The 57,671-nt window shown below is 45.1% G+C and carries 50 protein-coding genes (1 of these 50 running past the window's edge); 20 read left to right on the forward strand and 30 right to left on the reverse strand.

Annotated features, from left to right (window positions below; genetic code table 11):
- Positions 1-213 precede the first annotated feature (213 nt).
- Entirely contained in the window at positions 214-798 is a 585-nt protein-coding gene (locus OH455_RS04575; RefSeq protein ID WP_269980502.1) for an SMI1/KNR4 family protein, read from the forward strand.
- A gap of 157 nt (positions 799-955) precedes the next feature.
- Here OH455_RS04575 and OH455_RS04580 read toward each other — a convergent pair whose 3' ends face one another.
- Complete coding sequence (locus tag OH455_RS04580; protein WP_269980503.1) at positions 956-1,426, reverse strand: hypothetical protein; 471 nt, start codon at positions 1,424-1,426, stop codon at positions 956-958.
- Between the two features lie 356 nt (positions 1,427-1,782).
- A complete protein-coding gene (locus OH455_RS04585; RefSeq protein ID WP_269980504.1) occupies positions 1,783-2,277 on the reverse strand; it encodes a hypothetical protein in 495 nt (164 codons plus the stop codon).
- A 1,310-nt stretch (positions 2,278-3,587) separates the two neighbouring features.
- Here OH455_RS04585 and OH455_RS04590 point away from each other — a divergent pair.
- The 5 genes from OH455_RS04590 to OH455_RS04610 all read left to right on the forward strand — a co-directional run bounded on the left by OH455_RS04590 (position 3,588) and on the right by OH455_RS04610 (position 8,498).
- Entirely contained in the window at positions 3,588-5,681 is a 2,094-nt protein-coding gene (locus OH455_RS04590; RefSeq protein ID WP_269980505.1) for a TonB-dependent siderophore receptor, read from the forward strand.
- Positions 5,682-5,985: 304 nt separating this feature from the next.
- Positions 5,986-6,420 carry an aegerolysin family protein gene (locus OH455_RS04595; RefSeq protein ID WP_206372094.1) on the forward strand — a complete coding sequence of 145 codons (435 nt, stop codon included), beginning with the start codon at positions 5,986-5,988 and terminating at the stop codon, positions 6,418-6,420.
- A gap of 275 nt (positions 6,421-6,695) precedes the next feature.
- The gene (locus OH455_RS04600; RefSeq protein WP_269980689.1) at positions 6,696-7,097 is read left to right on the forward strand and encodes a YkgJ family cysteine cluster protein; all 402 of its coding nucleotides are present in this window, start codon (positions 6,696-6,698) and stop codon (positions 7,095-7,097) included.
- 130 nt (positions 7,098-7,227) lie between these two features.
- Positions 7,228-8,130 carry a hypothetical protein gene (locus tag OH455_RS04605; RefSeq protein ID WP_269980506.1) on the forward strand — a complete coding sequence of 301 codons (903 nt, stop codon included), beginning with the start codon at positions 7,228-7,230 and terminating at the stop codon, positions 8,128-8,130.
- The gene (locus OH455_RS04610) at positions 8,127-8,498 is read left to right on the forward strand and encodes a hypothetical protein (protein ID WP_269980507.1); all 372 of its coding nucleotides are present in this window, start codon (positions 8,127-8,129) and stop codon (positions 8,496-8,498) included. Before OH455_RS04605 ends, OH455_RS04610 begins: the two co-directional genes overlap by 4 nt.
- A gap of 113 nt (positions 8,499-8,611) precedes the next feature.
- Here the strand turns inward: OH455_RS04610 and OH455_RS04615 are convergent, their stop codons facing one another.
- Positions 8,612-9,496 (reverse strand): LysR family transcriptional regulator, encoded by an 885-nt coding sequence (locus OH455_RS04615; RefSeq protein WP_269980508.1) that lies wholly within the window; start codon positions 9,494-9,496, stop codon positions 8,612-8,614.
- Between the two features lie 116 nt (positions 9,497-9,612).
- On the opposite strand from OH455_RS04615, the gene OH455_RS04620 reads away from it, so the two are divergent.
- The gene (locus OH455_RS04620) at positions 9,613-10,284 is read left to right on the forward strand and encodes a type 1 glutamine amidotransferase domain-containing protein (RefSeq protein ID WP_045977908.1); all 672 of its coding nucleotides are present in this window, start codon (positions 9,613-9,615) and stop codon (positions 10,282-10,284) included.
- Positions 10,285-10,336: 52 nt separating this feature from the next.
- Here the strand turns inward: OH455_RS04620 and OH455_RS04625 are convergent, their stop codons facing one another.
- Positions 10,337-10,720, reverse strand: a complete 384-nt coding sequence (locus OH455_RS04625; protein ID WP_045977907.1) for a winged helix-turn-helix transcriptional regulator — start codon at positions 10,718-10,720, stop codon at positions 10,337-10,339.
- A gap of 147 nt (positions 10,721-10,867) precedes the next feature.
- Here OH455_RS04625 and OH455_RS04630 point away from each other — a divergent pair, with 147 nt between their 5' ends.
- The gene (locus tag OH455_RS04630; protein WP_045977906.1) at positions 10,868-11,410 is read left to right on the forward strand and encodes a nuclear transport factor 2 family protein; all 543 of its coding nucleotides are present in this window, start codon (positions 10,868-10,870) and stop codon (positions 11,408-11,410) included.
- Positions 11,411-11,477: 67 nt separating this feature from the next.
- Here OH455_RS04630 and OH455_RS04635 read toward each other — a convergent pair whose 3' ends face one another.
- Positions 11,478-12,158: a DUF1826 domain-containing protein gene (locus OH455_RS04635; RefSeq protein ID WP_206372089.1), complete on the reverse strand. Its 681-nt coding sequence runs from the start codon at positions 12,156-12,158 to the stop codon at positions 11,478-11,480.
- A gap of 495 nt (positions 12,159-12,653) precedes the next feature.
- On the opposite strand from OH455_RS04635, the gene OH455_RS04640 reads away from it, so the two are divergent.
- The 3 genes from OH455_RS04640 (at position 12,654) to OH455_RS04650 (ending at position 16,569) form a co-directional block, all read left to right on the forward strand.
- On the forward strand, positions 12,654-13,628 hold the full coding sequence (locus OH455_RS04640) for a DUF1852 domain-containing protein (RefSeq protein ID WP_269980509.1): 975 nt from the start codon (positions 12,654-12,656) through the stop codon (positions 13,626-13,628).
- Between the two features lie 28 nt (positions 13,629-13,656).
- Positions 13,657-14,685, forward strand: a complete 1,029-nt coding sequence (locus OH455_RS04645; protein WP_045977903.1) for a methionine synthase — start codon at positions 13,657-13,659, stop codon at positions 14,683-14,685.
- Between the two features lie 357 nt (positions 14,686-15,042).
- Positions 15,043-16,569: a methyl-accepting chemotaxis protein gene (locus OH455_RS04650; protein WP_206374674.1), complete on the forward strand. Its 1,527-nt coding sequence runs from the start codon at positions 15,043-15,045 to the stop codon at positions 16,567-16,569.
- A gap of 226 nt (positions 16,570-16,795) precedes the next feature.
- Here OH455_RS04650 and OH455_RS04655 read toward each other — a convergent pair whose 3' ends face one another.
- From OH455_RS04655 to OH455_RS04680, 6 genes are all read right to left on the reverse strand, one after another.
- Positions 16,796-19,396 carry a cellulose-binding domain-containing protein gene (locus OH455_RS04655; protein WP_269980510.1) on the reverse strand — a complete coding sequence of 867 codons (2,601 nt, stop codon included), beginning with the start codon at positions 19,394-19,396 and terminating at the stop codon, positions 16,796-16,798.
- A gap of 416 nt (positions 19,397-19,812) precedes the next feature.
- A complete protein-coding gene (locus tag OH455_RS04660; RefSeq protein WP_269980511.1) occupies positions 19,813-20,508 on the reverse strand; it encodes a VC0807 family protein in 696 nt (231 codons plus the stop codon).
- 403 nt (positions 20,509-20,911) lie between these two features.
- Positions 20,912-22,192, reverse strand: coding sequence for a hypothetical protein (locus tag OH455_RS04665; protein WP_269980512.1), 1,281 nt, complete (start codon positions 22,190-22,192; stop codon positions 20,912-20,914).
- Positions 22,193-22,686: 494 nt separating this feature from the next.
- Entirely contained in the window at positions 22,687-23,262 is a 576-nt protein-coding gene (locus OH455_RS04670; protein ID WP_269980513.1) for a hypothetical protein, read from the reverse strand.
- Positions 23,263-23,846: 584 nt separating this feature from the next.
- Entirely contained in the window at positions 23,847-24,629 is a 783-nt protein-coding gene (gene map / locus OH455_RS04675; protein WP_269980514.1) for a type I methionyl aminopeptidase, read from the reverse strand.
- Positions 24,619-24,846 (reverse strand): ParD-like family protein, encoded by a 228-nt coding sequence (locus tag OH455_RS04680; protein WP_045974078.1) that lies wholly within the window; start codon positions 24,844-24,846, stop codon positions 24,619-24,621. Before OH455_RS04680 ends, map begins: the two co-directional genes overlap by 11 nt.
- Before the next feature lie 317 nt (positions 24,847-25,163).
- Here OH455_RS04680 and OH455_RS04685 point away from each other — a divergent pair, with 317 nt between their 5' ends.
- Both OH455_RS04685 and OH455_RS04690 read left to right on the forward strand, forming a co-directional pair.
- Positions 25,164-26,471, forward strand: a complete 1,308-nt coding sequence (locus OH455_RS04685; protein WP_269980515.1) for a hypothetical protein — start codon at positions 25,164-25,166, stop codon at positions 26,469-26,471.
- Between the two features lie 154 nt (positions 26,472-26,625).
- Entirely contained in the window at positions 26,626-27,423 is a 798-nt protein-coding gene (locus OH455_RS04690; protein ID WP_269980516.1) for a Cof-type HAD-IIB family hydrolase, read from the forward strand.
- A gap of 65 nt (positions 27,424-27,488) precedes the next feature.
- Here the strand turns inward: OH455_RS04690 and OH455_RS04695 are convergent, their stop codons facing one another.
- From OH455_RS04695 to OH455_RS04735, 9 genes are all read right to left on the reverse strand, one after another.
- The gene (locus OH455_RS04695) at positions 27,489-28,079 is read right to left on the reverse strand and encodes a hypothetical protein (RefSeq protein WP_269980517.1); all 591 of its coding nucleotides are present in this window, start codon (positions 28,077-28,079) and stop codon (positions 27,489-27,491) included.
- An 87-nt stretch (positions 28,080-28,166) separates the two neighbouring features.
- Complete coding sequence (locus tag OH455_RS04700; RefSeq protein ID WP_269980518.1) at positions 28,167-29,012, reverse strand: DMT family transporter; 846 nt, start codon at positions 29,010-29,012, stop codon at positions 28,167-28,169.
- 143 nt (positions 29,013-29,155) lie between these two features.
- On the reverse strand, positions 29,156-30,928 hold the full coding sequence (locus OH455_RS04705; protein ID WP_269980519.1) for a lysophospholipid acyltransferase family protein: 1,773 nt from the start codon (positions 30,926-30,928) through the stop codon (positions 29,156-29,158).
- Between the two features lies 1 nt (position 30,929).
- The gene (locus tag OH455_RS04710) at positions 30,930-31,382 is read right to left on the reverse strand and encodes a hypothetical protein (RefSeq protein ID WP_045974065.1); all 453 of its coding nucleotides are present in this window, start codon (positions 31,380-31,382) and stop codon (positions 30,930-30,932) included.
- A 15-nt stretch (positions 31,383-31,397) separates the two neighbouring features.
- Positions 31,398-31,835: a YHS domain-containing (seleno)protein gene (locus tag OH455_RS04715; protein ID WP_269980520.1), complete on the reverse strand. Its 438-nt coding sequence runs from the start codon at positions 31,833-31,835 to the stop codon at positions 31,398-31,400.
- Positions 31,832-32,578 carry an NRDE family protein gene (locus tag OH455_RS04720; RefSeq protein WP_269980521.1) on the reverse strand — a complete coding sequence of 249 codons (747 nt, stop codon included), beginning with the start codon at positions 32,576-32,578 and terminating at the stop codon, positions 31,832-31,834. Before OH455_RS04720 ends, OH455_RS04715 begins: the two co-directional genes overlap by 4 nt.
- Positions 32,579-32,581: 3 nt before the next feature.
- Complete coding sequence (locus OH455_RS04725; protein ID WP_206374480.1) at positions 32,582-33,130, reverse strand: hypothetical protein; 549 nt, start codon at positions 33,128-33,130, stop codon at positions 32,582-32,584.
- A gap of 24 nt (positions 33,131-33,154) precedes the next feature.
- Positions 33,155-34,285 carry a D-alanine--D-alanine ligase gene (locus OH455_RS04730; RefSeq protein ID WP_269980522.1) on the reverse strand — a complete coding sequence of 377 codons (1,131 nt, stop codon included), beginning with the start codon at positions 34,283-34,285 and terminating at the stop codon, positions 33,155-33,157.
- On the reverse strand, positions 34,269-34,868 hold the full coding sequence (locus tag OH455_RS04735) for a DedA family protein (RefSeq protein WP_269980523.1): 600 nt from the start codon (positions 34,866-34,868) through the stop codon (positions 34,269-34,271). The genes OH455_RS04730 and OH455_RS04735 overlap by 17 nt, the downstream gene beginning before the upstream one ends.
- A gap of 164 nt (positions 34,869-35,032) precedes the next feature.
- Between OH455_RS04735 and OH455_RS04740 the strand changes: the two genes are divergently transcribed.
- Complete coding sequence (locus tag OH455_RS04740) at positions 35,033-35,290, forward strand: hypothetical protein (protein ID WP_269980524.1); 258 nt, start codon at positions 35,033-35,035, stop codon at positions 35,288-35,290.
- Positions 35,291-35,295: 5 nt separating this feature from the next.
- Positions 35,296-35,736, forward strand: a complete 441-nt coding sequence (locus OH455_RS04745) for a GNAT family N-acetyltransferase (RefSeq protein WP_269980525.1) — start codon at positions 35,296-35,298, stop codon at positions 35,734-35,736.
- A gap of 46 nt (positions 35,737-35,782) precedes the next feature.
- Here the strand turns inward: OH455_RS04745 and OH455_RS04750 are convergent, their stop codons facing one another.
- The 5 genes from OH455_RS04750 to OH455_RS04770 all read right to left on the reverse strand — a co-directional run bounded on the left by OH455_RS04750 (position 35,783) and on the right by OH455_RS04770 (position 44,626).
- Positions 35,783-36,793: a S66 family peptidase gene (locus OH455_RS04750; RefSeq protein WP_443088581.1), complete on the reverse strand. Its 1,011-nt coding sequence runs from the start codon at positions 36,791-36,793 to the stop codon at positions 35,783-35,785.
- An 83-nt stretch (positions 36,794-36,876) separates the two neighbouring features.
- Positions 36,877-37,425, reverse strand: a complete 549-nt coding sequence (locus OH455_RS04755; protein WP_269980526.1) for a GNAT family N-acetyltransferase — start codon at positions 37,423-37,425, stop codon at positions 36,877-36,879.
- 31 nt (positions 37,426-37,456) lie between these two features.
- Positions 37,457-39,637, reverse strand: a complete 2,181-nt coding sequence (gene glgB / locus OH455_RS04760; RefSeq protein WP_269980527.1) for a 1,4-alpha-glucan branching protein GlgB — start codon at positions 39,635-39,637, stop codon at positions 37,457-37,459.
- 253 nt (positions 39,638-39,890) lie between these two features.
- Positions 39,891-42,071 carry a 4-alpha-glucanotransferase gene (gene malQ / locus OH455_RS04765; RefSeq protein WP_269980528.1) on the reverse strand — a complete coding sequence of 727 codons (2,181 nt, stop codon included), beginning with the start codon at positions 42,069-42,071 and terminating at the stop codon, positions 39,891-39,893.
- A gap of 101 nt (positions 42,072-42,172) precedes the next feature.
- Positions 42,173-44,626: a glycogen/starch/alpha-glucan phosphorylase gene (locus tag OH455_RS04770; RefSeq protein WP_269980529.1), complete on the reverse strand. Its 2,454-nt coding sequence runs from the start codon at positions 44,624-44,626 to the stop codon at positions 42,173-42,175.
- Between the two features lie 556 nt (positions 44,627-45,182).
- On the opposite strand from OH455_RS04770, the gene malT reads away from it, so the two are divergent.
- The gene (malT, locus tag OH455_RS04775; RefSeq protein ID WP_269980530.1) at positions 45,183-47,891 is read left to right on the forward strand and encodes an HTH-type transcriptional regulator MalT; all 2,709 of its coding nucleotides are present in this window, start codon (positions 45,183-45,185) and stop codon (positions 47,889-47,891) included.
- A gap of 47 nt (positions 47,892-47,938) precedes the next feature.
- On the opposite strand, the gene OH455_RS04780 is transcribed toward malT, so the two are convergent.
- On the reverse strand, positions 47,939-48,862 hold the full coding sequence (locus tag OH455_RS04780) for a LysR family transcriptional regulator (protein WP_269980531.1): 924 nt from the start codon (positions 48,860-48,862) through the stop codon (positions 47,939-47,941).
- Between the two features lie 15 nt (positions 48,863-48,877).
- Positions 48,878-49,369 carry a GNAT family N-acetyltransferase gene (locus tag OH455_RS04785; RefSeq protein ID WP_045974051.1) on the reverse strand — a complete coding sequence of 164 codons (492 nt, stop codon included), beginning with the start codon at positions 49,367-49,369 and terminating at the stop codon, positions 48,878-48,880.
- 324 nt (positions 49,370-49,693) lie between these two features.
- On the opposite strand from OH455_RS04785, the gene OH455_RS04790 reads away from it, so the two are divergent.
- Positions 49,694-52,570, forward strand: coding sequence for an alkaline phosphatase family protein (locus OH455_RS04790; RefSeq protein WP_269980532.1), 2,877 nt, complete (start codon positions 49,694-49,696; stop codon positions 52,568-52,570).
- A gap of 66 nt (positions 52,571-52,636) precedes the next feature.
- On the opposite strand, the gene OH455_RS04795 is transcribed toward OH455_RS04790, so the two are convergent.
- Both OH455_RS04795 and OH455_RS04800 read right to left on the reverse strand, forming a co-directional pair.
- Positions 52,637-52,993: a YibL family ribosome-associated protein gene (locus tag OH455_RS04795; RefSeq protein ID WP_006961819.1), complete on the reverse strand. Its 357-nt coding sequence runs from the start codon at positions 52,991-52,993 to the stop codon at positions 52,637-52,639.
- Positions 52,994-53,066: 73 nt separating this feature from the next.
- The gene (locus OH455_RS04800; RefSeq protein ID WP_269980533.1) at positions 53,067-53,705 is read right to left on the reverse strand and encodes a CatB-related O-acetyltransferase; all 639 of its coding nucleotides are present in this window, start codon (positions 53,703-53,705) and stop codon (positions 53,067-53,069) included.
- A 369-nt stretch (positions 53,706-54,074) separates the two neighbouring features.
- Here OH455_RS04800 and OH455_RS04805 point away from each other — a divergent pair, with 369 nt between their 5' ends.
- Positions 54,075-54,461 (forward strand): thiol-disulfide oxidoreductase DCC family protein, encoded by a 387-nt coding sequence (locus tag OH455_RS04805; RefSeq protein WP_269980534.1) that lies wholly within the window; start codon positions 54,075-54,077, stop codon positions 54,459-54,461.
- A gap of 234 nt (positions 54,462-54,695) precedes the next feature.
- Positions 54,696-56,357: a methyl-accepting chemotaxis protein gene (locus tag OH455_RS04810; RefSeq protein WP_206374504.1), complete on the forward strand. Its 1,662-nt coding sequence runs from the start codon at positions 54,696-54,698 to the stop codon at positions 56,355-56,357.
- A gap of 45 nt (positions 56,358-56,402) precedes the next feature.
- On the opposite strand, the gene OH455_RS04815 is transcribed toward OH455_RS04810, so the two are convergent.
- Positions 56,403-57,320: a GlxA family transcriptional regulator gene (locus OH455_RS04815; protein ID WP_269980535.1), complete on the reverse strand. Its 918-nt coding sequence runs from the start codon at positions 57,318-57,320 to the stop codon at positions 56,403-56,405.
- Positions 57,321-57,426: 106 nt separating this feature from the next.
- On the opposite strand from OH455_RS04815, the gene OH455_RS04820 reads away from it, so the two are divergent.
- On the forward strand, positions 57,427-57,671 hold the start of the coding sequence (locus tag OH455_RS04820) for a cysteine hydrolase family protein (RefSeq protein ID WP_045974045.1). It continues 274 nt past the right edge of the window; the window shows 245 of its 519 coding nt (coding positions 1-245); the start codon lies at positions 57,427-57,429; its stop codon lies off the right edge, out of view.

Below are 57,671 nucleotides of genomic sequence, written 5' to 3' on the forward strand. Positions count from 1 at the left end.
ATTAGCAATCATTCAAACAAGAGTTTGTAATCAGTCCCTCGAAAAGGGGGAAATCATACTTATTTAGTCCTTTTGGTGTGTGTCCTCGAATTCCCTTGAATTTCTACTGAATTTCTATGTATTTCTCAAAGAAAGTTTCTTCGAAAAATGTCCATACTGGTGTAAATTATTTTTTATTATAGAATAAAAAATATTCGTGTAAGGGAATAAATAGTGTTGGTTGAAAACAAGTCTTACAAAGCTTTCTTTTATGGGAATGCCCAAAACATCCCGAAACAAAACTCTAAGATCTCGTCAATGTGGTTTGCTAAAAATGATCAACCTTTTGACCATATATCCATCGAAAAAGAACTCAATATTCAGTTCCCTGAACTATTTCTTAATTTTTTAAAAGAGTGTGGCGGGTTTTATTTTGATCATAGCTGTAATTACTCTTACCCCTGCGCACCGGATGACATGAATAAATCTCTGTCGATCAGTTTTGACATCGTTGACAACAAGCGTTCTAGAAATATCACATTTGTATTATTTGACGGTTTTTTCCTACCGGGTAGTGCAGCCTATAACAGTGAGAAAAAAATCTTAGATGAATGCTTTAGCTCTGGTGAATATGATCAAGAGCTTTGCGGACGAGATTGGAGCAAGTTGATACCTTTCGCAAATGATAACGGCGATCTTTTGTGTCTAGACTTTAACGTGAAGGGTGAGCCAGAAGTCGTTTATATAACTTATGACGGCGTCGATATCTTTCCCGCTCTGACTAACTTTGAACATTTATTAATTGGGCTAGATTACTAGGGCGCTGGCGGATCCCCTCATAATTCTCCCAGTCCACAGGTATGCGTTAGGCGCTGATATTCCACCATTGCCCAGTGATATAATTCACAATTCAGGACACACACCAAAAGATTGGTGTGTGTCCTCGAATTCAAAAAACGCCTCATAGTATTTCTTGTTATGTTAACGATTTCGACATATAAACCAAAGTGAACATTGCTATTGTGATTACAATAGAACAGAAACTCGTAACTAAGCCATCTTGAACCAGCTCTTTATGAACCTCTGTTATTGTTTTTACTGGGTATTCTCTTTCATAAGTAACACGCTCTTCATAAGACCATGTCATGCGTATATAGCGATAGAACACATAACCTAAACCAACGTAGCCAAGCAAAGTAACAAAGCCTATACCCGTAGCCGCCCAAATCATAAAAGACAATACACCACTGATGTAATAGAAGAACTGAAACCTATAGCTTGCTGTTTTTTGCGCCCATTTCAATATACGCGCTTCTTTAGAATTATTTACAGTACGCTTAGTATAAAACAGGCGATGCCGAGCGTCGTAGCTTAACTGAGGGTAATCTGAAAGCTTTCTATACCCTTCCGTCTGTTTTTTCTTATTTCTAGCTCGTCTTTTACTCATATTAATCCAGTTCACATCAATTCAGGACACACACCAGAAGATTAAAGATTGCACACCGAAAGATTGGTGTGAAAAGATTGGTGTGTGTCCTCGAATTCTTCTTTGATATTCTGGCGGATACATAACATTCTTAATAACAAGCCATCTCGTTATTCTGTTCGCCTGACTAACCACCAACCATCGTATATAACTGAAAATTAATGCAAATACATAGAATTATACATTCTATCAATATATAAAAGCGAGCGTGTGGGTTATCTTAGTAAGAAGGGTAAAAATTCTATTACTAATAATACTTTAGAGCGACCACCCTACTCCAAAGCTCAGTGATTCTGTGCCTGCTCGCTGATAGCCAATCAACGCGAGGTGAGAGTTTGCTCTGACTTAAGCGTTTTCACGATGCCATCTCGCTGACTATCGCTTAGCGGAAACCAACGGTTCTTCTGGATCTGCGGTTCAGACAGCACCTCAAGCAGCGCATCTGGGCTCAGTTTCGCCTTCCCATACGCCACCAGCTCAATTGGCTGTGCGCACAAAGACTGCAAACGACAAATACATTGGTCAACGTCTTGGGTAAAACACAAGTTATAGGGATTTTGGTTCTGCATCTTAACTAAACAAAGATCGGTAGTGTCACGAGATGGGGAGCAGTGCTCGGTAAAGCGATTGAGTTGCGCTTGTCTAATAATCGCTTCGAGCCAGCTATATTTGGACGTTTGTTTAGGGTCGGGCCCATTGAGGAGCGTCGATAAATCACGCATATGGGAGCGAATCGATTCCGGCTCGGTGTGAATACGGTAACAAATAGAATTGAGGACTTTCAGAACATGATCGTCTGTGAGCTTTGGCATGGTAACCTCCAACAGGAAAACATTTCCATCACCACACAGAGACCCCATAACAAAGGGTGGTGAACTGAACAAGGTTGATACTACCGCTCACTAGTAAACGGCCAGCCTCCCCGAAAGGAGCTGCCTCGCCCAGCTCACCGTAATACCAACCGGATTGTTCAAACAAAAACCAATCCGTTTTCTACAGGTGCGCCAAGGCAGCACATAGGGAGCAGCGTTTTGCTGACGCTCTATGCGACTAGTGAATTGAGGCAGGGTATCAATCCTGGCACTGGATTTTGCCAGTGCTTTTGCAGGATATCGCTGGGGTTCAGAAGAGTCAACGGATTCAACGCATAGGCCGATTAACTGGTCAAAAATCAGGTTCTTATAGAGGAGTGTGTTAACAATGTGTCGAGTAAAGGATGGGGGTTAGACAAGGCCGTCACAGAAAACGGTTGCTATTGTTTGAAATTCAATTCAGGACACTCACCAAAAGATTGGTGTGTGTCCTCGAATTCTGCGCGTTCATAATTTGATCAATCGGGCACTCTGGTGTTTCGTGGGCGACAGGTGCAATGTTATGTAACCAAGTGAGGCTTTTTTCATCAGACACGTGGTATAAAGTCATCTCCCCCATTTTGAACAATTAGGTCGCTTCCATTTGTACGTGGGTGCTGTTTGCTGATGAACATACCACTGAGAACCATGGTAACCTAGGAGTCAACTCTGGAAACATATTTGATAGACACATCATCAAAGCTCATCTTCTCAAAGTTGGTATTAAACTCCATATAACCTCCGACTAGCTAACGCTATACCGCCCAACTTAAAATGTGTGCCCTAAACACCGAAGTCGATTTGAATAAAAAGCCGCCAACCCAGCGAGCCATTACAAACTGCCCATCAATATGAATAGGCACTTTAGGTGGCATTTTTTACTGTCTCCGATTCCTGCACTTGCTTAGTTTACCTCTAAACCATACGACATTAGTAACGCGTGCCTTTCCGATTGAGTTGTCGTTGTGTCTTTTTGAACAATTTTACACCAACCAGAGAGCTGTGATTCAAACACAGAAAAATATAGGCGAATGTAAAAAATGTAAATTCAATGCAAATGTAAATCATTGTCATTTACCTTGCGGGGGAATAAACGACTCGTTAGACATCATCAAAGAATGAGCGCGGTTCAGATCACGGATAGTTTGCTTCTTCCATCGCTTAAACAACGACAGGGCTACGGAAGCCAATACGGTCAGTCTTTGGCATTAGCGAAACTGGTTACGCGACAAAAAATCTAACGACGATAATCAATAGGAGTTAAAACTAGAGTGTTTTTCAAAACAAAGGTATCGCTACTTATCAGTGCCGTATTAGCGAATCAAGCATTTGCACAAAGTCATACGAAAGAAGAATCAGTGGCGCAAACTGAGACTATGACCATTATGGGTAGCGAGTTTACTCATTATAAGAATGATACTAACAACACCGCCATGCGTATGGAGATGACTCAATTAGAAACGCCGGGGCAAGTTACGATCATCGATAGTTCAATGTTCGAAGAGCAAGGGGCGAGTAGTCTTGGAGAAGTTTTAGAGTATGAGTCAAGTGTAACAACAGGAAGTACCAAAGGGCACAACATTGAGTACTTTACCATGCGTGGTTTTGATGTTGGCAGTGGTAGCGGGATCATGAGAGATGGTCATCAACTCTGGTCGTATTACCCACAACCGACCGAGCTACTAGAACGAGTCGAGGTGTTAAAAGGTCCATCAAGTTTACTTTATGGTCAATCAGAGCCTGGTGGTCTCATTAATATGGTGACAAAAAAACCAACCTCTGAGACACAACTCATTTTGCGCCAAGACATTGGCTCTAACGATAAATCTAAAACGATGATCGATGTTAGTGGCTCACTTAACGAAGACCAATCTTTGCGCGCGAGAACTATTCTAGTAAAGGATAGCTACAGCTCTTGGCGCGAATATGCAGATGGCAGCAACCCTCAAACCGAGCGCATGATCGGCGCACTAATGGTTGATTATGACATCAATGAAAAAGCGATGTTATCTCTGCATTATGACTATTTTGATTATGAAGGTGGAGTAGATACTGGCTCTTACATTGTCGATGGTAAGCCAGTTGCAGGCAGCCAGTATATTTGGGACGCTGACTGGGCGAATACTGATATTAAAGTTCAAAACTACGGTTTTGACCTGCTCCTATCACCAAGCTATGACACTAACATAAAGACGGGTTACAACGCCCAAAGATATGAACGTGATTATCGTTACACCTGGACTAACTTTAGCAACTATGAGGAAAATGGGACTGTCACTCTGACCCCCGGCAAACAGTATGACGAGTGGAACCATGATACTGCTTATGTTGATCTCACCCATAACTTCGATTTAGCTGGAACTGAGAATACGCTATTAATTGGTGCGAACTACTTGAGGTATTCTTTCGATCGTATCAGTCATAAAGGCGATGCAGTCAGTGCAAGTGTTGGAGAGTCGATCAACTTCCCTGTATCGTTGAATACCAGCATAAGAGCATCTTCTTATGATCTTTGGGGTACTTACCTCCAAAACTTCACAAAATTTAATGATAAATGGCATCTGCTAGTGGGTATTCGTTATGACGAAAAACATGATGATATAACTGAAAGCCAAGTCTCACCAAAAGCAGGGATTATTTATCACCCTTCAGACAATAGCTCTATTTATGTCCAGTACTCAGAAAGTTTCGTTCCTCAAGGTGAAGTGGGCACATCTTATGTAAACGAAGGTGAAAAGCTCGACGCTGAATTAGGTAAATCTTATGAGGTCGGCACCAAGTGGGAGCTATTTGATCGTCGCTTATTCTTGACTGGAGCTCTGTTTGAGACAACTTTATCGAACATTCAACTAAGCGTTGAAAACCCAGCGAATGCAGATGAAGATATTTTGACTCAAGATGGCGAACAAGTTCATCGAGGTGCTGAGTTCGCAGCACAGGGTCTTATTAGTAGTCAGTTAAGTCTTTCAGGATCTGCGACGTATCTTGATGCTGAGATAACAAATAGCGCTTCTTACAAGGGTAATGTACCAGCGAATACACCTAAGTTTTCAGCGTCAATATGGTCCAATTACAAACTTAGAGATGACACCAATCTAAATCTGGGCGTTGTCCATGTCGGAAGCCGCTACGGTGACTCAGGTAACACTTTCAAGAAAGATGCATATACACGTATTGATACCGGTATCTCTTACACTCAGAAGTACAATGACCTCAACATCGTAGCTCGCTTCAATATTGAAAATCTATTTGATACTGATTATCTAGATGGAGGCGGCAATACAAGAAGCACTCAATTAGGTGCTGAAGATGTTGATATTGGTGAGGGTCGAAATTATATGGCTAGTATTCAATTTGAGTATTAATTAGCCAACTATCAGTTTAAGCCATCGTGTTCAAAACCCTTTTTAATAGGTGTGCTGTTCGCGATGGCTTTTTTGATTTTAGTCTCAACGGATTTAAGGATTATTAACGTTTAACATGATTGCACTTAGTCTCATAAAGGTTGTGTTAGTGACAACAGAAAGATAAAGACAACGAGAATAATGAGATAAACGGACTAGATTGTTTAGTGAAGTGCTCGTTGCTCCATACGAAGGCGAGTACAGAGCAAAGTTTATCGTTTGGATAAACATAAAAACTTAAACGTCAAATGGAAAGGTAACTCTCATGGCATATGCACAATGGGTAACAATTACGATTTATGCAACCAACTATGATGTGACTCTGAAAAATGTCAGTCATTCTTGGGGCAAGTTTTATGACTCAAAACAGATCGGTGTAGCGGGTGGTAGCAAAGATAACGAATATGAGCCTAGTGAGATAGAAGGACAAGTTATTGAAAGAGGCACATCATTCTCAATTAATGCTTGTGGTCGCTCGGATGCAGCATCAGGTACAGAAGGCTCATTCGAACTATACGACGGTTCCACACACGTTGGGACTTATTCTTGGGATTGCCCTTGGGGAAGTAAAACAAACGATTCAAGTTGGACTCTATCAGGCCCTCAGCCTCCATTGAATAAATACATCACGTCTCAAACAGGCGCGAATTTAGACTCTGGAGCGCTTGGTACGGTTATCATTCAAACGACAAAAATCTAATATCGGACTTCTCGGTAATTGATAATAAGCCCAAGCATTGAATGCTAAATGCTTGGGCTCTTTACTTATACAAGAGCTTTTAGGTGAGCGAAGTTTTTCACTCATTAACTTTTCTAGATAGTTACTCAGCACAGAAATTCAAAGAGAAATTCAGAGAAATTCAGGACACACACCACAACGGATACACACCACAACGGATATCTGCCCCAAATGCAGAGCTATTTCCACCATTGATGATAGACTCAGTCTATAGCCCTCAATTCGAAGTAAACACCATGAAAGACTGCAACCAGTGCGGAAAATGCTGTATCAAGTATGGCGATGGTGATTTGGCAGCCACGCAGGAAGAGATAGACCTGTGGGAACTGTTTAACCCTGATATTTTTGAATATGTCAAAGATGGGCAAATTTGGTTTGATCCAAAAACCAGAGAGCCATTAAACCGCTGTCCATTTTTGCAGCTAGTACCTAAATCCAAACCAGAAGAAAAAGATAAATACACTTGCCGTATTTACTTCGACCGACCAGAAGATTGCCGTCACTACCCTAGCCTGATCAACGAAATGGTTCGGGATAAGTGTGAAATGATAGAAATCAAAGACTTAGAAAACCCCAACAAAGCTCAGAAAGATCTCGATAAACTGATGAGTTCAAGCCGACCTCCCAGCTCTTACTAGGTTGATTTAGGTAAGGAAGAGATTCAGGACACACTCAAAATTATTATGATTTAGCATTATTTAAACACCCCCTACTCTCATTAGCCACAACAATGCCAACATTATTTGTTGAATGTATGAGTAACCATAGATGCGCTATCAATCCTTTCCGAGTGAAGATCCTGAAAGACAAGAAACAACACGAGAGCGGGCAAAACGTCAGCGTCGCGAGCGCAGGGAGGAGCTAAAATATACCCCTGAAGATTATCGTAGATGGGCAGCAAACCGAGAGCGTGTTATTGCTGAGCGTAAAGCCGACAAAATAGCAGCAAACTCAAATGATGAAATGGATAAAAAATGGTTAAATGTACCCAAAGGGCAGCTGACGTTTGATTCTGAGGGTAATGATATTGATTCAAGCCCTTACTTCACTCGTGTTCCACACCTTCCTCACAATGACGGTACAGTTATTGGGGACTCAGGTATCACCTTTGGTCGAGGTCTAGATATTGGAAAACGAACATCGAACGAAATCGAGCAGTTATTTGCCAATATAGCTAAACATTGTAAACCTATTTCCGGCCGTTTACTCAAATGGCTTAAGAATGGAGCGGGCAAAACCAAGCGAGCTGCTTTTGAGCATTATAAACAATTGAATGCAAGTGTTCCCAAAGAAGAACAAATTCTTACACGCAAACAGCAACATTTTTTATTTTTGGAGATTTACCCTTGGTACGAAAGTGAAACAAAAAGATTGGTAACGAAAGCAGATGTTCGTGTAGCTTACGATCAGGAACATATCATCGTATGGGAAGAACTTCCTGAAAACGTGAGAGATGTATTAGTTGATCTAACTTACCGGGGAGATAACACTGGTAGCGATGACCCTAAAGGCAGTACTCGTGCTTGGTTTATACCTGCCTTGGCCTACGATACTGAAAACAATCTAACTGGCACAAGCTCATCTTTTTATAGAGTAATGAGAAGCAACAAATGGTTAGAGAGAGATGTAGACATAAATAGGTTCGAAAAACGAAGAGAACATTTACAATGAAATGGATTGGTTACGCAGTAGCACTCATATCTTTACCGGCAATGGCAAATATCGCTGTCGACGATTATCGCTTTTATGCCACCGACTACCGCCTTGATTCTCCAAAAGAACGATTTATCGCATATGTGTTGAAAAGCGACCCATGTATTTATGTCAAGTTACTTAAATCAAATGAGACAACAAGATACTGCAAATTAGGTGATTCTGGTCTGGATCTAGGAAAAGATGCACCAACTGTCTATGCAACCCGAATAAATGTGGATGGTGGAGGTGTGAGGTTTATCGCAGCAGCGCCTTGGAATGAGCAAGACTGTGATATTGATATCTATAACAAAACCATTCATTGCATCCCAACTAGCCGCAATTAACTATTTACACACAAATTCAGGACACACACCAAAAGAACCTCACCCGTGTTCCAAATCTTTCTCACAACGAATAGGCTTTGGACAACACTTATTATTGGCCAACATATAAGGCATTACTCTTGCCAATCGGCAAAATAACTGACCAAGTAGTCTATCGCCATTCTGGCTTTCAAGGGCAAAAATCGTCGATTCTGATACACAATCCAACTGCTTGTGCCTTTGCCCCAAAATGGTTCCAGCACTGGCATCAGTGTTCCATCTTCAAGCGCATGTTTAAAGCTGCTTTTGGGTAAGTAAGCGATACCAAGGCCGTGCTGACAAGCTTCTATCACCGCTGAGGCATTGTTGCTGCGCCATCGACCATGAACGCGAACTGCGCTCAAGGGTTGACCATCTTGCTCAAACAACCAGTGATCACTGTTAGCAATAATACAGCTATGTTTTTTTAACTGTTCAGGATGCGTCGGTAAACCAAATTGTTCAATATAGTCACGACTTGCAGCGGCCGCCATCGGTCTGTCTGCTAACTTTCTTGCGACTAACCCTGAATCATTGAGCCGACCATAGCGAATGGCAAAGTCGATACCATCTTCAATAAAATTGACCATCCGAGTGTTGAAGTCCAACTCAATTGTGAGTTCGGGATATTTTTTGGCGAACGTCATCAAGACAGGTGCCACATAATCCTCGGCAAAGGCTCCAGCAGCGCTAACACGCAACGTCCCGCTGAGCTGGATGTTTTGTGATGAGAGTTGTTCGTTGGCATGTTGCAACCCATTGACCAGCTCTTTGCATTGGCGATAGTAAATTTGACCTGCGTCCGTCAATGATACCATGCGGGTCGATCGGGCAAGCAGCGCTACGCCCACCCGTTCTTCAAGCCTTGAAACTTGTCGACTAACGTGGCTAGTACTGCATCCCAACTGCTTTGCGGCCGAGGAGAACCCCTGACTTTCCGCAACGGCAACAAATTCGTTAATCCCTTCAAAGCTATCCATACTCACCTTTGCTATATAGCAATAATGTTTTGCAAACAAAGCATATTATCAACCAAATAAAGTGCAATTAGTATTAAGGGGAACAAAAAATATGAATCAATCAGAAGGATAAACGCATGAAAAAGGTACTTATACCCGTCACTAACCACGCCACACTAGGCACCACAGATCAAGCTAATGGTACTTACGCGCCAGAGCTCACCCATGTAGTCAAGACACTCCTTACGGCAGGAATTGAGTACGACATCGCTTCAATCAAAGGCGGGAAAGCGCCTCTGTACGGTACGGATATCGAGGGAGACGCGGTGAATGACGAAGTCTTGAGCAATGACGATTTCTTGAACAAAATCAACAATACAATTCCAGTATCTCAGATCAATGGCTCAGACTATGATGCGATTTTCTACCCAGGCGGTTTTGGCTTATTGTCGGATCTTGCCGTCAATAAAGACTTTGCAATTATCGCCGCTAAACATTACGAACAGGGTGGCGTTGTAGCAGCAGTATGTCATGGCCCTGCGGCCTTATTGCCAATAACGCTAAGCAATGGCGATAAACTATTGGCCTCTAAATCGGTCACCGGATTCACACGTGAAGAAGAAATCGATTTCGGCACCATTAACGACATCCCGTTTCTGCTAGAAGAGTCGCTTGCGCGAAGTGCAGCACAATTTAGCAAGGTTCAACCTTGGCAAGAATTTGTCATTGTCGACCAAAGAGTCATCACAGGCCAAAACCCAACCAGTGCCCACAGTGTAGGCCAAAAGTTGGTGGAAATTTTAGCTTAATCGATTTGGCATCAAGGCGTAGAATCCACAGCCTACCTTGGTGCCAGCTCTTCTATGCGTTTTTCTCATCGTAAGCTTTGCGCGCACGCTCAATATCTTGCCGATGGTCATCAGCCCAACATACCAGTTGATAAAGAGGCTTCACAAGCTCCCGCCCCATTTCTGTTAAGCCGTATTCTACTTTTACCGGTACTTCTGGATAGACCGTTCTGTTGACATAGCCTTCTCGCTCTAAATCTCTTAATGTTTGAGTCAGCATCCGTTGTGATATGCCTTCTATTCTAGATTTTAAAGCGTTGAACCTATCTTCCCCATCCACCAACGCAAACAAGATCAAAAGCGACCACTTGTCACCAATTTGCGAAACCACATTGCGCACAGCGCAATCTTCATTGTTATAAAAAACTCGTCTTTCCGGTTTAGCTTGTTCAGCCATGTGTGCCCCTTATCAAACTCTAAGCGCGCATAGGTTACCAAAATGTGCCTAGCGAACGTGAAAGTGCCTTCTTGTCATGTAGGTTACTATTAATTACTATGATGATCAATGTATACCTAAATAACAACTAGTACCTTGGAGAGAGCCATGCTAACACGAACCATATCCACCATTCTTTTGCTCTTAACGACCACGAGTTATGCGCAATCATCAAACAAATTGACGATTAACCTCCATGAGTTGCAGAAACCAAACTGGACTGAGCAGGAGCGAGCTAATGCCGAATTGATTACCGATTTTGTGCAGAATTTAATGAATGACCATAATTTTGATTATGTACTAGAGCACTACAATGATAGCGCCTACATACAACACAACCGTAATCTACCCGACAAAGTAACAGGCCTAGTGGGTTTCTTGCGTGATTTTGTTGAGGAATACCCTGATTATACCTACGACGTAAAACACATTTATGTCGATGGCGACTACGTCATTTTCCACTCACATGCCACGCTGGATAAGGAAGATAGAGGTAATGATGAGAAAGGCATGAATATCATCGACACTTGGCGACTCGAAGACGGCCGAATCGTTGAGCACTGGGACTCTATTCAGGCGCTTGATTTCTCAATGCGACTGTACTCATTGCTCAGTGGTGGCGATATTCAAAATGGCAATGGTGTGTTTTAATTCGCCACCGGAATCGAGAACAGGGCGATGATCGCCCTGTTCTGTTTTGTGTCACTGGCCATCAAGGTTAACCGAAGTCCAATGTCATCAATAGTCTGGGTTGATCACTCTCAATCGACGGAGAGCGATGAACAAGCCCTGTTGCTTCGTTGCCTTCCCATCGCCCACCTTTCAGCAATGCTACATCTCCACAGCTAAGCTGCTGCACGTCAGATTCTTCTCTATATAAACCGGATGAACAGTCGGGTTGGCCGTTACTGCCATGACCTAACTTTGAACGATCCAAAACATGGTTTGGTAACCAGTCTGTAGCCACCCCATGATAAGTCGTTACCAAACGGCAAGGAACTTGATCAACATGAAAACGCGGACACATTGCACCGCCAAGTGTTGCAAGCCTCAGCCCGACTTGCTCAAGCTCAAATAAGCAGCAAAACATATCAACAAGCTGAACGATGTTTTCTAGCAGAGCTTGCGGTGCTTGACCGTCAGTAGCATAAACCAAATCGTCCATTGCGCTCTCAGGAGAGACTGTCAGCGACTTGCTCAATGAGGGGTTGGTGTCAACAAATTCACGAACCGATTCGATGAACGATGGTTCGAATTGACGCTGCCAAATCGCAATATTCACTTCGTCTTTATAGATATCGGCCAATACCGTCGGTTGTTTCCCTGAACTGAAACTGGGGGCGGTCACAACATCAAGCTCAGCACTATAGATTTTTTGTTCAGCCAAAGCCGCATTCATTGCATAACCTCCTATATTAAAAAGCATGATTTGCCAGCTTCATACTTCATTCATGGTGACAACCTCCCTGTTTGAGCGATGACCACGAATGACAGACAAAATCACAATAGCAACGTTATAACATAACAAAATAACTTATCAACTCTTACGTCAAACTAGCGGTAAATCGCCTACTCGGAAATTCGCTAATCAGCTGTACTTGTTTTTACCTCTTTACTCGCTCCCCTCTATGACATGACAACGAGTCACAGACGCGTTGAGCGATGCTTTCTGCCGTCCAGACCGTGCTCAAGCTAACTTGCTCATGAAAATTCCTCATGTTCAATGTGAAGCAATACCATTGTTATTCAAGTACAGAACAACGTTATAAAGGATTCTACTCTTATATCTAGACAGAATTTAGAGACAACAAATGACTGACTAGAAACGTAAACAAATACAAGAAGTAAGCCATCACTTCGGCGTTCATCTAAGGAAATAGGATAACCAATCACCATGACTACAGACTTCAAATTTACTATCAAGAGCCTTAGCCTTGATGAAAACTATCGTCCTTCAGACAACACGCGCATTACAACAAACTTCGCCAACTTGGCGAGAGGAGAAAGTCGCCAAGAGAACTTACGCAATGCGCTTAAGATGATTGACAATAACTTTAATGCCCTTGCTCACTGGGATAACCCTAATGGCGATCGTTACTCTGTTGAACTGGAAATCGTTTCTGTCGACATGGATATTGCAGCCGATGGCGAGCGGTTCCCTTCTATTGAAGTACTCAAAACCTATATTGTTGATCATAAAACCAATGAGCGTATCGAAGGCATTGTAGGCAATAACTTTTCTTCCTACGTTCGCGATTATGACTTTAGTGTGTTGTTACTTGATCATAATAAAGGTAAGTCGCAATTCAGCGTCCCTGATAACTTTGGCGAGCTGCATGGCAAACTGTTCAAACATTTCATTAATTCAGAGACATACAAACAAAACTTCACAAAGCTTCCTGTTATCTGCTTGAGTGTGTCAGACAATAAGACCTACCATAGAACTGACAATCAGCACCCTATATTAGGCTACGAATATCAACCGAATGAGTCGTCTCTGACAGAGCAATATTTCCAAAAAATGGGGCTAAAAGTTCGTTACTTTATGCCACCAAACAGTGTCGCTCCGTTCGCTTTTTATTTCTTTGGCGATCTATTGAACGATTACACCAATCTGGAGTTGATCAGTACCATCAGCACGATGGAAACATTCCAGAAAATCTATCGTCCTGAAATTTACAACGCAAACGCGGCAGCAGGTAAGTCTTATCAGCCAAGCTTAAATAACCGTGACCACTCTTTAACGCAGATTGTGTATGACCGCGAAGAGCGCAGCAGATTGGCGGTTGAACAAGGAAAGTTTGCTCAAGAACATTTCATTAAGCCATACCAGACAGTGCTTGAACAATGGTCTGCGCAATACGCTTAACAACTGACAGAGGGATGAAAGGCTGACTATGAAAACACTATTACCAACTTCAACCGCTGGCAGTTTACCCAAGCCTTCTTGGTTAGCAGAACCAGAAACACTCTGGTCTCCTTGGAAACTTCAAGGTGATGAACTTACCCATGGCAAACAGGATGCACTGCGTTTGTCGTTGCAAGAACAACAACATGCGGGTGTCGATATTGTCAGTGATGGCGAACAAACCCGCCAACACTTTGTGACTACTTTCATTGAGCACTTAAACGGTGTTGATTTTGAACATCGTAAAACCGTAAGGATCCGTAATCGCTACGATGCAAGTGTTCCGACAATTGTTGGTCCCGTTAGCCGTCAAAAGCCCGTTTTTGTCGAAGACGCCAAGTTCTTGCGCCAGCAAACCGATCAACCGATCAAATGGGCACTGCCCGGCCCAATGACCATGATTGATACGCTGTACGATGACCATTATAAAAGTCGTGAGGAACTGGCTTGGGAATTTGCCAAAATACTCAATCAAGAGGCCAAAGAACTGGAAGCTGCAGGTGTAGACATCATCCAGTTTGATGAACCCGCGTTCAATGTGTTCTTTGAAGACGTCAATAATTGGGGTATCGCATGCTTGGAGCGCGCAATTGAAGGGCTGAAATGCGAAACAGCCGTTCATATCTGCTACGGCTATGGAATAAAAGCCAATACCGACTGGAAAAAGACGCTCGGCAATGAATGGAGACAATACGAAGAAATCTTCCCGAAACTACAACAGTCTAATATTGATATTATTTCACTGGAATGCCATAACTCACGCGTGCCCATCGAGTTGCTAGCACTGATTAGAGGCAAAAAGGTGATGGTTGGCGCCATTGACGTGGCAACTGAGAGTATTGAAACGCCTGAACAAGTAGCGCAAACATTGCGAGAGGCACTCAAATACGTCGATGCCGATAAACTTTACCCATGTACGAACTGCGGTATGGCACCACTCCCGCGAGACGTCGCACGCAACAAGCTGAATGCACTCAGTGCCGGTGCTGAACTGGTGCGAAAAGAACTGTCCGTTTAGCCAATTCACTATCACAAGCTGCCTGCAAAGGTGAGGCAGCTTGTACTTTCGCTCCATTACGCCCCAAGTTTTCCAATCAAATACTGGCTATCTCTCTCCGCTCCACTGTTCGAGCGTTCGCTACCAAGACCAACCTTTTACCGACCACTTCTAGCACTTTTTCGCCAAAAGTGTGATCCTCAATTAGAGTTTTAGATCTAACAACTAAAGTTATTGAAATTTATGCAAACATACTCGATATAAGAGTTGTTGCTTATCATTGAGCTTTCCTTGTATCAAGCATCAGCAAAAACCAATAATAAGATTTGCATAGAGACGTTCAGAATGAAGAAAATAATCCTCCTCGCAGTATGTGTCATGTTTGGCATTGCGGTGGCCGCCAGTATGATCTCAACTTACCTTATCTCCAGTCAGAAAATTGATGAGATCATCCTCCATAAATCACAAGTGCAAGCGGAATTCTTGGCAAGCAATGCTGGGTACATCCTTGAAAACTCACAAGATCCGTTAAAAGACCTGCAATCTTTAGTCAGCAAGCTAAAACAACGATCTGATGTCAGCTACGCAATTGTCATTGATAGTAATGTGACAGCGGTTGCTCACAGCGATAAACAAAAGCTCAACAAAACCTATGAGGACAGCTATACCGTCGCTGGCGCGACAAGAGGTGTTCAGCAATATTCAAAGTGGTATGCAGATGTTCAGCAAGTGTGGGTCTATGACATCATGGCGCCGATCTATGTAAACGGCCAACTCTATGGCACCTTCGACATCGGTATTCCCATCACTGAAGTCAGCCAAGCAACCAATGGCATTGTTACTTATCAGCTGTCTTCTATGGTAGCGATCTTCGTGCTTTGTGTCGTCGTGCTGTTCTTCTTGTTAGGTAAGCTAATGAAACCTCTCTCGGTACTTAAGAACGCATTACACAATATCTCCCAAGGCAACGGTGATCTCACAGTTCGACTCCCCACTAAGGGAAATGACGAAGTCGCTCAGATCTCTTCGGCGTTCAACGTCTTTGTGAGCAAAGTCCACGAAATCATTTCACAAGTGGTCAAAACAGGTGCAGAGCTCAACAACGCCGCCATTGCCCTTCGTCAGCAATCTCAACAAGCCCTAACAAGAGGCCATGAACAAAACGAGCAAGCGATGCTGGTCGTCACCTCAATGAATGAGATGATTGCTACAGTCAATGAAATTGCATCAAGTGCGGCTGGCGCAGCGAACGCCGCCAGCACAGCAACCAGTGAAGCTCAAGGTGGACAGAAGACGATCGAAAAAACGACCACGGCAATTAATGATCTTGAAACCGAGATGAATAGCACGTCGAACATCATCACAAACCTCGCGGACAATACTCAGTCAATCGGTACCATTCTCGACGTCATTCGAGGTATATCAGAGCAAACTAACTTACTGGCACTGAACGCCGCCATTGAAGCTGCACGCGCAGGCGAAGCGGGGCGTGGCTTTGCGGTCGTCGCTGATGAGGTACGCAACCTAGCGACTAAAACGGCACAGTCTACGGATGAAATTGACGCCATGATTAACCAGTTGCAAACCGAGGCGCAGAATGCCGTGGCGTCAATGAACAATAGTAAAACACTGATTCAGGAAGGCACATCTGAAACTCAAGTGGCAAGACAAGCGCTGGAAGACATTGCCACACAGATCGTCACGATTCTGGATATCAATACTCAGGTCGCAACCGCAACTGAGCAGCAATCCACAGTCGCCAATGAAATCAACCTCAATATGGATACGGTGAGTCACTCTGTGAAACATGGTCTTAATGCTAGCGAACAGTTAGAACATTCAAGCCAGAAACTTGCCGAGCTATCACAAGTTCTCGATCGACATGTTGGATCATTTAAGATTTAACTCTGTGTTGCCAGATTCGCGCTGTTAGCCGAGTAAATTCAATCAAAGCCAGTCACTTTTGCGACTGGCTTTTTAGTTGATAGAAGCGTCCCCAGCTTGCCATTCATTGAGCCATTTCGAATATGGCATCATTATCGAACGCCCAAGCCAAGGCTAATAAAAAAGCTCCCATGGTTCGGGAGCCTTTCGGTTAGGATCTCGGTGGAGTAAGAACTCCTCCCCTTTGCTATTGAGGATTCAGACCCAGTGTTTTGAGAACAAGTTTGAAGTTATCTTGACGCTCTTTGATTGCGTGTACTTCACCGCTGACTGGACAGGTATGGTCTGGACAACCTCGGTTCACAATGCCAGATACCGCATCAATAAACTGTGTACCTTGCAAACCACCATCCACGTATTTTTTCAGTTCAGTATGGTAATTCCAGTCTGCGTATGGCCCACCGACGTCATTGTACGCTTGTACTGATGTCACCCAGTAGAATAAACCTGCGATCCATTTGATCTCACGGTTTTCTTCAGAGCTACAAATCAGTCCTGGGTTAGAACAGAAATCAAGATCGGCATACAGAGGATTTGCCGGTGGCGCTTCAACCGTCACACCATTAACTGTGGTGCCAATAGTCTCTGGGTCAACATGTGAGCGGCCCATAAAGTGGTTTAAGGTACCAAAGTTCTGGCGACCTGTGGTTTGAATAACACCACGTCCCCACCAACCACAGCCTTGTACTGTACCGTTGGTATCTGAACCATCCCAGATAAACTTACCCGCTTTTTGTTCAGCATAGACTTTACATTCATCACGTTCCCAAACCTGCTTAGACGTATCGACAACACTCGGTACTTCATTGCAGTGCCCATTGTTTGTCCAACGACCAACATTGCCATTGACGAGCAACCCTTGCTCTTTCAATACTGAATCTGGAGCAGCAAAGATAGGCGCTGGCGCACCATACCATTTCGCATTGGTTAACGCGCTCACTTCCATCTTCGGATCACGAGGGCATGAGTATGGGTGGTCTTGGCCTGTGACTGGATCCATACCATAATCAGCGTACTTCTGACCTAGCTGGCCACAACTTGCTGTCATTGGATAGTCTACTGGCGCACCGTAACGAACTTCAGACCAGTTATTTTCATCACAAGCATTATAACGAATAGTCTCTTGCATACTTTGCGATAAGAAGGCGGCGATAGCCACTTTCGCATAAAGAGTGTTGGTCGCATCATCCGCTGTATCGTCCAACAGCCAGAAGGTATTACCCGCAACACCTACGTTATGCATTGAGTTGAGACCGGCAAGGAAATCTGCCCATTTATACACTGTGGATGGGATCCATTGCGATTGAGGGGTTTCAAACAGGAAGGCTTGGTTATTCATTGCCGTTTCTGCGTTTGCCAACTCGTTGTTGAGTGATTCGATACGCGTTAACGGCCCACTGGTCACACTTTCACCGACATAGTAGAGCGGCACAGTCGCCTGCTGATAACGGGTAATTTTAGCGCTTAGGTCGGCAGTGTCAGTATCAAAATTGATGGCAAAAATATTGCTGTGTGCCGCTTTACGAATATGGCGTTCTCCAGATGTATTACCTAAGAAGTAAGACGCAGTTTGTGCAGTAGGAAGAGACGTCAACATAGCCGGAGTTTTAAGGTAATCCGTCACTTGTTTCACATATTCTAGTGCGTAGTGCCACTGATTGTCGCTCAATGCAGGTGAAGCGCTCGACTTAGTAAAGGCGACAAAGTCTGCTTTGGTTAATGAATCGGATTTGTACAGCTCAAATGCAGACAGCAGATCCGACGTAGCGCCGGAAGCTGCATTCCAAACGGCTCTCCGGCCCGAGTGAGTGTCGTAAGCAAAGTCACCGATATTCAGTGTCCAGCCAAACGTCGCTTGAGGAGCAAGTGTCGAAATAACCAGGTTATAGGCTTGAGCCCAACCGCTTACATCGTCAGTCAGTGCATTGATATCATTGATATCGATCTGGCTGCCCGTCGCATCCACAGCAGTGGTTAGCGCCTGCTTAACAGCGACAACACCTAGAGATTGGCCTTTATCTGCTGTCGCAACATCCAGAACATCACTGTTAATAATGACCGATGAAGAACCTGCAGTTTCGACCGTTTGAATTAGAGAGACGAACGCATTCGTTAACTGAGTGGCATCAGACAGGTTGGTGCTGCTGATGGTGTCAACAACTAACGTAGAGGGCGCATTAAACGTGGCAGGGCTGGTGACGACGAAATGGCTTGGCCAACCGTTGACTTCCAGTCTTACCGGATCCATAGGGTTTGGTAAGGAAAGTAAGGGGGCAGTACCCGGAGGAGTACTATCGCAGTTTAGATGATGAGCCCAGCTACCGTCACTACCCGGAACGGACGACGTCCACCAATTCGCTTTATAAGCAATGTTGTCTTTTACCATGATATCGCCACCCTTGGCGTGGTCACCTTGGGTCCAGTTTGGATACTCGTTGAACTCAACACACAAGTCGTCAACTGGTCCCGGTGTGGGCGCTGGATCAGGCGTTGGAGCAGGATCTGGGGTCGGCTGAGGGTCTGGATCAGGCGTTGGATTGGGGTCTGGGGTTGGCTCAGGAGTGGTATCGCTAATCAGCTTCCAAGGTGAGTCCCATTCATTGGGATACTCACCCGTTGGGCTCTGGCCCGCACCCGCCCACCATTTGGCTTCATAGGTTTTTCCATCAACCGTGACTTGTGACCCGCCAGCATAAGATTTGCTCGAGTCATAAGGCTCTGCCGCAAATAAGTGGCCGCTTAAAACCATACACGCCAACGAGGTCGCTATCTTACTCATCTTAAACATAATTCTACCTTTCAGTTAATTATCTTGTTGTCTTATTTCATGTTGTAGTAGGGAAAGACATTTACACTGCAGAATAAATAATCATCTGAAAATAAGTTAGCATCTCTGGCCTGATAGATCTGACAAAAAGGTAGGAATAATATCAATATGCGGCAAATATCACGCCTTTACAGTGAGAAAACATTCAGTTAGTTAATGGAATAAAAAAACTTTCAGAGGAAGACTCAATCAAGTATAAGCGGTATCAGAACAGAGTCTGTAGACAAAGAAGCTGATAAAAGAGTGGCGTACAAAAAATTGTAAGCTTTTGATATAGAGGTGATTTTTAAAGTATTTGGCACTTATCGGGCGATTAATAAGCGTTGGTATGATAAAAAAGCCTGACTTTTTCTCGAGTCAGGCTATGCCCTTGGCGGTTATTTTGTGTGGAATATCTGCTCAGTTTCAAGCGAGGTCATGGCTCTGATTTGACGCCAGAGGTAATAGAAAATACCAAACATCATCAACATACTTGGAATTGCGATGATCGGGTAGCTATATAGCGTTAGCTTACCTAACTCTTCATTGAATTCTGGTGTTCCCGCTGGGCTTGTCACAATCCAAGTGGCTAAAAAGTAGTTCATTGCCGAAGAGAACGCGAACGTGCTGGCAAAAAGATAATTAGATGACATCAAACAACGTTCAAACGCTTCCTTCTTGCCACTTTGTTCTAAACGCTCAGTGATCAACGCCAGATTCAATACCGTGTCGTTCAAAATCATCTTCTGCATAAACGGATAGCGTGTGAACGTAGAGCCCAATACCGCTAAACCAATCAGGCCAGGAATCAATGCTTCTTTCAACGCTAACCAGCGCGTATCTAACTCTAGTAAACCAATCCCACCCGTTAGTAGCACACTGACAAATCCGAGTGCAGAGATAAAGTTAAATTTTTTGTTGCGGATCAGATCCATACAACCGTAAACAATGGGAAATAGCAAAGCGACCACTAAGGCCATGGCTGTGCCTAAATGCTCATCACCACTGAACTTCATTAAGATGAATGAAGGGATAAATACGTTAAAAAGGATCTCGAATAGGGGGTTCGACTTTTTTGCCGTCGTGTTACTCATAATTTCCTACTGACTCTATAGAATCGGCTGTTATACAACTTCGAGAGGCAGTGTTCATTGCTTAGAACAAGATGTAAAGAGTTAAAGTACCAAGTTGTGTAACGACTTATTAAATAAATCGTTCCAGCAATCATTGAGGTAGGAAAGCGAACCATGATTGGCTTAGGTGGCATATTTGGAATTGAGCCAACCAAAATCCAGTTGAAGATAAAACGGCGGCTCAGCAGGGTATCAATCAATATGAGGTTTGATTGACTCGCCTGTCACTTAAATGTCGCTCGCTGTCGGCTGAGCGGTATTAATGGGTTCATTGCTTACTCGTGTATATTGGGGCCTGACTAGGTTTTCACATCATAAAATCTCTGTATTGTGGGGTGGCATATCTCCACCCCGATGTTTGTATCTATGATGACATTGTTTGTTCTGATACACAGGTGGATAAAGAAAATGTGCTCGGTAACTTGCTCGCCACTTGTGATGTGGCCATATAAACGTGTCTCAAGTGTAAGCCTCCATTCGCTTCACTCTTGATATGTACATTTTCGGATGCGTAATACCCATTGACTGGCCAATCATAGGTTGAACCAATAGACATTGTTGATAATTCCAATAGTTCGTCTTGAGTAGGTCTTCGCCAGTTATCCCTACCATTAAACCTTATCATCGCGAGGTCTCGACAATATCGGTCATGCTGGCCATAGTCCCCACCGACATTTCTCGATGTATCGACTTTTTCATCATAGCCATCATTGCGCATAACAAAGAACTGATTGGTACCACTACCACCATCGACAAAAAGCCTCGAGTATGTATACCCAGAATTGTAAACGGTTCTATCGTGGCTGTACCACATATGATGCATTACTGATACTCTAGGTGGTTCAGTAAACCATTTACCATCAGCATCACCAGAATTCCCAACGATTATATGCAAACACTTCTTTCCGCGGTGAGCTTTGTCGGCATTGCCTTCCACACCACAAGTTTCCAGTTTTCTCGGGGTTTCAAGTGCGACTTCATGAGATAACAGACCATTATACTCTGCTTGCACCCTGAATTGACCGACGGCCCCTGCAACCAACCTGCCTTCAGGGCTTAGGGTGTAGCATGGCTCTCCACCACAATTTTCAGCGACCGTCGTCCAAGTGACGTCCGTTGTGACATCTTGCAAATTGAGTTCATCATCTATGGCATAAACCGCCAATTGAAACTGACGACCCGATAGTTCCTGATTTTGCCTTTGTATATGCGGAGCCGAATTCTCGACAGGGGCTGGTCGAGTAAATTTTACATGCAGTTTAGAGGTATCCGCTGGCGTATCATCACCGCCGTTGGAGTTGTCACCATCACCGGAGCCACCTTCACCGCCGTTGGAGTTGTCACCACCATCGGTGCCACCTTCGCCGCCATTGGAGTTGTCACCACCACCGGAGCCGCCATTATTTTCATCAGATGGATCGCCGTCTTCTAGTGAAGGACTATTTCCGTTGTTATTATCTTGGTTATTCGATGACGAATCTTGTGTATCGCCAGCTGCGCCTTCGGCAGCTAGTCGAGTGGTTTCTCCACCATCACTGCAACCCGAAAGACCAATCATTAGGCTCAAACCGCACACCAGTAAAATAGAACGATGCACTGGGACGCCTCTATTTATCTGTTCTGTTTGAGGGTTAATAATATCCATAATTTAATTCTCACCTGTAGCCTTACATATGCGCTTGTTCAAAAAGCTGAGCAAGTTGAGACGAGAATATTTATGCGGAGCACTAGGGGCGACTAAATGATCTTAATTTATAAAATAAAGCCATTAAAATCAGACACTTAAGTAATAATATATTGTTAATAATGTTATAATTGATACGTTAAACGGATCTTCGCAGGGCACACCATATTGAGTGATGGCTGCTGGTTGAGTTAGTGTCGCTACGCGCTCTTGTTGTACCCCAAGCATATTTGGTGAGCATGGATGACCAAATCGACAATGTAAAATGTGTTATTCAACGATTATACAAACCAGAATAGTGAATTTTTATCCTTAAGGTGAGAATAAATAATTCATATTCCGATCAAGATTATTGAAAGGTAGGGTATAGAAAACATCCACAATGGAAATAGAGAAATGAAAAAAAGTCGAGTCAAAAATAACTCGACTATATTTTATCGAAAATTGTTCAGGTCTTAATACTCTAACTCGATATGATTAAGTTGTATTTCACCTTGATCCCAAGTTGTTCTACAAGTTACTTTTAATGAAGTCGAACGACGATATTCATTGTCGATAAATCGGGAGAAGTCTACGAAGCCGCCATTACTTTTCAGGCCCGTCCATGCAAAGCCGCCAGGCATTGCATAGTCAAATATTTTCCAGCCCGTACCGTCTGAAATTCGGCGTAATGTTGAAAACTCACAACCGCCTGGACGACCAGCCTTCATACCCGTTAGGTAAGCGTGCATATTGACCTTAACATTCCCCATATCATCATTTAAAGGGATATTACACACAAATTGACGATCTGTTCTGCCAAAAGATGGAGCAAACATAAACCGACCATCCGCAACTCCAACTTTTTCGAGCGTCAAAGTTTTCATTGCTTGTTCAAAGTTACCCTCTTTGGCTAAATGCTTTTCAAATGCTGAATTCTTTTTCACAACATCTTCATGACATACGCTTGCTGCAGGGTATGTCTCAACCTTAGCGAAAACGTTAGTAGAAAATAAAGTGACCAACGCTGAAACTGCAATAACATTTTTCAAAATTTTACTCCTTTATAATTCCCTATTCATTCTGCATATTTAATTTAAATATTAAACTATAAATCTGGCAAATAAGATGATAACAACAAAAAACACATTAATAATAGATATTAATATCAATGGATCTATTCAATTTTTAATTAAAGATGATATATATCAATAAACCTTAGCCATATGCCTAAAACAACAAAGCCAATATTTAAATAACGATGAATAAGTCGTCCAGTAAATATAGGCTTGATGTAGATGTAAGCTTTGACATTTTTCAATGTCTATAAATCTGATTTCTATCTTTATCTAGTATTGAGGCGCTATCTTTTTAACCGTGGACAAATACAAAGGTGAGTCAAAAGTGATTACTCGAAGTCGTCACGTTTAACGATGTTATGACGTGGAGAGGCATGTGTTTAGTAAAAGGAAACTAATGGCAGGCTACCATTTGTGATTGAAGAGCGGAAGGGGACTCATTTTGAGTGGATAACACAGTAGGGATCAACAAAAAACGGGCAAGTTATAACACCAGGCTAGTCGCACAACTGGCGCTTAACCTTACGAATTGAATAGCGATACCACTCACCCTGAAATTAAACCAGTGCCCTCTCTTCCTCTCGCAAGGTCAACACTTCGTAGCCGGAGCTAGTTACCAACACTGTATGCTCCGATTGTGCAGACAGTTTTTTATCTCGCGTGACAACGGTCCAGCCGTCTTTCTTTGTTTTTACCCTTGCCGCACCTTGATTCACCATAGGCTCAATAGTGAAAGTCATCCCTTCCTTTAAGGTCAGCCCATGATTGGGCAACCCGTAGTGAAGTACCTGCGGGGCTTCGTGCATTTCGCGGCCAATACCGTGGCCACAATACTCTCTAACAATGCTATAACCATGGGATTCGGCATATTGTTGAATCGCATGCCCTACATCACCCAATGTCGCACCGGGTTTGACTTGTTTAATCCCTTGCCACATTGCTGAATAGGTAACTTCAACAAGCTTTCTCGCTAACGGCGTTGCCTCAGGCATAACATACATTTTACTGGAGTCCGCGATAAAGCCATTTTTCTCCAGCGTAATATCTAGATTAACAATATCTTTAGGCTTCAAAAACTGGCTGATTTTTGGCACACCATGACACACCACATCATTGATGGATGAGTTCAACACATATTGATAGCCATACTGCCCCTTACTCGCAGGCCTAGCTTTGAGCTGATTAACAATAAATTCCTCTACTTTATTGTTAATGTCCATTGTCGACACTCCAGGCTTTACGTAGGTATCTAGCATATGGAAAACCTCTGCAAGCAAACGGCCAGACTCACGCATTAATTCTGCCTCTGCAGCCGTTTTAACCGTCACATTATGACTCAATCGCTTCTCCTTGTTCCGAGACCACATTCGCCGCCGATACCTCTGCTGATTTCATCAAGTCGGAAACAATTTGATTGAACGACAATTGAGGATGAAGCTCTGCCAACATACCCATTTTTATCCAAAACTCCGCTTGAGAGTTGATAGAGCGAGACATAACTGAGCTGGCTTTTCTTATTTCTTCGTGTAACTCATCAGAAATTTTGACTATACCCAAAACAACAACCAATATATAAAACATATACGAATTGTATACACATCATTTAATTCGTCAAGCCAAACTCTGATCAAATGACACACCTTGATTTCGAACTTGCTCACCCCTTTAAAAAACTGATCTGACCAGATTTTGATAGTAGATTCCGCAAGCCTTTTACGCTCAACAACTCATGCCAAGCCTTACAATACGGTAGAAATTTCAATCATCTGTTGGTTGACAATTAAACAGTCGCTGTGTTGCTCTAGATAGGCGGCGCACCTACACTGCAAGATAAATGTCATTAAAATAGAGTTCTAGACGGGGTATTGAAGCATATGATTACAGATTACGATAAATATCTAAGCTCTGAGCTGCCAAATTACTGGGGAGAGATTAAGACGTCGTGGAAATCACCAAAAAGTGGCAAATACATCTACCTAGAGCTCACCAGCGGTCATCCTTTCCTTAAACACGTCGAAGATTTTGTTAACGAAAACATCTCAGCTAGGAAAGTGGTGTCCCCCACAGCAGAAGGTGCCCGTATGCATTACGCCTTCGAGATGAAAAACAATCCCGATAATAGCGAAATGATGGTGGCAAGAATGACGCGCAGAATGAAAGAGGGTAAAGGTGACGTTAAGCCTCCTGAGTCTGCGAACATTTCCATTCGCTCTTTGAAAATCATTTACAACAAAGAGTTGTTAGCGACTTATAAATCGTTTCTCAATACCAATTACTCACTCGGTGAAAACTCAGCCAATAAGATTGGTGCCACTAAATTCCAGTCTAAATTTCAAAATGACACCGACTATACGGATTTCTGTGCTCCGGTGCTTAACCGAAGAAATGGCGAGTTGATGCTGTTCCATGGCACCTCACCTTATATCGGTGATTTGATTGCAGGAGGCGGATTCAGACCGGATCTCGGCAAGAAAAATGCGAAGTCTGGATGTTATGGGATGCTCGGCCAAGGTGCCTATTTCTCGGATAACTTCTCAAAGATAATGACCTATTCAACTTGTGCTCAATGTGGTGACTATCGCTGCTTCTGCAGAGACAGCACAGGTAGGAAATTTAGTAAAACGGCGATCATTTCCAGAGTGTGCCTCGGTCATTCAAAGCTCTTTCCTCACCTTATTCATAAAGCCATTCCGTTCACTTCCGCCAGAAGTGCCTTTAAAAAAGTGAGTTCAGTTCAGGCGAAAGAATTGGGCTATGACTCGGTGATTTCTCGAGGCACAAATAATCACTTCTGGAATATTTCCAGCGGCAATAACGAGTTTATGATTACTGGTGCCAGCCAAGCTTACCCTGAGATCATTTTTGATTACGTTATTGGTGAAGACAACGTTTCAGACAACCACTACTTTATCGATCTTATTTCAGGTGCCTTGGCTAAGTACGACAGTGCGATTAAATTTCGCCAAAGCAGTCAATCCAAGCAGGCTGTGAGAACGCTGAAAAACTTAATCACTCGTAGGGATTCCGACAAACTAGTGACCGCGGTGAATTACTATATGTCTGTCTCTGCCAAAAGTAGCGTATTGGCCAGTCAGTACGGAAAGCCGCTCAAACCAGGTTCTCGTTTGCATAAATTGCTCCAGAGCGCGATGGTACAAAGCGGCGCTTACCAAGACTATTAAGCGAATGCTTCCTAATAGCTGGCCCGACACTATCGGGCCACCATTTTTCCCCTGTATTTCAGCTTGAGATCGCTGTATTTTCCTGTACTTTACCTGATATTCGCTTGAGCGTTTTTTCGAGCCTTTGGCCACCTCTATTTTTAGGTAAATATACATGTCGCTTTCAGATATCAAATTCGTCGCTGCCGATATGGACGGCACTCTCTTGGATGAAAACAGCCATCTTAACCCTGAATTTTTCGAACTCTACGAGCAGCTTGAAAAGAAGCAGATCATGTTTGCAGCGGCGTCAGGGCGTCAATATTACAGCCTGATGGAGACTTTCTCTCCAATTAAAGATCGTATGATGTTCGTCGCTGAAAATGGCACGCTGGTCATGCATCAAGGAAAAGAGCTTTACAGCTGCACGATTGATGGCAGTGCGATTGAAGCCATTATTGAGCAGGCACGCGCGATCAGCGGAACACACATTGTACTTTGCGGTAAAAACTCAGCTTACATTGAAACGCAAGACCCGCGAGCATTGGAAGAATTTGCCAAGTATTACCATCGCTGCGAGTACGTTGAAGATCTACTCAGCGTTGAAGAAGAGTTCATTAAAGTCGCCATTTGTCACTTCAACGGCACCGAAGAGCTCGTATTCCCCACCATGAACGAGCACTTTGGCGACAGTCATCAAGTGGTAGTCAGCGCTAAGATCTGGCTCGATGTGATGAATGCGGAGGCTTCTAAGGGCGCAGCCATTAAACATCTCCAACAGACGCTTGGCTTCAGTCATGAGCAAACCATGAGCTTTGGCGACTACCTCAATGATTTGGAAATGCTCAAAGAGAGCTACCACTCGTATGCGATGGAGAATGCCCACGAGACCATAAAGCAAACCGCTCGATTCCGCGCACCCAGTAATCGAGAGAATGGCGTCCTTCAGATCATTAAGGACAAGCTGCTTTAAAGCGCATCCACTTAAAGCCCGTCAGCGTCATTTTCGGGCTTTTTCTCATCTTCGATTATCACTGCCTAGGCTTTATCTTTCTCCGATAGGTCTGCGAGTTGCTGCGTGATATCTTCTTGCCTCTTGGAGCAGCGTTCAACTGTCTCTGCTGTCACCTTAAGGGCTTTGGCCATCTGAGCCACATTATGCGTTGCACTGAATACCGTACTCTGAAGTGGTCTTAGCAATAGCCAGTACACTGCCCCGATAACAGCGATCAAGATGACACCGACTAAAGTAACGATCAACACGATCTTAAACTGCAAATCGTCGAAAAATCGCTGACTCTTTTCACTGACCACTTGTTGTGAGTTCTGAATAGCAGCAGGGAAACTCGCAACAGACTCTTTGGAGATGGTGACCAGTTGATTGAGATTGGCAATAGTCTCACTCAGCGTCTGCTTCTGTTGTTCGGTCAGATTGTCACTGTGCGCTATGCCATCAAGCGCACTCGCAATGTTATCCAAGGATACACGAGTTTGATCGATGGACTTCTCAATCCCTTCCAACTCCAGCGTCACATTAACGTCAATAAATGCACTATCATTCTCAGAGTCTTGCTGCCCAAAAGCACTCAAAGAGATCAATACAAGCCCTAGCATCATCCAGATTTTCATCGATTTGGTCTCATTATCTTCACGTCTCTTTTCAATAATTTAGCTTTCCTTTCAGCGTGTTACTGAGATAGATAGCAAAAACGAGAGTTAGCCCCTGAAACGAACGGTAAAAATCAGCGCGATACCTCCCAAAATCAGTAATGACGACATGACTGCATTTAGAGTCAGCATTTCACCCAGTAGTAAACTACCCGCAATAAACGCAATCACAGGTACCGCCAATTGAGACACAGAAGCTTGAAGCATCGAAAGCTGCTTTAGAACCTGATACCAAACAATGTAACCCAGTCCTGATGCGAACACCCCAGACAATAGCGCCCACATTGCTCCCTGCGCAGTGATAGACTCCAATGAGAGTAGAGCGGGGCTAAACATCAGAGCCATCAGGCTCGCTACCAAAAAACCATGAGTGATCGACTGAGCCGCATTGGGGGTGTTACGGCCCAGCAAGGTGAACCCCGCCCAACAAATACCTGAGGCCAACATTAAAGCTGCGGAACCCAAATCGGGCGTCTTGGCAGATGGCAACATAAGCACAATAAAGCCCGTCAGAGAGAGACCAATGCCGATGCTCTCTCCTATTTTGAGGCGATGCCCTGTCATTAGATGAAAAGCAATCAAAGCCATCTGCACCGTTCCAAATAGAATTAACGCGCCGGTCCCTGTGGTAAGCTGGGTGTAGGCGAATGAAAAACTGACAGCATAACCAAACAATGCTCCCCCAGCCCACCAACTCGCTTTGTCACGGATAAAGTCGTAACTCATCTGGCCTCTGAAAGCTAAGATAAGCCATAACGTTGCCGCTCCAGACATCAAACGAAGCCAAGTAAATGAACCAGGGTCAATGGCATCATTGGCCAGAGCGAATCGACAGAAAAAGGAGTTAGCGGCGAACGCCGTGAGCGCAGCGATAAGAAGAATAGATTTATGCATACATTTCCCTTTCAACCATAGGAGTGTATGGTGAAAGCTGAGGTTTAGGATAGTTCGGTTGTTTCTGTTTAATACTCGAAAGCTATATCGATAGACAATTAAAAAGCCGCGATGATTATCGCGGCTTAGACTCGTGGATGAGTTTAGTGAGACTGTTCACGGCTTAATTGTGCAGAATGGAGCTCTTGATACACTTTCGCTTCTTCCCGCCCCATATATTTGCCTAATGTTCTTACTGGCACCGACGTCAGGTCGACAACAATCAAGCCATCCAGTGCAAAGTTAAAGGCAGGGTCAACATTAAAGCAAACCAGCTTACCGTTCATTCCAAGGTATTGTCTCAACAACACAGGTAACCCCATACCTTGCTCAAGGCGACTCAGCACTTTAGAGAGCAGGGGTAAATCAGCCAATGAACTCAACATATCCGGACGCCAAAATTCCTGACCACTTTTCTCTAATGGTGTGGTTGGCGATACGAGTTTTGCCTTCTCTTCATCGTAATAATGGACAGACATTACCGATGCAATCAGCTGTCTCGCAACCGGACTATAATCATTGCTGATACTGACCGGACCAAATAAGTGCGTGTATTTCGGATGGCGCTCAACAAACTTGGCGATGCCTTTCCATAACAGGAGTAAGGAGTGCATGTTACGCTGGTACTGTTTCGATACCACAGAACGCCCAAGCTCAATAGACTGACCCAAGGTATCAACAAACGCTTGGTCATAGTTGAACAGACTGGTGGAATATAGCTGTTCAATCCCGCCTTTAGCCATCAGTTCATCCACCAGACCTAAGCGGTAAGCACCCACTAACTCTTGGTTGGCATGATTCCAAACAAATAACTGATGGTAGTGCGGGTCGAATCTGTCTATATCGCACGATAAACCGCTACCTTCACCGACTTCACGGAAGCTTTCTTCACGCACACGGCCAATTTCCTGCATCATGTGTGGAATCGCATCCGTTGGAGCGCAGTAAACATCAAAGTCACCTTGTTCGAGGAGTTTGTATTGTTCAATCTGCGACAACTCATTCTCCAATGTGGCAACACCAACAGGAGCAATGATTGACTCGGCCTCATCCGCCTGGGTTGCAGACGTCTTTGGCTTTCCCATGCTGCCCATTAAATACGTATTAAGACGGAAGTACTGGGTAATATCTTCTTCATCCTCAAAACCTTTGATTTCTGCGAATGGGATGGCATTGCCGATTGAGACCGATATCGTCTGCCCTGCTTTGTTCAGCAGTTCACGTCCAAGTAGCGCCGTTCTCAGCAAAGGATGGATTCGTCCCGCTTGGTAAAAGAGCTTACTGTTCATGCCATTGATAAAAACCGGCACCGTTGTCGCTTCGGCATGCTTGACAAACTTGGCGACAGATTTACTCCAAGCTTTATCAGTGATTTTGTTTTCATTCGCCTGCCAAGCAGAGACTTCGCCGGCAGGGAAGATAATCAACACCCCACCCTCTTTGAGGTGCTGATTGGCTTCTTTAATCGCTTTTCTATTGGTTTGTCTGGCTTGTTCTCCGCCAAATACGTTCACTCCGATGAACAGGTCATTCAGTTCAGGAATGCGTTTAAGCAGCTCATTCGCCAGTACTTTTACGTCCTTTCGCGCCTTAGAAATCAGAGACGCGAGAATGATCCCTTCAATGCCACCAAATGGATGGTTAGCAACAATCAGCACCGAACCTTGGGCGGGGATATTTTCCAGACTACCATGGTCGACTTCATACTGGGTGCCAATTCGGTTGAGCGCTTCTTGCATAAACTCAAAGCTGTCTTCCGGCAAGATATCTTGCTTGTAGAGGGCGTCGAGCGTTGATAAACCCGTTGCCCACTCCACCATTGACTCACCAATACCAAACGGTGTTTTTCGCGGCAATCTGAAAGGACTGTCCAACATATTAAGCTCCTTTTGCTAGCAAGTTGTTGGTAAAGGTTCCTTCTGTTTTCACATCACGAATGAAGAGGAATACACCGCACGCCCAAACAATACATGCCATACCAAATAGAAGACCGCCATCATCACCAACAATCTCCCCCATAGCGTTGAACTCAGGCATTACAATGCCTAGTGGGGTAAATAGGTGGAAGAAAATCGCACCTGTCATGATACCTGCACTCATTGCCGCACCAACACCGTGCAAGCGAGTAAACAGCAGGATTGAAGCAATCAGCTCAGACAAACCAATCAAGTAACCACCGTAAACACCAAACCATTCAATCCCTGACCATTCTCCCAAAGTGCCAAAGATATGGTCCGTCTCATAAGAGCCAGAGAACTTGAAGAACAACGATTGAATAAAAACAAAGGCAATGAACGCTGAAGGAATATGCTTAATCGGAGAAAATTTCATAGAGGGCAGTCCTTGTTAGTTAACGAGAGTTGGCCAATTGATATCAGCTTGTTTGATGTGACCTGTACGGTCGTCATCCCACCAGCTTTTCACTTCTGCGTCGTAGTTCAAGTAAAGCTTACCGTCGACGATCGCCCATTGTTTTGGATCCGCTGACGCAAAATCGTTTTTAGCTGAAATTGCCCAAGCGCAGTAACCGCCATATTGAGGTGCGTAAGCTTCAGGGTCTGCTTTAAATTTGTCTAAGTTCTCCTGAGAAGAGAAATACCAGTCAGCGCCCTCATACTCGACTTGCCACTTGCTATCTCCTTTGACAGGTTTGCCTTCGGTAAAATAGGCCACCGTGTCATAACCGCTTACCGCTTTGCTGCTGAATATTCCGGTGTAAATTTTATCTGCTGACCAAGATGGGAAACTGACTAACATGATTAAAAGGGCAAAAAACTTCTTCATTTGAAGACTCCTTGTGCAACAACGTCGGCCTTCAAACAACTTTGTGTCGTTCGAAAATCAACATTGCGGTGATTGTCGATTGATTGGTAGTTCATTTCTTGTTTAGTAGAAGACACGACAACTGAGGTAAAACTTACAGTGCGAGCGTCATTTCTTTCCATAATAGGAGAAAGGTGTGGATAGCTTTCATCAAACGTCTGATGAAAGCGCTTACCTATCTCTTCATCTGGCGTCGTCAACACCAATTCGTTAAATAGGTTTAGGCGATAATGTCTGGCTTCTTCATAGTACAAAGCCGCAGAAACTATCGGAGCAAACGCATGTGAACGCGTAAGTTGTTCCCCATCCCATGTCCATAGCACGGTTTCATTCGCGGTTCTGCGTGTATCGAAAGAGACCACAGTGAAAGGTGCAAAATGTGTGAGTGTCATTTCCAACAATCGAGCATCGACAGTTTTACTGGAACAACTGCTAGCAAGACGTTTAATGATCATGCCCCGACTGGTTAGCGGACCTTGTGGTGTTTTCCCTTGGTAGAAGTTAAGCAGACACACAGTAACACCGTGTTCATTGGCGGATATCCAACTACCTCCACCGACAGGGTCAATCGGCATCACACAATGCACACCATCAATGACTAGACTTTGTGGCTCAAGCGCTGGCAGGCGAGAACGCTGCTCATCGCGATTGAAATAGACTTCGTAGTGGTTATTGCCATGGTAAACCCAAGATAATGTACACATAGATTACTGCGCCCTTTGGTAAGTTGCCGTCGTTGGTGCGACGCCAAAATGGCTGTCTGATGCCACGCCTCTTAACGATGCCACCACTTTCGCCATCGCAAAGTGATGAGTGGCGTGTAGCGCGGCGAAAGTAATTTCGCGAACGAAGGTCGAAGTCACTTCTTCAACGTGCGTTTGAGAGAGCATCACTTCTGTTTCAACTTGAACTGGCTGGTGTAATTCATTGGCTGGTAAAGCAAACAGCCACTCAATCAGCTCAGCGATTTCCTGCTTAGCAACATTAATATCTCGCTCAACGTTATGGCCGCGGCGGCGAACGTTGTAATCGATTTTGTCACGGTCCAAACGAATAGCATGAAATAGGTCGAGCCAATGACGGTAGTGCTCTCCAATCGAGCTGCTCACATGAGGTTGGGCGATATAGGTATAATCTTCCGGCTGCAACGTTTCTAAAAACTCGTAACCCTGATTGAGCGTCTCAATACAGCCGACAATGGCCTGAGAAGGCTGAGATTTGGCAAGCATGGCTGAAAGCGTCGAAGTATTGTTCATAAACATGTTTCCTGCGCAGAGCGACTAATCGGTCATGGGATAAAGCTGAGTCAGCAATTTTTCTTCTCGCCACGCCCGTAGTAGCGCACCGAGAGAAGGCGTCTGATGGCCTTGCTGTTTGTGTTTAGAGCCAATTTGATATAGCAAACGGTACTGCTTAAGCAGCGTACTGAAGATATGCGACAGTGATGTGTCGCTGTCCCAAATATGGGCGGCTTCACTACTCGCGCCATTGATTTCGAGAATGTCGAACGCTTCACCACGCATTAATGTATTGATATCTTTAAATTTCACATCTAGACGACCGTAGTTAAAGCCTTCAAAATCACCGAGAACTTCGTCCAGCTTTTGTTCCAATGCCTGTGTGATAAATTGATTGCCATCGCGGAAGATACAACCACGTGAATGGCTGCCCGCAAATGCCAACTGAAACTCGTCCCCTTCAGGGATAACCACACCGAGGTGTTCGCTATGACGAGGCAAATACAAATGCTGAAGTTTGCCTGCACGTGGACAGTGCTCAATCAATTGCTTAAGTGAAGAACGACCATCGCCCGTCACACGTGGGGAGTATTTGAGGGTGATAGAAATAACCTTGCCTCGCTCCTCTCCCGGCTGTCTGACATAAAATATGCCCGCTTCAGCACTGTAGTCCGAGCGAACTTGCAACAGAAAGCGTCCTTGAGAAGGGAATTGAGCAATATAATCTTTGAGTTGTTGATCGCCATTCACCAACTTGACCCCAACTCCTCGGCAACCCAAATCAGGCTTTGCCACAAGAGGGTAAGTAATTCCTTGCTGTTTAAGTTGTGCTTTTGCCTGTGTAAACAATTGCTCTTCATTGGTGTCAGATTTCTCCAACGTAATGAAAGGCAAAATCCACTGGCGAGTAATATCTCCAGCCGCGCTGAAAATGTCGTGTTTCGATTCTCCCACCATGCCGCTGAGTTTGATCGCAGGGTTAGCAATCAGCGGTAGCGCCCAATCTCTGTGATATAGGCTTAATGCTGCACTTTGGACAACCACAGGGGCATAAACAAACCAAGCTGGTAAAAATTCAAATGGCGAGATGACTCTTTTCGGTTCATGGAGAACAGGCATTCCCGCATTGACCTTGCCTTGTGGAATCATTTCGACATTAGCGAGCTGTGTCATAAGAGCCTCTTAAAAACGTTTTTGTAATAATTTTATTGAGCGTCCACATTAAGCATAGACCTGCCGGAATCAGCACCCAGCTAATGTGACTGTCTTTCAGCCAAGCCACACTGCCCAACTGGTAGAAGGAACCAAAAATCAAAGCAGTCCAGAGCCCTGTTGCACCAATCACCGCGACAAAAAATCGCATCACAGGCACATCAAGAAAACCGCTTAGGGTGAAGCCCACAGTGCGTAGACCAGGAATGAAACGGACAATAAACAGGGTTATAAACGCGCTCTGGTGAAGTTTCTTCTTTACTTGACGAACACGTTGATATTGGAAAATTCGATATCGTAGCAAGCGTACACGTTGCGCACTCTTCCCCATCAGATAGAGGCCAAGGTCGCCTGTGGCAATTCCAACGAAGATAGCCACTAGCGCGATACTCATTGGCATTAACTCTTGTACTGCGAGCGTTGCGGCGGTCACGATGGCTAAGTCTTCCAGTAAATAAGAAAGCAGGATGATGCCAACAAACAGCATTGCGACTGATGTATGCCCAGCGTACAACCATGCCTGTATCTGATTTGCTAACTCCATCTTTAACCTCAGCAATACTTCTTCAAATCTTCAGCGCTACTCGCATAGGCCGGTTAACTATCCATGGCGTTTATCACTGCGCCATGGTTAACAAGATAGGGAAATCAATAAGAAAATTTCACATACATAAAATTTAGTTGAAAACAGTTCGCTAAGAGGAAGAAATGACAGAGTTTTTTCTCGATGCCGTTCAAGACTCAATGACACAATTCGCAAGTACGTTGTCATTAGCAGACAGTGTATGGCACGTTCAGGGGGGCTTAGTTTATCCCGACTACGTTAGCGCGATGTTCACTGCACCTAGCGCTGAACTGATCCGGTCGGGCTTGCTACTCATCTGTTATCACAATTTCGATACATCCGAGTTGCCTTTTCTAAGCCAACATCGCTTACTATCAAGTCTAATTAAATCAAGGTGTTGATATCCATGACCATTCAGCTTTTGCCCGTCCCAGAACAAGAATTTCCTGAGGTGTTTTCTAGTGTCAAACAAGCACTATATGATCATGTTGATGCGGTCTTCGGCTGGGATGACCAGTTTCAGAGGCAGCGGCTGTCAAGCGACTATCAGCCAGAGTGGTTTCATTGGATTGTTAGCCAGCAGAGCAAGGTCGGGCTAGTGTGCTTCAAACCTTACGACACCGCTTACCACATTCACTTGTTGATCCTCTTTCCTCAGTATCAAAATCAGGGTTTGGGACAAGGGGTCATGCAGAAGATCAACACTCTCGTTAAAAGTGAAGGCCGCAACAAAATCACGTTGTCTAGCTTCGCTCGCAACACCAAAGCTATCCAGTTTTACACTCGACTAGGCTATCAAGTCATTGAAGAGGATGAATGTTTTGTCTCAATGGCATTGCATTGTTAACGGCATCAAGGAAAGGGTCAATTGCCCACTACCAGACCAGCAATACCTAGCTTGCAAGCCAAGGAGACACAAGACAAACCGTTTGTTTGTCGAAGTCCAGCTCCGCTTCAACGCCCAACGGTGTCACCAGCATAGGGTGTGTGTGGCAACTGTCAAAACCGCACAGAATGGGCACTTTTTGGCCGTTCAACACCTCATTCAAAACATCAAGAGGCGTACGGCCTGTTCCTTTGTCATCAAACAGCTCATGCTTACCAAGTGCGATGGCAGCGACTCGGTCGAACACACCGCAAAGCTTGAGTAGATTAAAGCTGCGCTCTACCACGGCAATGTTATGAAGAGAATCTTCGATAAGCAGGATGTCACCTTGAGCAATGTCAGGCATATAGGGGCTGCCCCAAATCCCATTCATGGTGTTCAGGTTTCCACCAATAATACGACCTCGTACTTTCCCTTCACCAATAAACTGCCATTCATTGGCGATCACAGGTTTAGCCTTAGTTTGGGACTCCCAGTCCATCATCACATCAGTCCAGGCTTCAGGCATCTGATAGCGATATGGTAGCGAAGGCACGGAACAGAGTAGAGATTCAAACGAAGAAAAAGTCTCATCAACCAGAGGGGGAAACTCACCAAATGATGCAACCAAAGCGGGGCCATAAAAGGTGATAAGCCCTGTCTGAGCATAGATCCCCAATAAAAGAGCCGTGACGTCAGAATAACCTATAATGATTTTCGGATCCGCTTTTAAGGCCTGATAATCAATATAGGGCAGTAAGGCGTTGCTGTTATAGCCACCGATAGTCGAAATAATACAACGAACTTCTGGGTCACGAATCAGGATGTTAAGTTCCTCGGCACGGTCTTGAATGGAACCCGAGCGATAATGATCTGACTTTCCGGTTAGCTTACCATCTTTAAGCCTAAACCCTTTGCTTTCGAGATACGTTTTAGCTCGTAGGAACCGAGTCGGGGCAAAATGAGTTGCCGGTGACGAGGGGGAGAAAAATCCTATGGTGTCACCGTTCGATAGACGACGTGGCAATAATATAGACAAAGCGGGTACTCCTTAACCCAACAAAGTTTTTTCAAGTGCAACAGTTTGATAAAGGCTATCCCAGAATACTTTTACCGTCATGGTTAACGCCTCCATTCGTATAGAATGTCTGGAAGCCCTTCCTCGTTTTCTGCGTCGCCGCCAATCGCAACAAAACCATGGTGCTCATAGAATTGCTGAGCGCGAATGTTGTTTTCAAACGTTCGTAAACTCAAGCGACCTGACGACTGCTGTTTGGCCATGACCAAAAGCTGGCTACCTAGCCCCATTGACTGATAATCTCGATGGACATAAAGCTGATTGACTTCACTATCATTAATAGCAACAAAGGCTACAGGCTGACGCGTTTCGTTGTTTATCACCACATAGATGTTATGCGTTTCAGGTAAGATATGGTTGAGGAAAAATGCCTGTGATTCAAAAGTATGCACTGGTGGAATTCCGATTGCGGCCTGCATCGAATCGCGCCACAAGCACACCACTTCCTGTGTATGCTGTGGCTCAAAAGTAATAACTTCCAAGTCATGTTTAAGCAATGTCGTCTCCAACTTTCTCGTCCCTGTGTGATGGCTTGTTGCTTTAGATTTGGTTACCTTAACGGGTTGACGCTGAAAAGCAAAAGAGCCAATCAATTGATCGGCTCTTTCTGTTACTGATGTAACATTATTTAAGTTTATAGAACACCGTTGCCAGTGGCGGTAAGCTGAGAGACAACGACTGAGACTGACTTTCGCTTTCAACCTCTTCTGTTTTCACTGAATGTTTGACGGCATACCCACTACCGCTATACCTATCATCATCGGTGTTGAGTAACAACTCATATTCACCGGCCAATGGCACACCTAAACGGAAAGCATCATGCGGAACAGGGGTAAAGTTGGTGATGATAAGAATCCGCTCTCCGTTATCACTCAATCGTTCATGAGCTAAAATCGATGATTCTGCTGCATCTTGCAGACGCCACTCAAAGCCGCGTGGTTCGCAATCCAGTTCATGCATCGCGCATTCAGAGGTATACAAGTTATTGAGATCGCGAGTTAGTGCTTGCACACCTTGGTGGCGTTCAAACTCCAGCAGGAACCATTGTAACTGATCGTCATGATTCCACTCCGCCGTCTGACCAATTTCAGCACCCATAAAGTTGAGCTTCTTACCCGGTTGAGCATACATGTAACCAAGATAAGCACGTAAGTTAGCCGTCTGTTGCCATTCATCACCCGGCATCTTATTGTGAATCGAACCTTTACCGTATACCACCTCATCATGAGACAAAGACAGTACATAGTTTTCACTGTGAGCGTATACCATTGGGAATGTAATGGTGTCGTGATGGTACTTTCGATGGACAGGGTCTTCCTTAATGTATTGCAAAGAATCGTGCATCCAGCCCATGTTCCACTTAAAACCGAAACCGAGTCCCCCCATGAATGTCGGAGCAGAAACGCCGGGGAAAGCCGTTGATTCTTCTGCAATGGTCATCGCGTTCGGGAAATATTTATATACTTCCTCATTCATCCATTTAAGAGTCGCAATCGCATCGTAGTTTTCGTTACCGCCATCGACATTGGGAATCCACTGATCGTGACTACGAGAATAATCAAGGTAGAGCATAGAGGCGACAGCATCGACTCGAATGCCATCAATATGGAATTGTTCGAACCAGTACAAGGCATTGGAGACCAAGAAGCGGCGAACGTGCTCACGGCTTAAATCGTATATGTAGGAATTCCAATCCTGATGCCAACCACGGCGCGGATCCGGATCATGGAAAAGCGGTGTTCCATCGAAATTGGCCAGTCCGTGATCGTCAGAAGGGAAATGAGCCGGAACCCAGTCGAGCACCACACCAATTTCAGCTTGGTGACACTGGTCAACGAAATATTTAAAGTCATCCGGCGAACCGAATCGACTTGTTGGTGCAAACAACCCAACAGGTTGATAGCCCCAAGAGCCGTAGAAAGGGTGCTCAGAGACCGGCATCAATTCAACATGGGTATAACCCATATCGACCAGATAAGGAATAAGCTGATCAGCCAATTCACGGTAGTTCAAGAAATCGCCATGATCATTGCGACGCCATGAGCCCGCGTGAAGCTCATAAAAAGACAATGCTTCCTTCCGCTTTTCCGTGACTGGTCGATTTTGCCACTGATTATCTTGCCAGTCGTAGCGGGCGTGATCATAAGTCACCGAGGCAAAGGAAGGGTACTGTTCTGCATACGCTCCCCAAGGATCAGCCTTATGCGGTAGCCCTTCGCCGTTTGGCCCTTTTAGCTCAAACTTATACTGAGTCCCTTCTTCCAGACCTGGGATGAAAATACCCCAGATACCATAGTCGAGACGCTGCATCGGCGTGCGTCGGCCATCCCACTGATTAAACTCGCCGACTAAGCTACAAGCTGAAGCATGGGGTGCATAAACGAGGAAACGAATGCCCGAGATAGATTTGCCATCACGCTCAATCGTCACAAACTGCGCGCCCATGTGATGGTACATATCTTTCGGCGTATGCAGATCATCGTACTCTGCGTAAATAGCATGATACTGATAGGGATCATCGATCAGTTGTACTTCCCCAGCCCAGTTAACAGCGAGCTGGTAATGGGTAAGTTTCAGATCGCGTTGCTGCTGCAGAATAAAACCAGACGCTTCTTCACGCTCTAGTTCAACGCGTTCTTCGCCTTCAATGACCAGTTCCACTTTGTCGGCCCCAGGCATCCATACCCGAAGTGCACCGTGTTCCGGGTCCAGAAAAGGTCCAATAAACGAAAAGGGATCCGCATACGACGCGTGTGAAAGTTGGTTATACACTCTGGTTTTTTTGTCTAGTGTTGAAGCTTTCAAGTTATTCTCTCCCTAACCTAACTTTCTAAAAAACTCCGAAAGTCTGCTTACATTTTGAGGTAGATAATTGCGGACAGGAACGCGGATTTAAAAGCGTTGAAATCGAGGCGCAATGTAAACAGCTTTTGGTTTATAAAACAAAGCCCGCTAATGGATGCGGGCTTAATATAGCATTATGAAAGTCTACCGAATTCCTGTTTCACATAGAGTGATAGAGTCGATACTTTTCTATGTTATTCGAGATAAGATCCTGTTATTTACTGACCTTAGCACGCACTTCTGTCAGCTTATAAGCAATGCGGTTTACCCCTTCTTGAGCAAACACTTCATCTAGGTTCATCGACAATTTACGACGCCAGTTTGGGTATTCCTCAACGGTACCAGGAATATTGACTGGCTTATCCATTTCCAACCAGTCTTCAAGCTGAACACTCAACAATGTTGAAGCACCCGCTGCAACATGCAATTGCAGTGCTTCTGCAAGATACGAGTCCATAGGAACATACTGCGCATCTCGGCCAACCCCTTCAGGAAGATAACCATGCCAGGCGACTGAGTCCAAAATACCCTGTTTGCTCTCTAAACGGTCGGTGAACAAGCCTTTAAGTTGTTCGGCATCTGGGTACAAACCCAGTTCTTCACCTATCTTAAGATCATCACAATGCCAGAAACCACGCAATGTCGGCATGTCGTGCGTACACAGAGCAGACATCGATTGATTCGCATAATGAGCGGGCGAAATGTAACCGCCATCGTCTTCAGATGTTTCGAAGAAAAATACCTTGTAAGAATGCACACCCGCTTCACGGAGAAGTTCTACAATCTCATCGGGCACTGTGCCTAGGTCTTCACCAATCACACTGCACTGGTGACGGTGAGATTCAAGTGCCAAGATCGCGAGCATGTCTTCTACTGGATAGTAGATGTAAGCGCCTTTGGTTGCATTTTCACCCTTTGGAATCCACCACAGTCGCAGTAGGCCAAGAACATGGTCAATACGCAGCGCACCACAATGCTTCATATTGGCGCGCAACAATTTGATGTATGCGTCGTAACTGGTTTCCTGAAGCACTTGTGGGTTCAATGGCGGCAGACCCCAATTTTGTCCTAATGGGCCAAGTACATCAGGTGGAGCACCAATGCTGGCATCCATCACAAGGTTACCGTCATCTGCCCAAGTCTCCGCCCCAGAATCGGCGACACCAACCGCTAAGTCACGGTACAAGCCAACAGACATGCCTTTCTCTTCCGCTAATGCCTGAGCTTCATTGATTTGGATATCTGCGACCCACTGCAAGTACATGTAGAGGTGCACTTGATCGAGGTTCTGCTCAATAAACTTCTGAACCGCGGTATTTTCAAAACGACGATACTCGTCAGGGAAAACCGGCCAACCCCAGATGTTGGAATCTTCAGCATGCAGGGAAGCATGCAGAGCATCAAACGCCGCTTGATGTACTAGGCTGTCGCCACCTTCTTCAACAAAGGCTAAGAAAGCTTGAGCACGCTCAGTGTTGTTATCCAAGTGACGCTTTTTAAATTCACTGAACAGCAGTGGCAACACGCTCAATTTTAGATCAGCCACTTCAGTGTAATTCACCCAATGCGATTCGCGAGCTTTTTGCAGGCGGTGTTGGAATTCTGCACTACCCACACGTTGCTGCGCCTCTATACTCAGTGCAAACTCAGGAACAGAACTGACATCAATATACATGATATTCAGCCAACGTCGTGAAGATGGGCTGTAAGGGCTGGCCCCTTCTGGGTTTGCAGGGAAGAGTGAATGAATCGGGTTCAGGCCGACAAAATCTCCCCCTCGGGAAGCAATATCAGCCACCAGTTGTTTTAGATCACCGAAGTCACCAATTCCCCAGTTGTGCTGAGTGCGTAAGGTGTATAGCTGAACACTCGGTCCCCACATTTTTTTGCCAGCATCGATTTCCTCTTGCTTATAGCAAGATTTTGGCGTGACAATCAGAGTCATTTCATAAGGTGACTTACGACGCTTACGAATAATGGTCAGCTTGTGGTAACCCCAAGCCAAATCATTCGGTAATGCAAACACTAAAGGGCCACCCTCTTTACGCTCGTCACGAACGATTTGAGACTGAAGATAGCCTTCAAGTACCTCTCCCTGCTCAGTATCTAAACGCCAGCTGAACTCGCTTTCACGGGCACTTGCGCCCAGATTAAGTGCAACTTCTACTGGCTCGCCATCACGCACCACCAGCACAGGATCTAGTACGTCTTTCTTGTGTTTTTTCTCTGCTGATTGCAGAAGAGTGTCATCATTCGTTGTGTCGTAGCCTAAAGATCTCAATAAATAGCGAATGGTTTCTTCGTCTACTTTTGCCTCATCTCCCCACGCGCTAACGTAGCTGTCGGCAATTCTTGCCATTTCGGCGACTTGTTGTAATGCGTATTGTTGTTTCATCGCTCTCTCCGAAGGACTACATACCTTCAAAATGTAGGGTTTTTATTAATATGTAACGTAAGAGAGCCAAGGCTTCACAGCCTTGGCTTTGTTGTTAGGAACTAGCGTTTAACGGCTTCCAGTTTCCAGATGTTATTGACGTAATCTCGAATAGATCGGTCTGAACTGAATTTGCCAACCAGTGCCGTATTCAGAATCGCTTTCTTCGCCCATCCGGCTTGATCACGATACTGTTTGTCCATATCCTCATGCGCTTTGACATAGGATGCGAAGTCCGCCAAACATAGATATGGGTCACCACCATCCAGTAAACTGTCGTAGGTCGCACGTAATTTACCTGGTTCACCCGGGGTAAACTCTTCACCCAGTAGCAGCTCCAGAGACGCTTTTAGTAGCGGGTCTGCGTGGTAATACTCAAATGGGTTGTAGCCTTGTGCTCGCAGAGCTTCAACACCGTCCACTTCTAGACCAAAGATGTAAATGTTGTCGTCACCGACTTCTTCACGAATTTCTACGTTCGCACCATCCATTGTACCGATAGTTAGTGCACCATTTAGTGCCATCTTCATGTTACCTGTACCTGACGCTTCTTTACCGGCCGTAGAGATTTGCTCTGATACGTCAGCAGCTGGAATGATGATTTCTGCCATGCTAACGCGGTAATCAGGAATGAAGACGACTTTCAGCTTGTTGCCAATACGAGGATCGTTGTTAACCTTCTCAGCAATCTTATTGATTGCATAGATTATCTCTTTCGCTAAGTGGTAACCCGGTGCCGCTTTTGCTGCGAAGAACACAACTCGTGGCGCCATATCGAAATCAGGATCGTTCAGTAGACGATGGTAGAGTGACAGAATGTGTAGCATGTTTAAGTGCTGACGCTTGTACTCGTGCAAACGCTTGATCTGGACATCGAAAATTGCGTTGGTATCAAGTTCGATACCCATGTTTTCAGACACCCAGTCAGCCAGACGCTGTTTGTTCTCTTTCTTCACTGCCATGAATTCTTTCTGGAACTTCACGTCATCCGCAAACTTAGCGATTTGCTCTAGCTGCTCCAGTTTCGCTGGCCATTCTGTACCAATTTTGTCAGAAATCAGTGCAGACAAACCCGGGTTACAGAATTTCAGCCAACGACGTGGCGTGATACCGTTGGTCACGTTGTGCAGGCGAGTTGGATACAGCTCATCAAATTCAGGGAACAAATCACGCTTAACCAGTTCAGAGTGCAGTGCAGCCACACCATTCACCGCGTAAGAGCCGATAACACACAGGTTCGCCATACGCACCATACGGTGGAAGCCTTCTTGAATGATCGACAGTTTCTGCTGTTTTGCAACATCACCCGGCCACTTCTGACGCACTTCCTGTAGGAACAGGTGGTTGATGTGGTAAATAATCTCCATATGACGAGGCAGCAGACGTTGAATCAGAGACTCACTCCACGTTTCCAATGCTTCTGGAAGCAAGGTGTGGTTGGTGTAAGCAAACGTCTTTGAGCTGATATCCCAAGCTTCATCCCAACCGAGACCTTTTTCGTCGATCAGGATACGCATCAATTCAGGAATCGCGATCGTCGGGTGCGTATCGTTGAGCTGGATGGTTTCGTATTTTGGAAGTGACGCCAGTGTGTGGCCAGCTTGTTCGTGACGACGAAGAATGTCACGTACTGATGCAGCCGAGTGGAAGTATTGCTGCATCAAACGCAGCGTTTTACCTTTCTCATGGTTGTCGTTCGGGTAAAGGACTTTGGTGATATTGCCTGCGTCTATCAGCGAGTGCTGAGCTTCGAAGTAATCACCATTGTTAAAACTAGCGAGAGAGAATGGTGCAATCGCCTGACATTCCCAGAGGCGCAGTGGGTAAACGGTATCAGATTCGTAACCCACAATTGGCAGATCCCACGGCATCGCTTTTACAGACATACCCGGAACCCAACGACGCTTCTCTTTGCCGTCCTCACGGTAAACTTCAACGTGACCATAAAAACCAATTTCCTGAGCTAATTCAGGGCGTGCGATTTCCCATGGGTAACCTTCTACACAACGCCATGCGTCCGGCGCTTCCTGCTGGTGACCTTCTTGGAACGATTGCTTAAACAGACCATATTCATAGTGAAGGCCATACCCCACCGTTGGGAATTCTTGTGCCGCTAGTGAATCCATGAAACACGCAGCCAGACGACCCAAACCGCCGTTGCCCAATGATGGGTCACGTTCTTCTTCAAGCAGGTCTGTTAAATTTTGCCCCATCTCTTCCATTGCTGCCGTAACTTGCTCATATAAGCCAAGACTAATTAGGTTGTTGCCCGTCAAGCGGCCAATCAAGAACTCAAGAGATAAGTAGTTAACGCTTTTTGCGTTAAGGATTTTGTCATCCTGCTCAGTTTGCAGCATATCAAATGTTGTCTGCTCAGCCAGAGCTCGGCCCATTGCCAAATACCATGCACGGCTTTCGGCTTTTTCGACCGTCGTAGCGTAAGTCGCGGTCAAATGTTTCTTGACGCTTGCTTGAAATGACGCCTTATCAAAATTTTTCTGTTGCGTAGGTTTCATTAGAGAAATCTCACTTATTGGGTTTAATCCATCTGAGACATATCGTGCATTGACACGACAACCAAAACATCCTCCCAGATACACGGCTTATTAGGAGGAGGATGCAGGGCGTAGAGGGCGTATGACCAGAATCTCAGTGATCTAACTCTCAAATCAAACGAGTCCACACCTTAGCTCTGGTGATAAAGATCACACCATCAACGGGTTTCACCTTAGCGCTGATGTATGAAGGTAAGGTGTTGTGATTCTCAACAAAATAATCAATATGCATATTCGATCACATATTGAGGGGGTTGTTTACGCAACTTTCATTACTTTTGGTGCAGAAGAAGCGATAACCCTTACTTATAGATTCAGCATAAGGTGACAAAAATCACAAATACAGGGCGTAGAGACAGGGAAAATGTGAAATACGCGAAAATCTGGTGGTTGATCAATAACTGTCGCTATTGTTCTCAAGTAACATCCCTGTCATTAGGTCTAACTGACTAAGTTTTCATCCACACACTCTGAATAGAATCTGGATTCAAGAGTGTTTAAGAACAGGGAAAAGAAGATGTGGATTCCTTCGAAATTAACCCGTCCGGGACGTTTACACAACGCAATTGTCCGCCCAAGAGTTCTCGATTTATTACAGCAAGCCCCCTGCTACAAACTGGTACTATTCCGCTCGCCAGCAGGATACGGAAAAACGACAATGGCTTCGCAGTGGCTGTCTGATAAAGCCAATACTGGCTGGTACAGTATTGATGAAAGCGACAACGACTCATTCCGTTTTATCAACTACTTGCTAAAGGCATTGAATAAGGCGACACACAACGCCTGCCCAAATTCTCAGAAGCTGGCAGAAAAGCGCCAGTTTTCGTCACTTCATTCTCTTTTTAGTGAAGTCTTTGCCGAGTTCGCCAATTTCCATCAAGAGTGTTATCTGGTTCTGGATGACTATCATCTTATCTCTAACGATGAAATTCATGAGGCCATCCGTTTTTTCCTCAAACACATGCCTGACAATCTCACGCTGGTTGTCACCAGCCGTGCGACACCGCCGCTTGGTACGGCAAACTTACGGGTCCGCGACCTGATGATAGAGATTAGCGACGAATTGCTGGCATTCGATACCGAAGAAACCACCCGATTCTTTAACCAACGAATCGCTGATGGGATTGATGATATCACTGCTGACAACTTGAGAAACTACGTAGAAGGCTGGCCCTCTGCACTACAGTTGATCGCACTTCAAGCTCAGCATCAACATAAAACACTGGCACAATCTGCCGAGTCGTTCTCACAGTTTAACCACGCTCATCTATGGGATTATCTGGTGGAAGAGGTGTTTGACCTATTGGATGCAGAAACACGCCTGTTTCTACTGCAATGCTCTGTCCTTGATCACTTCAATGATGTGTTAGTATCAGCTCTGACAAAGCGTGATGATGCCCTAAGTATGATTGAGTCACTCAATCGCTATGGTCTGTTTATCCACCCGCTTGAAGGTGAGCAGAACTGGTACCGCTTCCACAATCTATTTGCTGAGTTTTTATCCCATGAGCGCTCAGCACGTATTCCTCAGCAAGAGCAAGAACTGCATCAAACCGCTGCAAAGGCATGGTTAAACTTATCTTCTCCGCATCAAGCACTTCGGCATGCGCAAAAAGCCGGGAACCACCAGCTTACTGCGGACATCTTGAGTCAATCTGGTTGGAAAATGTTCAATGGTGGCGAATTGCAGACGGTAGAGAAAGCGATCAACACCCTCGCCCCTGAACAGCTCTACAGCGAGCCGAAATTGTGCATGCTTCAAGCATGGTTAGCGCAAAGTCAGCACAGATACAACGATGTTGGCGATCTACTGTCCAAGGCGGATGAGCAAATGGAGGCGCTCAATGTAACACTGAGCACCAAAGAGCAAGGCGAGTTTAACGCCTTACGCGCTCAGGTAGCCATAAACCAAAACGAGCCAGAGAAGGCACTCGAACTGGCTGAGTTGTCACTCGGGCAACTTGATAGTACAGTTTACCGAAGCCGCATCGTGGCTACGTCTGTTGTTGGTGAAGTAAACCATGTACTGGGTCATTTGAGCCGTGCATTACCTATGATGCAGCAGACCGAGAAGCTAGCGAGGCAGTATCAAGTTTACCATCAGGCGTTGTGGGCAATGCTGCAGCAAAGCGAAATTCTGATTGCCCAAGGCTATGTTCAAGCAGCCTTTGAAGTACAGGAAAATGCCTTCAAGCTCATCGAAGAACAGCAGTTGCAGCAAGTGCCAATGCATGAGTTTTTGCTACGTATTCGTGCACAGATTTTCTGGTGCTGGAATCGTCTCGATGAAGCCGAAGAGTGCGCGTACAAAGGGCTTGATGTACTGGGTAATCACAGCCCAAGTAAGCACCTACATAGCTACTCTATGCTCGCGCGTATCGCTATTGGCCGTGGTGAGCTGGACAAAGCCAACAAGTTCATTGAGCAAATTGTTCACCTACAGAAGCAGTCTACCTACCATGTTGACTGGACGGCTAACGCTTCTTTGTCTTTGATTCTGTTCTGGCAGGCACGAGGCGATATGGAAGCGATTCAACATTGGCTGGAAACAACACCTCGCCCAGAAAAAGCGTGTAACCACTTTACCCAGCTTCAATGGCGGAATATCTCACGTGCACAGATCAACCTAGGCATGTTTGAAGAGGCAGCTCAAACGCTGAAATTCCTGCAAGAACAAACCAATCTCAACAGCCTAGTCACAGACAATAATCGCAACCTAATCGTCGAAGCCGTATTGGCAACGGCACAGCAAGATGAACAGCGTGCTAAATTATTGCTCAAACAAGCCTTAGAACTGACGAATCAGACCGGTATTTTGGGTAACTTCTTGGTAGAAGGTGGCAAGATCGGCCATGTTCTAGAAAAGCTAGTCAACAAAAATGAGTTGGCTGATCTTGAACGACACCGTGCTCAACAGCTGCTCAAGGATATATCGACGACTCAGCGCAGCCGCTCTGTGCATTTTGATGAGGAGTTTGTTGAGAAGCTAGTAAACCATCCAAACATTCCAGAGTTGGTCCGCACCAGTCCTCTCACTCAGAGAGAATGGCAAGTACTCGGATTGATCTATTCTGGCTTCAGTAACGAGCAAATTGCTCAGGAATTGGACGTGGCAGGCACCACCATCAAAACCCATATCCGTAACCTATATCAGAAGCTCAATATCGCAAACCGAAAAGAGGCGATAAAAACTGCTGAAAACCTATTACAATTAATGGGTTATTGATACTAGGAAATCACTCACAGCAAAAAGCCCTGACTATCAGGGCTTTTTTACATCTGCTCCGCACCCATCGCGTGCATCAGTTTCAAATGCCGCTGTAATGCCGCAAAACTCTGCTCTCGAAACCATCGATGGGCAGGATCTTTTTGATGTCGACTGTGCCACAGCAGATAGTAACTATGCTTAGGCAAGTCGAAAGGCAATGGTTTCACAACATAATCAAATCGATTGGCGAAGTAGCCCGCCAAATGCAAAGGGGCGGTAACCAGTGCAGCACTCTGACAGACTAATTCCATTGCCGCAGTGAACGATGGCACTCTGGCAATCACCTTACGCTGAACCTTGCGCTGTTCGAACTGCTCGCCCACATACTGACGCATCTCTCGCATACCATGCACCATCACATGGCAAGCACTAAAATAATCATCCAGTTCAAGGCTAGCGTCAGCCAATGAATGATTACCAGACATCAGCACTACATATTGGTCTTCAAGCAGTTTTTTGCCGTAGATATTCTCAGGAAAGTAGTCGAGTGTGGTCGCCAGTACATCAATCAGGCTGTCACCGAGAACGCTGACATGCTGATCTTGCCACAGCTCTCCATTTACCCCTACGTTTGGGGCCAATCTAAGCAGTTCAGAAGACACCAGAGGCACACTCGATTCAGACAAAAATGCCGTGTAGGCTAGTCTGAACTCTCGTTGACAAGCGTGAGGCAAAAATGCTTCCACCGCATAAAGCTCATCTAATGACTCAATCAACTCAGGCAGTTGAGCGAGTAACTGCTGGCCTTTGGCACTGACCACAAACTGTTTGCCTTCACGAATCAAAATCGGGTCATCAAAGGCTGTTCTTATCTGGCTCAAGGTTCTGCTCATCGCTGACTGAGTGACGTTGAGCTGCAGTGCAGCCTCGGTCAAACTACGAGTTTGGAGCAGTACCAACAATGGACGCAGCAGTTTGTAGTTATTCATATCACCTTCTTAGTATCACAAAGACTTAAGCATCCATACATCACAGCCGTTGTGCACGGTGCCTTCTAACGGCGCAGTGAGGTGCTCGAAACCTAAACTCTCATAGAGTCGCACCGCCGCAGACATATTGGACAAAGTGTCTAAATAACAGCGTCCAAAACCTTGTTGCTTAGCAAACTCTAAACAGGCCAACGACAGAGTTTTGCCCAAGCCAAGCCCTCTACTCTCTTTGAGTAAAAACAGCTTCTTCAGTTCACACGTTTGCTCATCTTGCCCAAAAGGCGCAACGCCACATCCCCCAACCACCTTGTCATCTAAGAGCGCAACTAAGTACAAGCTCCGGTTCTGTTCATGATAATGCTGACTCATATTGTCGACTTCAGCATCAGACGGCCCAAACCCTTCACCTACAGCACCATACTCTTTGCCGACCTGCTTGATTATCTGGCAGATATTTGTGTCATGTTCCGCAGCGATAGGCACTATACGAAGGTTTTCTTGGCTCATAGTCATCTCTCCTAAATATCATCTTGGACAGCGATTAGAGTAGAACCAATCAAAGATGAATTAAAATCACTTTAAATCATATTTACTATGATAAAAAGTGATTATAGAGGACAATTTCCCCTATCAAAATCTTTAGGGTTTACATTGTAAATTCATCTGAAGTAGGCGATGACTGACAAGAAACAAATACCTAACAGCCACGACAACTGGAACCAAGTCACATTATGACGCTATCAAATACAGGCTTTGGTCAGCCTGTTATTGCACTCTCCCATAAGCCTGCCAGAATGAAAATCATCAGCATAATGAGAGAGATAACAAACAATGGCTTGGTTGAGAAAACGGCTTCTTCCTGCGGCAATGATGGCAGCACTTACTCCTATGAGCTCGGCTTACGCCGATATCGGTGATACCCCAGTGATCGGTGGGCTGTTTAATTCAACAGAAGTGCTGAAAAATCAAATCACCTCGTCATTGTCCTACTCGACGCGCTTTACTCGCGATATGACCCTGTTTACCATTGGCGGCCTAACTTTAGAGACCTACCTACTGACATTACCACTTGATGCAAGTACGAAAAGCCGGGTCATGACACAACTTGCCGATCCGACTTATTCCATTCCTCTCGGCTATTTTCTTTATCAGTTCTACGATCGCTACACAGGAATAAGCAGTGACGATGAATTTAAAGCCTACCTGCAAACAGTGTATGACAAACAAGCTCTGAAAGGCTTTGAGCATTCGCTCTTTGCACTAGAAGAGAAGGTGAAAAAAGAGCCTAAACAGCACGCCAAAGATCAGGCTCACCAGGAAGGTATCCAAATTAATGGTCAGTTTATGGCGGCCATGGTGACCGTATATGATGCTTTGGTTCAGATTGGCGAATGGCAAGATATGGACCGCCTGCCTGATCAATACACCTATCTAACCCAATCACCTGATGATTTAGCATTGGTCGCCAAGATTCAACCTATCGTGGTTGGGATCATGCAGCAAGCCGCCGCGGGGATGGAAGATGGCGACATGAAACAAACCATACTCGGTATTGTGGCCGATGGTGCCGCCGACAGAGCCAGCGAACCGAATAATAAAGCGCAAGCGTTAACCATTACCTTAGTTGATTTTGTGCGTCTCAATGTGCTGAAAGCCTATCGCCAGTTTGTCTATCAGGATGAGAGACAAGAGCGTCTCAATGACTGGCTACAAAACGCATTTGACCATCACCCTCAACAAGCCATTGAGTTTCTTGAATCACAACAGAACCGCCGCTTCGCTGTTCAGGTAACGGTCGACGGGTTGCAACAAGGGTTGATCGAAGGACTGGTTAATCCAGATAAACCTTTTCTCTCCCACGCCTACCAGCAACATCTTAAGAGTACTGAGCTAGGTAGCCCTGTCGCAACAAGTAACCCAGAGCACGTTCAATCCACGCGTTTTCTTCAGGTTCTATCAGAACAAACGTATCGTGACCCTTATTACTTACCGTTCTTCAAACGACTTTACCAAAACCATACCGACTCCATTGCTCGGGTCGGTATCTCTTCCACACCGACGATCAGCGTAAGAAACCTGCCTATCATCAAAACAGGGGCAAAAGTGTCTGGCGAACAAGGAACAGGAATTCCGAATTTCCACTTTGTCGACCGTAACGAAGACAGAGCCTATTACTTCTTTGGTAATGATGCCCTTCAACTCGATCGCTTAATGCAGGCCAATAAGGTTCAGACGATGTTTGACCGACTGGTTCACCTGAAAACGCTGAATTGTAACGCCCAATATGACTGGAATGCCCATACCAGCTACGACGGTCTGGTAAACCTTGGCGCTGGCGAAGCACTGCGTGACTTTGGTGAGAAACGATGTTTGAGAGAGCTGAATGAAAGAGCCGAAGTGGAAAACGTGTTAACGAAACAGCGTCAGTCCCTCATCGATAATATTCAAAGCTATCAAGAGATACCGCTATGGGACTTTTACACCAAGCTAACCCGAAAATGGAAGATTGAACAGGACATCGCGAGTTATACAGAGCTAGATGGACAAGGTATGCCAGATTACGCCCTGATCTACAATCCGTGGCCAGATCACTTTGCCCACTTTGTTGGCCCTTTCAGCGATGAAATCATTATGCCAACCGGGGAACTCAACCGCCTCGATTACTGGATACGTCAAATTGAACAAGCGTACAAGGACGCCGGCATTTATCAGCAGACCCTTTGGGGAATGGCGGGGGACCATGGTTTATCTCCGGTTTACTACACCTTAAATCCGGAGAAGGCGATCTTTGAACCACTTTCGGCATCACTCAACTACCCTCTAGTGATCAAGAAAATCTCATCGGATGAAGGCGAAGGGCCGAAAATCACCAATGCATTAAATTATCCGAGCAACCAAGGTGTCGATGTAGTGGTAGCCTCTACCGCTGGCGGCAACTTCATGATGGATATGTTTAATTCGCAATCGGGTTGGCAAACACAACCAGTCTATTCGGAGCTGACCAACTGGACACCAGTCAATGCACCACAAGGGAAAAAGCTCGACATCATTGCCGAGTCAGTAGAAAAGCTGGCAGACAGTCTCGACTATCTAGTCGTCAGAGAATCAACCTGTGATGAGACAGAGTGTCAGGTACGTTTGGTCGCTCAGCGTGACGGCAAACGAATCGATGAGCTCATCATCAAACAGGGAGAGCGCTATTTCTACCAAGCCAATAGCAAAACGGCGTTACTGGAAGTCAACAAACTCAACCCTTATCTTCCTGCTCCAAATCAAGCACAGCTTGAGACGTTTGCTCAGTTGGTCAATCAATGTGTCAATCGAGCAGACATCAACAACCCACAAAGCTGGTGTGATGAAATGCAATGGCGCGAACTAACCCAATTTACGCCGAGGCCTGATTCCGTCGTACAACTCGCCAAGCTTTACGCCGAACCACGAGCAGGCACAGTGAATTTGTTCCCTCGGGAAGGGATGGGTTACAACACGAAAGTACCGGGGCGCCATGCGGGTGAAAGCTATTTGGAGAAGGACGCCTTTATCGGATTTTGGGGCGCTCCAATTGGCAAACAAACTACGCCACTGAGTAGTGAGGAGAACGGCTCTCTGGCTCCGACTCTTTATCAATATCTGACTGGAGATGACATTAAATCTGGAGAAAATGGTTGGGGGTATCCATCATTGCTTAGCAAACTCGATATTCACTAAGCCTCCCTCAATAACAGAAAGTAATAACAAAAAAGCGCCGTAGGGCGCTTTTTTGTTATCTAGGAATCAGAATTTCTTCGGTGCATAACCTGTCATGACTTCAAGTCTCAGCTCTTTACCCAGCTTAGTCATTGGGTGAACCACGATTAGACCTTTGACTGACCTTTTCAGCTTACCCATGTCTGCTTGTTCTTCTTTAGTAATTGCACGTGAGAACGGCATGTCGATCAAGCTCTTGCGCTCTTTGTTCATGTCGTATTTCTGTTTGCTTTTCATCACGTGAATTTTTTTGCTTAGCTTATCTGCTTCGTCAGTGAACTTAGTCACCATTTCCTGATCACCACGAGATTTCGCCGCATCCAGCTTACGCTGACACTTGTCCAGACGATTGTGAAGGTTTTGAAGTTCTTGCTTAGTACTCATGGTATTGATCTCATTGAAACAGAAAAGGGCGGCGAGTGTAGCACAAGCTGACTCGCTGCCCTAATTTTAGTCGTTAGCCGTGTTTTTGGTCGTAATCTTTGATGGCTTTTTCGAGCAACTCGAAGTCTGGTTGAGTCAGATATTTACGCATCGCCGCAAATTTCTCTTCAGGCCATTGGTAAATTTTCAGCGCCACCAGCTTCTCTATCAGCTCAGGGGCAAAACGATATTTAACCAATCTGGCAGGATTTCCACCGACAATCGCGTATGGTTCCACATCTTTGGTCACAACACTGTTGGCCGCGACAACCGCACCTTCACCTAAGGTCACGCCCGGCATGATCATGGCACGCATGCCTATCCATACTCCGTCATCAATCACAGTATCGCCTTTACCTTGATAAGAGCGCTCAACCTCTTCCAAAAAAGGATAGAGACAAAGCCAGTCCGTTCTATGGTTGTGATTCCCACCCATCAGAATAACCGCTTGTGCTGCAATGCAAACATAGTCACCAATATAGAGCTGATCAATATCCCACCTCGGCTGCCATTGCTTGCTGACTTCGTCCCCATGCAAGTAGCGGACGACGGACTGTTCAAAACCGTTATCCCAACAATCGCTGTAGTAGCTATGAGTCCCCTTGATATGAATGTTTTTGTTCTGCACAACTTTATGCAGTAACTGAAATGTCGACCAATGTTTTTGTGGCATGACAAAATCCTCAATGTATCATTCAGATTTGCCACGGAACGAATTTCGTGGCGTTGCTTAGACGTTCAGCTAAACAACGCTTATTGGATGCGCGGCTGCTTGAGCAGCGGGATGATTTTCATGGTCAGGTCTCCTATCAAGACATCATCTTACGCGAAAAGGCGGTTTTTATGTCAATATTGAGTCAGTGCATTAAGTAATCGGATAAATTGACCTTGTTTATGTATGAGCCTCTTTTCCAGCTGGCTCTTGTTGCTATAACAACAGCGATAACGCCCGCGACCCAAGCCGATAAACACACCAATTTATAAGCACCAGTGGCTGATCATTCAAGCCACTCACACGTAGAAGATAAAAAAGGATAAGCCTATGACTCAACTTACGATTTTCTACGATGGTACCTGTCCATTGTGTGTGAAAGAGATGGAACATTTAGCTCATTACGATGGCGAGCAACATTTATTGCTCGTTGATATCCACTCCGAAAACTTCCTCAATTACCCTGAGATCGACGCAAAACAAGCGTCTGAAATCCTTCATGCCGTTGATAATAACGGAACACTGTTGCTTGGTTTAGATGTCACTTATCTCGCATGGAAGCTGGTTGGAAAAGGCTGGCTGTACGCTCCATTGCGCTGGAAACTCATCCGTCCAGTTGCAGATTGGTGTTACCTCAGATTTGCAAACAATCGATACACCATTTCTAAGTGGCTGACTGGAAAAAGAAAGTGCGATTCTGGTCAATGTTTTCGATAAAACAGAGATCTTACCTGTCAGCGAACACGAATTAACCTATCGAGATTCACAGTCCTGCTTCGATAAATTGGCTAGTCTTATACAATAAACGTTTGGTTTATGTTCTCTTCACTGGTCACCAAACCGAGCAGTGAAGGGGGGCATAAACTAAATTTATAACAACAGGCGTTTCATGCCAGAAGCCTCTCTGGCCATATTAAAACGCTAAGACCTTTTGAAAGACAGGATGTTTGTATGAGTCTAACTATTCGAAGTCGCCTGTACATTTTGGCGCTTGTTCCATTACTGGTAATTGCGATCGGTATGCTTGGTTTCACTTACGTTAAAACCAATGAACTCAATGATCAGCAGATAGAGGTAACCCGCACTAACATGATGAACATGAAGAAAGCGGAACTGAAAAGTTACCTTCAAATGGCAAAGTCTGCCGTCCGGCCTTTTCTTGACAAAGGCGCAAGCCTAGAGGACGCCTACCCAACCCTAAAAACTTTAGAATACGGCAAGACAGGTTATGTGTTTGGCTACAATTCCCAAGGTATTCGTAAAGTCCAAGGTAGCAGTAGCGAAGGGATTGGCGATAGCTATTGGAACCTGCAGGACAAACACGGTAATTACCTAATTCAGGATCTGATTCGTAACGCCAAAACAGGAGAGTTCACCACTTATTACTTTCCTAAACCCGGCGAGACCGAGGCACTGCCCAAGCTGAGTTACTCGATATATATACCTGAGTGGGATTTGATGCTAGGTACAGGATTCTACACCGACGACATTGATGCCATTGTGGCCGAAATGGAAAGTGCGACCACAGAAGCACTTCAAGAAACCCTGTCTGCCATCATTATATTCTGTATCGTGATTGCGGGCGTCGTTGCTGCCTTCGCCGTCGCCGTTAACCGAACCATCCTTAAGCCATTAGAAATGTTCGATACCTCGATCAGTTCCTTTGCCAGCGGCGATGCTGACCTGACCGCCCGTATGGAAGATTTCGAAGCTCCGGAGTTTTCCCAACTGAGTAAAAACTTCAATGCTTTTGTCGCCAGTCTGCAAACCATCATTAGAAGCGTCAGTGATGTTGGTCAACAGGTCGTCTCAGAGACCAGCGATATGTCAAGCCGTGCCGCAAAAGTCGATGAATTGGCTTCAGGTCAACGTCAAGAGACTGAGCAAGTTGCCACCGCGATGACGGAGATGACCACAACAGCATCCGAGATTTCGAATAATGCCAGCCAAGCCGCGCATTCAGCTAAGGAAGCCGACGACAATGCCAAAGAAGCTCAAGACATCGTTAATTCTGCGGCGCAGTCTGTCGAAGCCCTGGCCGAAGAAGTCTCCCAAGCGAATGGTGTTATCTCTCGCCTTGAAGGAGATGTACAAAACATTTCCTCCTCTTTGGAAGTGATTCAAGATATCGCCGAGCAAACTAACTTACTCGCACTCAATGCGGCGATCGAAGCCGCACGTGCCGGTGAACAGGGCCGTGGATTTGCCGTCGTGGCCGACGAAGTTCGTAAACTGGCTAGTCGCACCCAAGACAGTACGGGTGAGATTCATCAGATGATTGAACAATTAAAAGCGGCCTCAGATGATGCAGTAAAAGCCATGGAGTCAAGTCAGAAACGTGGTGCCAGTACAGTAGAAGAAGCCAATGCTGCTGCTCGGGCCCTGATCCAGATTCAGGAGTCCATCGGCACCATCATGGATATGAACTCACTGATTGCCACCGCGACCGAAGAGCAAAGCCTCGTCGGCCAAGAAATTTCGCAGCGCATAGTCGTCATTTCTGACCAAAGCTCACAATCCGCAGAACTAGCCAATGACAACCGTTCAGGAAGCCAAGAGCTAAACCAACGAGCCAACGAGCTTTACGAACTGGTGGATCGATTTAAGGTATAAGCACACATTACTCAATAGCCCGCAATGCTTGAACTGCGGGCTTTTTTATCGTCTAAAACGCCGACGAAATTCGCTGGGTGTCAACCCCATGATCTGACTGAACACCTTACGACACGCACTGGCGTTTTCATACCCAACCTGGTGGCTAATCCACTCAAAAGAACGAGTTGAACCTTCGAGGTAATCACAAGCCTTCTGCACTCGTACTCGCTGCAAATACTGGTTTGGATTCATACCTGTCGCTTTGACAAATCGACGCTGAAACGTTCGCTCGGTCAAGTTTGCTTCAACAGCCAATTGTTTTACCGACAGTGTCCGAGAAAAGTGAGCACTGATTCTGTGCTGACTTTCAACAATTGCAATATCACCATGAGAAAATGATGGCGTGAACTGCCGATAAAACCTCTGTTCTCTTGATGCAGTATCTATGACCAACATCTTGCCCAGCTGTCGCATGATTTGTGGTGAAGCATACCTAGATACCAATTCCAGTCCAAGATCCAACCAAGACATCATACCGCCTGCTGTCATCACATCGCCATGATCAATTAGAATTTGATTTATCTCCGTAGGCTGCGACGGGTACTGTGACTTAAAGGTCTCAGCTAGCCCCCAATGAGTAGTCAAAGCCCTTTGTCCAATAATCTCTGACGCGGCCAAGATAAACGCGCCAGCACACGCCGACGCAATCACACTGCCACGACGATGTTGCTCAACCAACCACTCAAGCGTTGGTGTGTCTGGTTTTCGGTAGAACTGAGCGTCAATGCTGGGCGGGAGTAGTACGACATCAAATTGCTTGGGAGGCATATTGCACGCCTCAACAATGTGCACGTTGAACTCAATCTCAAGTTCACTCTCACGACATACTCGGTTGGCTAGTTGAAAAAGCTCTTCAAAACCAAACACGGCCGATTTGAGAGCAAAAGGATAGTTAAATACGGCAATATTAATCTTAGGCATGCAATGTCGTTTTTAGCATTATTTATGTCATTTTAGACTCTAAAAAGGCCAAAAATAAAGCGCCATAATGACTCCAATTTGAACGACACCAAATAGGAGAGGCAACATGAGCCAGAAAGCACTACTCGTCATCGATCTACAAAACGACTACTTTCCAAACGGAAAATTTCCTCTTTGGAACACAGAGAACACGTTAACCAATATCAAAGCGGCGATTAAAAAAGCCCAACAGAAACAGATTCCTGTGATTCACATTCAGCATATTGCAGACCCTGCTATGGGTATCGCACCCTTTTTCAACCAAGGTAGTACTGGTGCAGATATTCACTCAGAGATCCTCGCGAGTGCACC

It is taken from the genome of Vibrio sp. T11.5, assembly GCF_027587155.1.
Classification (GTDB): domain Bacteria; phylum Pseudomonadota; class Gammaproteobacteria; order Enterobacterales; family Vibrionaceae; genus Vibrio; species Vibrio neptunius.

What these genes read in the sequence shown, in the direction of transcription:
- OH455_RS04580 (WP_269980503.1), bottom strand. Translation starts at nt 1,426, where the DNA reads ATGAGTAAAAGACGAGCTAGAAATAAGAAAAAACAGACGGAAGGGTAT.
- OH455_RS04585 (WP_269980504.1), bottom strand. Translation starts at nt 2,277, where the DNA reads ATGCCAAAGCTCACAGACGATCATGTTCTGAAAGTCCTCAATTCTATT.
- OH455_RS04595 (WP_206372094.1), top strand. Translation starts at nt 5,986, where the DNA reads ATGGCATATGCACAATGGGTAACAATTACGATTTATGCAACCAACTAT.
- OH455_RS04600 (WP_269980689.1), top strand. Translation starts at nt 6,696, where the DNA reads ATGAAAGACTGCAACCAGTGCGGAAAATGCTGTATCAAGTATGGCGAT.
- OH455_RS04605 (WP_269980506.1), top strand. Translation starts at nt 7,228, where the DNA reads ATGCGCTATCAATCCTTTCCGAGTGAAGATCCTGAAAGACAAGAAACA.
- OH455_RS04610 (WP_269980507.1), top strand. Translation starts at nt 8,127, where the DNA reads ATGAAATGGATTGGTTACGCAGTAGCACTCATATCTTTACCGGCAATG.
- OH455_RS04615 (WP_269980508.1), bottom strand. Translation starts at nt 9,496, where the DNA reads ATGGATAGCTTTGAAGGGATTAACGAATTTGTTGCCGTTGCGGAAAGT.
- OH455_RS04620 (WP_045977908.1), top strand. Translation starts at nt 9,613, where the DNA reads ATGAAAAAGGTACTTATACCCGTCACTAACCACGCCACACTAGGCACC.
- OH455_RS04625 (WP_045977907.1), bottom strand. Translation starts at nt 10,720, where the DNA reads ATGGCTGAACAAGCTAAACCGGAAAGACGAGTTTTTTATAACAATGAA.
- OH455_RS04630 (WP_045977906.1), top strand. Translation starts at nt 10,868, where the DNA reads ATGCTAACACGAACCATATCCACCATTCTTTTGCTCTTAACGACCACG.
- OH455_RS04635 (WP_206372089.1), bottom strand. Translation starts at nt 12,158, where the DNA reads ATGAATGCGGCTTTGGCTGAACAAAAAATCTATAGTGCTGAGCTTGAT.
- OH455_RS04640 (WP_269980509.1), top strand. Translation starts at nt 12,654, where the DNA reads ATGACTACAGACTTCAAATTTACTATCAAGAGCCTTAGCCTTGATGAA.
- OH455_RS04645 (WP_045977903.1), top strand. Translation starts at nt 13,657, where the DNA reads ATGAAAACACTATTACCAACTTCAACCGCTGGCAGTTTACCCAAGCCT.
- OH455_RS04650 (WP_206374674.1), top strand. Translation starts at nt 15,043, where the DNA reads ATGTTTGGCATTGCGGTGGCCGCCAGTATGATCTCAACTTACCTTATC.
- OH455_RS04655 (WP_269980510.1), bottom strand. Translation starts at nt 19,396, where the DNA reads ATGTTTAAGATGAGTAAGATAGCGACCTCGTTGGCGTGTATGGTTTTA.
- OH455_RS04660 (WP_269980511.1), bottom strand. Translation starts at nt 20,508, where the DNA reads ATGAGTAACACGACGGCAAAAAAGTCGAACCCCCTATTCGAGATCCTT.
- OH455_RS04665 (WP_269980512.1), bottom strand. Translation starts at nt 22,192, where the DNA reads ATGGATATTATTAACCCTCAAACAGAACAGATAAATAGAGGCGTCCCA.
- OH455_RS04685 (WP_269980515.1), top strand. Translation starts at nt 25,164, where the DNA reads ATGATTACAGATTACGATAAATATCTAAGCTCTGAGCTGCCAAATTAC.
- OH455_RS04690 (WP_269980516.1), top strand. Translation starts at nt 26,626, where the DNA reads ATGTCGCTTTCAGATATCAAATTCGTCGCTGCCGATATGGACGGCACT.
- OH455_RS04695 (WP_269980517.1), bottom strand. Translation starts at nt 28,079, where the DNA reads ATGAAAATCTGGATGATGCTAGGGCTTGTATTGATCTCTTTGAGTGCT.
- OH455_RS04700 (WP_269980518.1), bottom strand. Translation starts at nt 29,012, where the DNA reads ATGCATAAATCTATTCTTCTTATCGCTGCGCTCACGGCGTTCGCCGCT.
- OH455_RS04705 (WP_269980519.1), bottom strand. Translation starts at nt 30,928, where the DNA reads ATGTTGGACAGTCCTTTCAGATTGCCGCGAAAAACACCGTTTGGTATT.
- OH455_RS04710 (WP_045974065.1), bottom strand. Translation starts at nt 31,382, where the DNA reads ATGAAATTTTCTCCGATTAAGCATATTCCTTCAGCGTTCATTGCCTTT.
- OH455_RS04715 (WP_269980520.1), bottom strand. Translation starts at nt 31,835, where the DNA reads ATGAAGAAGTTTTTTGCCCTTTTAATCATGTTAGTCAGTTTCCCATCT.
- OH455_RS04720 (WP_269980521.1), bottom strand. Translation starts at nt 32,578, where the DNA reads ATGTGTACATTATCTTGGGTTTACCATGGCAATAACCACTACGAAGTC.
- OH455_RS04725 (WP_206374480.1), bottom strand. Translation starts at nt 33,130, where the DNA reads ATGAACAATACTTCGACGCTTTCAGCCATGCTTGCCAAATCTCAGCCT.
- OH455_RS04730 (WP_269980522.1), bottom strand. Translation starts at nt 34,285, where the DNA reads ATGACACAGCTCGCTAATGTCGAAATGATTCCACAAGGCAAGGTCAAT.
- OH455_RS04735 (WP_269980523.1), bottom strand. Translation starts at nt 34,868, where the DNA reads ATGGAGTTAGCAAATCAGATACAGGCATGGTTGTACGCTGGGCATACA.
- OH455_RS04740 (WP_269980524.1), top strand. Translation starts at nt 35,033, where the DNA reads ATGACAGAGTTTTTTCTCGATGCCGTTCAAGACTCAATGACACAATTC.
- OH455_RS04745 (WP_269980525.1), top strand. Translation starts at nt 35,296, where the DNA reads ATGACCATTCAGCTTTTGCCCGTCCCAGAACAAGAATTTCCTGAGGTG.
- malQ (WP_269980528.1), bottom strand. Translation starts at nt 42,071, where the DNA reads ATGAAACAACAATACGCATTACAACAAGTCGCCGAAATGGCAAGAATT.
- OH455_RS04770 (WP_269980529.1), bottom strand. Translation starts at nt 44,626, where the DNA reads ATGAAACCTACGCAACAGAAAAATTTTGATAAGGCGTCATTTCAAGCA.
- malT (WP_269980530.1), top strand. Translation starts at nt 45,183, where the DNA reads ATGTGGATTCCTTCGAAATTAACCCGTCCGGGACGTTTACACAACGCA.
- OH455_RS04780 (WP_269980531.1), bottom strand. Translation starts at nt 48,862, where the DNA reads ATGAATAACTACAAACTGCTGCGTCCATTGTTGGTACTGCTCCAAACT.
- OH455_RS04785 (WP_045974051.1), bottom strand. Translation starts at nt 49,369, where the DNA reads ATGAGCCAAGAAAACCTTCGTATAGTGCCTATCGCTGCGGAACATGAC.
- OH455_RS04790 (WP_269980532.1), top strand. Translation starts at nt 49,694, where the DNA reads ATGGCTTGGTTGAGAAAACGGCTTCTTCCTGCGGCAATGATGGCAGCA.
- OH455_RS04795 (WP_006961819.1), bottom strand. Translation starts at nt 52,993, where the DNA reads ATGAGTACTAAGCAAGAACTTCAAAACCTTCACAATCGTCTGGACAAG.
- OH455_RS04800 (WP_269980533.1), bottom strand. Translation starts at nt 53,705, where the DNA reads ATGCCACAAAAACATTGGTCGACATTTCAGTTACTGCATAAAGTTGTG.
- OH455_RS04805 (WP_269980534.1), top strand. Translation starts at nt 54,075, where the DNA reads ATGACTCAACTTACGATTTTCTACGATGGTACCTGTCCATTGTGTGTG.
- OH455_RS04810 (WP_206374504.1), top strand. Translation starts at nt 54,696, where the DNA reads ATGAGTCTAACTATTCGAAGTCGCCTGTACATTTTGGCGCTTGTTCCA.
- OH455_RS04815 (WP_269980535.1), bottom strand. Translation starts at nt 57,320, where the DNA reads ATGCCTAAGATTAATATTGCCGTATTTAACTATCCTTTTGCTCTCAAA.